53 protein-coding genes (2 of these 53 only partly in view) are annotated in these 56788 nt (G+C 59.7%); 30 read left to right on the top strand and 23 right to left on the bottom strand.

Annotated features, from left to right (window positions below; genetic code table 11):
• A protein-coding gene (locus tag RCJ00_RS17530) for a heavy metal-binding domain-containing protein (RefSeq protein ID WP_316223562.1) crosses the window boundary here: on the bottom strand, window positions 1-80 show its 5' portion. Its footprint begins 1045 nt before the window's first position; the window shows 80 of its 1125 coding nt (coding positions 1-80); its start codon is at window positions 78-80; the stop codon falls past the left edge of the window.
• 570 nt (window positions 81-650) lie between these two features.
• Window positions 651-1595: a hypothetical protein gene (locus RCJ00_RS17525; RefSeq protein WP_316223560.1), complete on the bottom strand. Its 945-nt coding sequence runs from the start codon at window positions 1593-1595 to the stop codon at window positions 651-653.
• Window positions 1596-1828: 233 nt separating this feature from the next.
• On the opposite strand from RCJ00_RS17525, the gene RCJ00_RS17520 reads away from it, so the two are divergent.
• The 5 genes from RCJ00_RS17520 (at window position 1829) to RCJ00_RS17500 (ending at window position 5920) form a co-directional block, all read left to right on the top strand.
• Window positions 1829-3175 carry a glycoside hydrolase family 27 protein gene (locus RCJ00_RS17520; RefSeq protein WP_316223559.1) on the top strand — a complete coding sequence of 449 codons (1347 nt, stop codon included), beginning with the start codon at window positions 1829-1831 and terminating at the stop codon, window positions 3173-3175.
• Between the two features lie 46 nt (window positions 3176-3221).
• The gene (locus tag RCJ00_RS17515) at window positions 3222-3986 is read left to right on the top strand and encodes a helix-turn-helix transcriptional regulator (RefSeq protein WP_316223558.1); all 765 of its coding nucleotides are present in this window, start codon (window positions 3222-3224) and stop codon (window positions 3984-3986) included.
• Window positions 3987-4106: 120 nt separating this feature from the next.
• Complete coding sequence (locus tag RCJ00_RS17510) at window positions 4107-4358, top strand: hypothetical protein (RefSeq protein WP_316223556.1); 252 nt, start codon at window positions 4107-4109, stop codon at window positions 4356-4358.
• A 196-nt stretch (window positions 4359-4554) separates the two neighbouring features.
• The gene (locus tag RCJ00_RS17505) at window positions 4555-5292 is read left to right on the top strand and encodes a LuxR family transcriptional regulator (RefSeq protein WP_316223555.1); all 738 of its coding nucleotides are present in this window, start codon (window positions 4555-4557) and stop codon (window positions 5290-5292) included.
• A gap of 28 nt (window positions 5293-5320) precedes the next feature.
• Window positions 5321-5920 (top strand): SOS response-associated peptidase, encoded by a 600-nt coding sequence (locus RCJ00_RS17500; RefSeq protein WP_316223554.1) that lies wholly within the window; start codon window positions 5321-5323, stop codon window positions 5918-5920.
• A 2-nt stretch (window positions 5921-5922) separates the two neighbouring features.
• Here RCJ00_RS17500 and RCJ00_RS17495 read toward each other — a convergent pair whose 3' ends face one another.
• The 3 genes from RCJ00_RS17495 to RCJ00_RS17485 all read right to left on the bottom strand — a co-directional run bounded on the left by RCJ00_RS17495 (window position 5923) and on the right by RCJ00_RS17485 (window position 9085).
• Entirely contained in the window at window positions 5923-7713 is a 1791-nt protein-coding gene (locus RCJ00_RS17495; protein WP_316223553.1) for a chloride channel protein, read from the bottom strand.
• A 73-nt stretch (window positions 7714-7786) separates the two neighbouring features.
• Entirely contained in the window at window positions 7787-8491 is a 705-nt protein-coding gene (locus tag RCJ00_RS17490) for a YoaK family protein (protein WP_316223552.1), read from the bottom strand.
• A gap of 21 nt (window positions 8492-8512) precedes the next feature.
• On the bottom strand, window positions 8513-9085 hold the full coding sequence (locus tag RCJ00_RS17485; RefSeq protein ID WP_316223551.1) for a TetR/AcrR family transcriptional regulator: 573 nt from the start codon (window positions 9083-9085) through the stop codon (window positions 8513-8515).
• A 157-nt stretch (window positions 9086-9242) separates the two neighbouring features.
• Between RCJ00_RS17485 and RCJ00_RS17480 the strand changes: the two genes are divergently transcribed.
• The gene (locus tag RCJ00_RS17480; RefSeq protein ID WP_316223550.1) at window positions 9243-9962 is read left to right on the top strand and encodes an SDR family oxidoreductase; all 720 of its coding nucleotides are present in this window, start codon (window positions 9243-9245) and stop codon (window positions 9960-9962) included.
• 60 nt (window positions 9963-10022) lie between these two features.
• Here the strand turns inward: RCJ00_RS17480 and RCJ00_RS17475 are convergent, their stop codons facing one another.
• Window positions 10023-10781 (bottom strand): metallophosphoesterase, encoded by a 759-nt coding sequence (locus RCJ00_RS17475; protein ID WP_316223548.1) that lies wholly within the window; start codon window positions 10779-10781, stop codon window positions 10023-10025.
• 52 nt (window positions 10782-10833) lie between these two features.
• Window positions 10834-11763 (bottom strand): NAD-dependent epimerase/dehydratase family protein, encoded by a 930-nt coding sequence (locus tag RCJ00_RS17470; RefSeq protein WP_316223547.1) that lies wholly within the window; start codon window positions 11761-11763, stop codon window positions 10834-10836.
• A 122-nt stretch (window positions 11764-11885) separates the two neighbouring features.
• Between RCJ00_RS17470 and RCJ00_RS17465 the strand changes: the two genes are divergently transcribed.
• The 3 genes from RCJ00_RS17465 (at window position 11886) to RCJ00_RS17455 (ending at window position 15598) form a co-directional block, all read left to right on the top strand.
• Window positions 11886-12752, top strand: a complete 867-nt coding sequence (locus RCJ00_RS17465) for a LysR family transcriptional regulator (RefSeq protein ID WP_316223546.1) — start codon at window positions 11886-11888, stop codon at window positions 12750-12752.
• 114 nt (window positions 12753-12866) lie between these two features.
• Window positions 12867-14450, top strand: coding sequence for an MFS transporter (locus tag RCJ00_RS17460; RefSeq protein ID WP_316223545.1), 1584 nt, complete (start codon window positions 12867-12869; stop codon window positions 14448-14450).
• A 119-nt stretch (window positions 14451-14569) separates the two neighbouring features.
• On the top strand, window positions 14570-15598 hold the full coding sequence (locus RCJ00_RS17455; RefSeq protein ID WP_316223544.1) for an adenosine deaminase: 1029 nt from the start codon (window positions 14570-14572) through the stop codon (window positions 15596-15598).
• Here RCJ00_RS17455 and RCJ00_RS17450 read toward each other — a convergent pair.
• The 4 genes from RCJ00_RS17450 to RCJ00_RS17435 form a co-directional block, all read right to left on the bottom strand.
• Entirely contained in the window at window positions 15560-16213 is a 654-nt protein-coding gene (locus RCJ00_RS17450) for a hypothetical protein (protein WP_316223543.1), read from the bottom strand. The genes RCJ00_RS17455 and RCJ00_RS17450 overlap by 39 nt on opposite strands.
• Window positions 16203-16814 carry a DUF1287 domain-containing protein gene (locus RCJ00_RS17445; RefSeq protein ID WP_316223542.1) on the bottom strand — a complete coding sequence of 204 codons (612 nt, stop codon included), beginning with the start codon at window positions 16812-16814 and terminating at the stop codon, window positions 16203-16205. Before RCJ00_RS17445 ends, RCJ00_RS17450 begins: the two co-directional genes overlap by 11 nt.
• Window positions 16815-16822: 8 nt before the next feature.
• Entirely contained in the window at window positions 16823-16948 is a 126-nt protein-coding gene (locus RCJ00_RS17440; protein WP_023459728.1) for an entericidin A/B family lipoprotein, read from the bottom strand.
• 163 nt (window positions 16949-17111) lie between these two features.
• Window positions 17112-17252 (bottom strand): entericidin, encoded by a 141-nt coding sequence (locus tag RCJ00_RS17435; RefSeq protein ID WP_316223540.1) that lies wholly within the window; start codon window positions 17250-17252, stop codon window positions 17112-17114.
• 195 nt (window positions 17253-17447) lie between these two features.
• Here RCJ00_RS17435 and RCJ00_RS17430 point away from each other — a divergent pair, with 195 nt between their 5' ends.
• The 4 genes from RCJ00_RS17430 (at window position 17448) to RCJ00_RS17415 (ending at window position 25748) form a co-directional block, all read left to right on the top strand.
• A complete protein-coding gene (locus RCJ00_RS17430; RefSeq protein WP_316223539.1) occupies window positions 17448-18620 on the top strand; it encodes a TIGR03862 family flavoprotein in 1173 nt (390 codons plus the stop codon).
• Between the two features lie 99 nt (window positions 18621-18719).
• Window positions 18720-21839, top strand: a complete 3120-nt coding sequence (putA, locus tag RCJ00_RS17425; RefSeq protein WP_316223537.1) for a bifunctional proline dehydrogenase/L-glutamate gamma-semialdehyde dehydrogenase PutA — start codon at window positions 18720-18722, stop codon at window positions 21837-21839.
• 124 nt (window positions 21840-21963) lie between these two features.
• The gene (locus tag RCJ00_RS17420) at window positions 21964-23388 is read left to right on the top strand and encodes a glycoside hydrolase family 125 protein (protein WP_316223536.1); all 1425 of its coding nucleotides are present in this window, start codon (window positions 21964-21966) and stop codon (window positions 23386-23388) included.
• 29 nt (window positions 23389-23417) lie between these two features.
• Entirely contained in the window at window positions 23418-25748 is a 2331-nt protein-coding gene (locus RCJ00_RS17415) for a GH92 family glycosyl hydrolase (protein ID WP_316223535.1), read from the top strand.
• Here RCJ00_RS17415 and RCJ00_RS17410 read toward each other — a convergent pair.
• Entirely contained in the window at window positions 25736-26548 is an 813-nt protein-coding gene (locus RCJ00_RS17410; RefSeq protein WP_316223534.1) for a LytR/AlgR family response regulator transcription factor, read from the bottom strand. The genes RCJ00_RS17415 and RCJ00_RS17410 overlap by 13 nt on opposite strands.
• Window positions 26549-26670: 122 nt before the next feature.
• Between RCJ00_RS17410 and RCJ00_RS17405 the strand changes: the two genes are divergently transcribed.
• Both RCJ00_RS17405 and RCJ00_RS17400 read left to right on the top strand, forming a co-directional pair.
• Window positions 26671-27756, top strand: a complete 1086-nt coding sequence (locus RCJ00_RS17405; protein WP_316223532.1) for a cupin-like domain-containing protein — start codon at window positions 26671-26673, stop codon at window positions 27754-27756.
• 62 nt (window positions 27757-27818) lie between these two features.
• Entirely contained in the window at window positions 27819-29522 is a 1704-nt protein-coding gene (locus tag RCJ00_RS17400; RefSeq protein ID WP_316223531.1) for a tetratricopeptide repeat-containing sulfotransferase family protein, read from the top strand.
• Window positions 29523-29685: 163 nt separating this feature from the next.
• Here the strand turns inward: RCJ00_RS17400 and RCJ00_RS17395 are convergent, their stop codons facing one another.
• On the bottom strand, window positions 29686-32355 hold the full coding sequence (locus tag RCJ00_RS17395; RefSeq protein ID WP_316223529.1) for a TonB-dependent receptor: 2670 nt from the start codon (window positions 32353-32355) through the stop codon (window positions 29686-29688).
• A 386-nt stretch (window positions 32356-32741) separates the two neighbouring features.
• On the opposite strand from RCJ00_RS17395, the gene RCJ00_RS17390 reads away from it, so the two are divergent.
• The 6 genes from RCJ00_RS17390 (at window position 32742) to nagA (ending at window position 38787) form a co-directional block, all read left to right on the top strand.
• On the top strand, window positions 32742-34028 hold the full coding sequence (locus RCJ00_RS17390) for a sugar MFS transporter (protein WP_316223527.1): 1287 nt from the start codon (window positions 32742-32744) through the stop codon (window positions 34026-34028).
• 63 nt (window positions 34029-34091) lie between these two features.
• Window positions 34092-35003, top strand: a complete 912-nt coding sequence (locus tag RCJ00_RS17385) for a glucosamine kinase nucleotide-binding domain-containing protein (protein ID WP_316223526.1) — start codon at window positions 34092-34094, stop codon at window positions 35001-35003.
• Entirely contained in the window at window positions 35000-35761 is a 762-nt protein-coding gene (locus RCJ00_RS17380) for a copper homeostasis protein CutC (RefSeq protein ID WP_316223525.1), read from the top strand. Before RCJ00_RS17385 ends, RCJ00_RS17380 begins: the two co-directional genes overlap by 4 nt.
• A gap of 53 nt (window positions 35762-35814) precedes the next feature.
• Complete coding sequence (locus tag RCJ00_RS17375; RefSeq protein WP_316223635.1) at window positions 35815-36555, top strand: GntR family transcriptional regulator; 741 nt, start codon at window positions 35815-35817, stop codon at window positions 36553-36555.
• A gap of 31 nt (window positions 36556-36586) precedes the next feature.
• On the top strand, window positions 36587-37645 hold the full coding sequence (locus tag RCJ00_RS17370; RefSeq protein ID WP_316223524.1) for an SIS domain-containing protein: 1059 nt from the start codon (window positions 36587-36589) through the stop codon (window positions 37643-37645).
• The gene (nagA, locus tag RCJ00_RS17365; RefSeq protein ID WP_316223522.1) at window positions 37642-38787 is read left to right on the top strand and encodes an N-acetylglucosamine-6-phosphate deacetylase; all 1146 of its coding nucleotides are present in this window, start codon (window positions 37642-37644) and stop codon (window positions 38785-38787) included. Before RCJ00_RS17370 ends, nagA begins: the two co-directional genes overlap by 4 nt.
• Window positions 38788-38870: 83 nt before the next feature.
• Here the strand turns inward: nagA and RCJ00_RS17360 are convergent, their stop codons facing one another.
• The 3 genes from RCJ00_RS17360 to RCJ00_RS17350 form a co-directional block, all read right to left on the bottom strand.
• Window positions 38871-39269: a YdcH family protein gene (locus tag RCJ00_RS17360; RefSeq protein WP_316223521.1), complete on the bottom strand. Its 399-nt coding sequence runs from the start codon at window positions 39267-39269 to the stop codon at window positions 38871-38873.
• Window positions 39270-39369: 100 nt separating this feature from the next.
• Entirely contained in the window at window positions 39370-39855 is a 486-nt protein-coding gene (locus RCJ00_RS17355; RefSeq protein WP_316223520.1) for a TIGR02444 family protein, read from the bottom strand.
• Window positions 39852-40442: a UbiX family flavin prenyltransferase gene (locus RCJ00_RS17350; RefSeq protein ID WP_316223519.1), complete on the bottom strand. Its 591-nt coding sequence runs from the start codon at window positions 40440-40442 to the stop codon at window positions 39852-39854. The genes RCJ00_RS17355 and RCJ00_RS17350 overlap by 4 nt, the downstream gene beginning before the upstream one ends.
• A 155-nt stretch (window positions 40443-40597) precedes the next feature.
• On the opposite strand from RCJ00_RS17350, the gene RCJ00_RS17345 reads away from it, so the two are divergent.
• Window positions 40598-40792 carry a DUF465 domain-containing protein gene (locus tag RCJ00_RS17345; RefSeq protein WP_316223517.1) on the top strand — a complete coding sequence of 65 codons (195 nt, stop codon included), beginning with the start codon at window positions 40598-40600 and terminating at the stop codon, window positions 40790-40792.
• Between the two features lie 195 nt (window positions 40793-40987).
• Here RCJ00_RS17345 and RCJ00_RS17340 read toward each other — a convergent pair whose 3' ends face one another.
• Window positions 40988-41659 carry a hypothetical protein gene (locus tag RCJ00_RS17340; RefSeq protein ID WP_316223516.1) on the bottom strand — a complete coding sequence of 224 codons (672 nt, stop codon included), beginning with the start codon at window positions 41657-41659 and terminating at the stop codon, window positions 40988-40990.
• Window positions 41660-41873: 214 nt separating this feature from the next.
• Here RCJ00_RS17340 and RCJ00_RS17335 point away from each other — a divergent pair, with 214 nt between their 5' ends.
• Window positions 41874-42761, top strand: coding sequence for an AraC family transcriptional regulator (locus tag RCJ00_RS17335; RefSeq protein ID WP_316223514.1), 888 nt, complete (start codon window positions 41874-41876; stop codon window positions 42759-42761).
• Between the two features lie 107 nt (window positions 42762-42868).
• Here the strand turns inward: RCJ00_RS17335 and RCJ00_RS17330 are convergent, their stop codons facing one another.
• A complete protein-coding gene (locus tag RCJ00_RS17330) occupies window positions 42869-44788 on the bottom strand; it encodes a sialate O-acetylesterase (protein WP_316223513.1) in 1920 nt (639 codons plus the stop codon).
• 189 nt (window positions 44789-44977) lie between these two features.
• Complete coding sequence (locus RCJ00_RS17325; protein WP_023459748.1) at window positions 44978-45442, bottom strand: Lrp/AsnC family transcriptional regulator; 465 nt, start codon at window positions 45440-45442, stop codon at window positions 44978-44980.
• A 126-nt stretch (window positions 45443-45568) separates the two neighbouring features.
• On the opposite strand from RCJ00_RS17325, the gene ald reads away from it, so the two are divergent.
• Window positions 45569-46666, top strand: coding sequence for an alanine dehydrogenase (ald, locus tag RCJ00_RS17320; protein WP_316223512.1), 1098 nt, complete (start codon window positions 45569-45571; stop codon window positions 46664-46666).
• 171 nt (window positions 46667-46837) lie between these two features.
• Here the strand turns inward: ald and RCJ00_RS17315 are convergent, their stop codons facing one another.
• Window positions 46838-47734 carry a tetratricopeptide repeat protein gene (locus tag RCJ00_RS17315; protein WP_316223511.1) on the bottom strand — a complete coding sequence of 299 codons (897 nt, stop codon included), beginning with the start codon at window positions 47732-47734 and terminating at the stop codon, window positions 46838-46840.
• A 221-nt stretch (window positions 47735-47955) separates the two neighbouring features.
• On the opposite strand from RCJ00_RS17315, the gene RCJ00_RS17310 reads away from it, so the two are divergent.
• The 3 genes from RCJ00_RS17310 (at window position 47956) to RCJ00_RS17300 (ending at window position 51242) form a co-directional block, all read left to right on the top strand.
• A complete protein-coding gene (locus tag RCJ00_RS17310; protein WP_316223510.1) occupies window positions 47956-49824 on the top strand; it encodes an alkaline phosphatase family protein in 1869 nt (622 codons plus the stop codon).
• A 110-nt stretch (window positions 49825-49934) separates the two neighbouring features.
• Complete coding sequence (locus RCJ00_RS17305) at window positions 49935-50453, top strand: GNAT family N-acetyltransferase (RefSeq protein ID WP_316223509.1); 519 nt, start codon at window positions 49935-49937, stop codon at window positions 50451-50453.
• Between the two features lie 279 nt (window positions 50454-50732).
• Window positions 50733-51242 (top strand): GNAT family N-acetyltransferase, encoded by a 510-nt coding sequence (locus RCJ00_RS17300; RefSeq protein ID WP_316223508.1) that lies wholly within the window; start codon window positions 50733-50735, stop codon window positions 51240-51242.
• Here RCJ00_RS17300 and RCJ00_RS17295 read toward each other — a convergent pair whose 3' ends face one another.
• Window positions 51243-51746, bottom strand: coding sequence for a CPBP family glutamic-type intramembrane protease (locus tag RCJ00_RS17295; protein ID WP_316223507.1), 504 nt, complete (start codon window positions 51744-51746; stop codon window positions 51243-51245).
• Window positions 51743-52783, bottom strand: a complete 1041-nt coding sequence (locus tag RCJ00_RS17290; protein ID WP_316223506.1) for a hypothetical protein — start codon at window positions 52781-52783, stop codon at window positions 51743-51745. The genes RCJ00_RS17295 and RCJ00_RS17290 overlap by 4 nt, the downstream gene beginning before the upstream one ends.
• A 40-nt stretch (window positions 52784-52823) precedes the next feature.
• Between RCJ00_RS17290 and RCJ00_RS17285 the strand changes: the two genes are divergently transcribed.
• Complete coding sequence (locus RCJ00_RS17285; protein WP_316223505.1) at window positions 52824-53285, top strand: MarR family winged helix-turn-helix transcriptional regulator; 462 nt, start codon at window positions 52824-52826, stop codon at window positions 53283-53285.
• A gap of 17 nt (window positions 53286-53302) precedes the next feature.
• Here RCJ00_RS17285 and RCJ00_RS17280 read toward each other — a convergent pair whose 3' ends face one another.
• A complete protein-coding gene (locus tag RCJ00_RS17280; protein WP_316223503.1) occupies window positions 53303-55753 on the bottom strand; it encodes a tetratricopeptide repeat protein in 2451 nt (816 codons plus the stop codon).
• 198 nt (window positions 55754-55951) lie between these two features.
• On the opposite strand from RCJ00_RS17280, the gene RCJ00_RS17275 reads away from it, so the two are divergent.
• A complete protein-coding gene (locus RCJ00_RS17275; protein WP_316223502.1) occupies window positions 55952-56590 on the top strand; it encodes a LemA family protein in 639 nt (212 codons plus the stop codon).
• Between the two features lie 27 nt (window positions 56591-56617).
• Window positions 56618-56788, top strand: the start of a protein-coding gene (locus RCJ00_RS17270) for a TPM domain-containing protein (RefSeq protein WP_316223501.1). The gene runs 636 nt beyond the window's last position; 171 of the gene's 807 nt are visible here — the first part of the coding sequence; it begins with the start codon at window positions 56618-56620; its stop codon lies off the right edge, out of view.

Here is a 56788-nt window from a genome sequence, read left to right as displayed (position 1 = left end):
ACAACCAATTCACCGGCCGTATAGCCTTTCAGCGCCATGCAATAGATTTCGTTCCCCGATAAACCCGTGACCTTGGCCATGGCGGCGCTCCCTTGATGATCCGTTGCCGAGGACGTTTCGCCTCTTCGCCGATTTTGTCAATCTGCCTTCGGCGGCCTTGCGATACGCAAACCCCGCCTTATGCAGACCTTACGTAAAAGAGCGTCGCGTGCAACCGCACCATTACGTCTCAAATGGTATGGTCAGCATATGTAAACAGCGCCTGTGAAAGGGACACTCGATGTCAAGTTTGAATACCGCTCATGATCACACGCCTCTCCACCGGAGAAGCGCCCGGACCGCAGAAAACATAATCGTCGTGGTACTGGCCGCGATAGGGCTGGTCGCGTTTGGCGCATTCACACTTGTCTATCTAACAGGCATCGCCGCAGTTCTCTAGGCTCGGATCTAACCAAAGCTTTGGCCTAAAACAATTGGGGTCGAGCAATTGACGCCTCCGGCGACCATGCGGCTACCCTATCCGATAGCCGTACCCCAACCGCCGTTATGGTTTCCGAACCTGCTCTCCGTCAGCATATGCCTCGCCGCAGCATTGCTGGGCGAGGCATATGAGACCCCTGTGCTCCTTTATATCTTCGACGCACATGCTGTCAGCGGTGGTCGCGGTCCCGCGATGGATTGCGGTCGGTGTAATCCGTCTCGGATTCCGCTGTATATCCGCGCGGATGGCGAGGCGGCTCGCGAGTCTCGTTACGATCGCCATCGTCATACCGACCGTAGCCGCGGCTTTCCTGGCTGGAACTGCGATACCCGTAGTCATCGTCGCGAAAACGCGAATTGCCAAAGGTTCCGCGGTCTCGGTCAAGCTCACTGCCGTTACGCTGCTCATTGCGCCAATCGTCGTTTGGCCGCCAAGGGTGGCCATTTGCTTGAGCCGTTTCCCGCCAGTCGCGCGCCTGCCAATCGTTGTTATAGCGGTTGTCGTCGCGGTTATCTGCTCGACCATTCGCCTGCCAACCATTTTGGCGGTCATTATAATCCCGATTATCGTAGCGGCCATGTCCGTCATAACGATCGCCGCGCTGGGCGTTCGCCCGCGCTTTCTGCTGCTCGACCTCGCCGTGCGTGGGGGGAGTATTGCGGTCAGTGCGATAGCTGTCGCCATAGGCGGAATTGTCCGCCACATCTTGTTCGGCATAGTCGTCCGGACGTCTATTGGCATTGTGACCGTAGCGGGCATAGTGTCGGCCGCCTCCTTCACGATTGCCGCCGCTCGACTCGAACCGCTGAAACGAGTGGCTGTCGTCATTGTGGTGCGACGTGTCCGAGTGGATATATTGGCGGTCACCCCCTTTGGCAGTTTCGGGATCGTCTTGACCTTTGCCGTCGCGCGCATCTTCCCGCGACCGCTCGATATCAGGGGGTGTTTGAGCGTGGAAATGTTCGCGTTCATAGGTATCGCGACTCTCCTGATGCGTTGCCGCGTTTCGATCTTTGTCGCGATTATTGTCGCGCTTGATTTGCGATGCAGCGCCCTTGCGAATCTTGGCGGCGCCCTTGTCCTTGGTGACTTGTGAAGGTCCAGTAGTTGGCATGATGTCTCCTTCCCGCCAAGTCGGCGATAATGGATGTCTATGCAATGCACCTGGCATGCTGCCAATACATTGAAAAACGTCACTTTATGCCCTCCCCTCTATACTCTACGCGCCTGCCCGTAAGGTTATTATGCCGATCCGGTAGGTCTGGGTAAAAGTTTCATAAGGTCATTTTACTCTGGATTTCAGCCGCCGCCATGTTATTCCTCAGACAATTATTGCAGGAGGACATTATGACATTTACGCCCGACCGCCGTGGCCTGCTGGCCGGTTTGTCCGCCTTACCGCTGGCGACGGCAGCAGCCGCCGCACCGAAGAAAATGAGACCAAAGGCGCCGTTGCTGGCAGCCACGCCACCGATGGGCTGGAACAGCTGGAACAGTTTCGCCACCACAATCACCGAAGAGCAAGCGCTCGAAACAGCCCATATCATGGCTGAAAAGCTGCTGCCGCACGGCTACAACATCTTCACCATCGACATCCAATGGTATGAACCCGGCGCCACGGGATACGGTTACGCCGAAAAGCCCGTCCCTGTCATGGACGATCACGGCCGCCTGCTGCCAGCGCCCAACCGGTTTCCTTCGGCGGCCAAAGGTGGCTTTACTCAAATCGCCGCACAGGTTCATGCCCTGGGCCTGAAATTCGGCATCCATCTCATGCGTGGAATTCCGCGCCTCGCGGTCGAACGCAACCTGCCGATATTGGGCACGAACGTCCACGCGCGCGACATCGCCGATACAGGCAGGACCTGCACCTGGAATCCGGACATGTACGGCGTCGACATGACAAAACCCGGCGCTCAGGCCTATTATGACAGCGTGTTCGCCCTCTACGCGTCATGGGGCGTCGATTTCGTCAAAATGGACGATATGAGCCGCCCTTACGACGCAAACGCGCCGGAAATCGAAGCCGCCCATGCCGCCATCGTCAAGACCGGACGGCCGATAATGCTGAGCCTGTCACCTGGGGAGACACCGGTACCGCGCGCCGACCATGTCCGTAAATATGCGCAGATGTGGCGGATCAGCGACGATTTCTGGGACGAGTGGCCCCTGCTCCTGAGCCAATTTACGCGGCTGGAAAACTGGAACGACCACCGCGCGCCCGGATCGTGGCCGGACGCGGACATGCTGCCGCTCGGCCGGCTGGCTATGGGGCAACGCGACAGCAAGTTCACGCCCGCAGAACAGAAAACACTTATGACTCTGTGGTCCGTTGCCCGGTCACCGCTGATCATGGGCGGCGACCTGCGCCACCTCGATGACGCCACGCTCAATCTGCTGACCAATGACGAAGTGTTGGCGGTTAATCAGAACAGCCACAGCACCCAGCCGCATTTCCTGGCTGACGGGTGCCGCTTCTGGACTGCGCAGGCGGATAACGGCGATCATTATCTAGCCATGTTCAATACCTCTGACGCACCGGCTCCCACTGAAATTGGCTTCGACCTCAAGCGTATAGGCCGGGCATCGGCACGTGTGCGCGACCTATGGGCCCGCCAAAACCTGGGCATCGCCAATGGTCGTGTATCTGCCACGGTTCCGTCGCACGGCGCCGTCCTTTACCGGCTGAGCTAGCGCCCAGACGGGCTTCGTGGTACACAAGCGTAACGTGAGTATACCAATGTTCGATGCCGTCCACCGCTATCAGTTCGAAGATTTCGTCACCGACACCCACCGCGCGACGGCGGATGACGAGTTGTTCGCGCTTCTGAAACGCGCCGTAGCTCAGCATGGCTACGACCGTATCAGCCTGTGGGTCATAGACGATCCGGACCTGCCGCAACGCGTGCATGGCCGCGGGGTCCTGCACAACTTCCCGGAAGACCTGCGTACCTATTACAAAGAAAATGAATGTGATCGGTATGACCCGATCATGCTTGCCCTTCGCACCCGCACGACCAGCCTGGACTGGGAAGCACACGAAAGACAATCGGATTACAAACCGGTTCAGACCCGACTCTATGACGTGGCGCGGTCTGGCGGACTTCACAACGGCATATCGACCCCAATGTGGGGACGCAGCGGACTGCTGGCCAGTCTTGGCCTTGCCTCAACGGAGCGGCGCGACGCCACCTACGCCAATCCGGACTTGATCGCTGCGGTGACGGCCCAGTTTTACCTTAGCTACAAGCGCTTGAATGCGCATGCTCTCCCATCCCAGTCGCCGTCCCAAGCCCTCTCCCAATCCCAAGGCATAACGCCGAAACAGGCCGAAATCCTGAGTTGGGTCGCTGCCGGGAAGACCGACCAGGAAATCGCCGACATCCTGTGTATCAGCCGCAACACCGTGGATACCCATATGCGGCAAATTTTCGCCCGACTGGGCGCCCATAGCCGCGTGACGGCCGTAGTGCGCGGCATCGCGGAAGGCGTTATCCGTCCCTGACACGCCATCGAAAGCGCTTTTCCACATCTTGCGGATGGGGGGTCACGAATTCTCGTGATGGCGCGTTTTCTTTCGATATGCTTGGTTGGCGCCAGTGTGTGAAGGCTGGCAGAGGTGCATATGACCGATAAAATCAAGGCACAATCAGACAATCCAATCGCGCCGCGCAGTCATGATGACGCCGTGATGGAGGTTCTGAGCCGGCTTGATGCCTTGCGCGGGATTGCTGCGGAAACCGGCGACCAGCTTCTGGCAGAGGGCCTCAGCGACGTCTTCGATAGCTTTCTGGCGCGCTACTGCGACTCCCGTCACGCCGCGCTCGGCGCTCGGATACACCAGAATTACCACAGCGCAAAAACAGTCATGCACTAATGATTGCTACCTGTCCTGAATTTGATCTGTTCAGGGCATGTGCCGGGGGGCACGGGGGGCACGGATTGTTCGCACGTTCGGGAGGGAGACCCGACGTGCGGACAATTCGCGCATTTTGATCCCTAAATATCCGAAATGCGAGGACCGACGAACGGTAACATGCTAACAGACAGATCAACCCTGTTTACGTCAGCGCATGTTCGATTCGGTCAACCGTTACCTCTTCGAGGATTTTGTCACTGATACGGCCCACGCTCGTAATGGAGATGAGCTGTTCGGGTTTCTGCGCAAAGGTTTGGCTCAGTACGGCTATGAACGGGTCGTATTTATCGTTCGCCATGACGCCGAATTGCCGCCCGAAATGAGTGGACATGGCGTTTTTCATTCCTATCCGGAAGATTGGGTGAAATACTACGTCGAAAACGACTGCGCCGTCTATGATCCCGTCATGCGCGCCGGCCTCATACGCGATAGGCCGTTTACCTGGCAAAGCCTGGAACAAACCACGACCTACACCGCAAAGCAGACCCGTTTCATGCGTCTGGCCGAAGAGGCCGGCCTGAATAACGGGGTAGGCATCCCCATTCGCGGCGCCGCCTCAGCCATAGCGGGTGTGGGATTGGCATCATTGAACCGCCGCGACGCTACACGCCCGCATCTGGATATGCTGAATGCCCTGTGTCACCAGTTCTATGCCGTATTAAAACGGATGAACGGCCGTCCGGACCGACCCCAGCCCCACTTGTCACCGAAGGAGCGCGAGATCCTGACCTGGGTCGCCGCCGGCAAGACGGATGACGAAATCGGACTGATTTTGAGCATTAGCCGCAATACGGTGGATACGCACATGCGCGCGGTATTCCGCAAATTGAATGCCGTTAATCGGGTTACGGCGGTTGTCGTCGGCTTAACGAACGGCCATATCAGCCTCTGACCTCCCGGTTCAGAGTAAAGGACATGCCATGTGCGGCCATTTCGAAGCCCTGCTCTATCTCAGCTTCCTTAAGAATACGCTGGGAATGACCGCCCTCCCCGATGACATGGACAGCAGCGAAACCGCCCGCATCGCGCCGACGGTCGGCGCGCCCATCGTGGTCCAGAATCCTGAAACCTGGGAGTTGGAAATTATTCCCGCCCGGTTCGGTCTCATTCCGCACTGGTACAGGGGGGCGCTGAAGGATTGGAAAGGCACCACCTTCAACGCCCGCCTCGACACCATCGCGCAAAAGCCGGCTTTCAAGGGTCCGTGGCTTTACCGTCACGCATTGGTGCCCGCGCATTGTTTCTATGAATGGTCCGGCCCCAAAACCGCGCGGGAAAAGTGGCGCATCGCCCGCGGCGATAACCAGCCCCTGGCCTTCGCCGGCGTATGGGATTGCGCCAGCCTGGCCGAAGGTGACATATGGAGCTTCGCCATTATTACCCGGGACGCCGGCGACGACATGCGCGCTATCCACGACCGCGAACCGGTGGTCCTGCATCCCGAACAATGGGAGGATTGGCTACGTAACCGGCCGGTGGACCTGACCCGGTCTGCACCGTTGCAGGTCATGGCGGCGTAAAGCTACATCTCGCCGAAAAATTCCCGCTGAGACCGTTCCAGTTCTTCGACGTAGCGCCTGTTGACGTATTTTTCCGTCAATAGGCCCAGAAGCTTGTGATTTTCATCGACCACGGCCAGGTCGTCGACACCGAAATGTTCAAACACCCGCATGATGGCGGAAATATCCATATCCGGGCGGACATAGACCTCGCTTTGACGGGCCAGGGCGCTGAGCGGTGTCACCATATCCTGAGTCTCGATCCATGCCTCGGCCGTCGGCACTATGCCCCGATATTCACCGTCATTCCCAACCAGGAGCACACGGGACGTCGCGCCCAGGGGTACCTGTTCGCGCAGGGCAGCGATGCTGATATTCTCGTTGAGGATGGTATGGGTCTTACGCATCAGATTGGCGGCGGTCAGGGATTTGACCCAGCCGATATCGCGGGCATTGCGCACGGTTTCGCCACGCAGGTGCAAACGCCAGGTCGAAAAGGAATAGCCGAACCGTTCGCGGATAATCGCGCTGGAACACAGGGCCGCCATGACGACGGCAGCGGTCAGGTTGAAGTCGTGGGTGACTTCGAGCACCATGAGCGACATGGTCATCGGTCCGCCGACAACCGCAACGGCGAGCGCCGCCATGCCGACCAGGGACGCGTTGAGAATGTCCAGATTGGCAGGCGGATAGACCTGGTTGACGATCTGGGCGAAAACCGAACCGAGCAATGAGCCCAGGAACAGCGACGCGAAGAACAAACCGCCGCGAAAGCCGAAGGCCAGGGATATGACCGAAGCGCAGAGCTTGAGCGCGAATACGATCAAAAGGGTAACAACCAGAGCCTGCTGGGCCATGTAGAGGTGCATGGCGCCATGACCGGAACTCAGAGCCTGCGGGGCGGCCCACGCCACCGGTATGAGGAAGAAACCGCCGAGAAGCGGCCGCCAGACATCGCCAACCGGGAGTTTGCGCACGATCGCCTCGACGCTGGCCACCAGACGGATGATTCCGATACCGACGCCCGCGCAGATCGCCCCCAGAAGAGCGTAAAGAAGGTAGCCGGCAATCTCGATCGTCTGTCCAGCCGTCGATGCGATGACGAACGGCTCGATGTTCATCAGTTGCGCCGCAAGCACTGCCATCAGCGACGCTGCCGCGACAGGCGCCAGGGTCGCCGGCGTATAGCCGCCCAGCACCAGCTCAAAGGCGTAGAAGCTGCCGGCCAGGGGCGCGCCGAACGCCGCGCCGATGGCGGACCCAGCCCCCGCGCCGACCAGGGTACGCAGCGATTGCCGTTTAAGGTCCAGCCACTGACCGACCTTCGAGGCAAAGCCGCCGCCTAACTGGGCATAGGCCGCCTCAAGCCCGACGGAGGCGCCGAACCCATTCGAAAGGAAGGTCTGGAAGGACACCATCAGGCTGTCACGCAAGGGGATGCGGCCGCCATAGAGGGCATTGGCTTCGACCACATCGATAGGCGCGCGGGTTCTGCGCGGAAAGATTATTCGGACGGCGCCCAGCACCGCACCGCCGATCGGCAGGGCGACCAGATGCCAGGGCTCGATTTTCGGCAGGGCGCTAAGACGCAGATCAGGCGAAAATCCGTACAGCAGGGCTTGAAGCGCATGGGCGAAATGCCCAAGCAGCGCCGCCATGATCCCGGACACCAACCCGACGCCCGATGCCAGGACAATGAACCAGACCTCGGACCCTTGCAGGTAGCGCTTGATCATGGCAACGCCGCGCAATACCGGACGCTTTACGACTTTTCCCAGGATGACATCGCCCAGTTGAGCGTTCGGCAATTGCATGACGGCTCCGGATTCTGCCCCAAGCTTAGGCGCAGACTACCGGCTTGTGAAGGAAATTCGCCGTCCGGACGCGTTATTCGTCCCGTCCAAAAATGCCGCGCAGGCTCAGATTCCATGGCAGGCACAGCGCTAATGCCAGGGTCAGGCATCCGATGGGCAACCAGACAGCGCCATGCCCCCATTTTTCGGTCGCAGCTGCCCCAATCAACGCCCCACCAATGAAGCAGACAACAAGGATCGCAAAGAACATGGCTTCCCTGGCGGCCCTGCGTCCCTCCTTAAAGACCAGAGCGGAAATCGCACTTTCAGCAAAGCGGCGCAGATTGGAGCTAGTGGTCACCGAGGTGTAGGCAAATTCGGCGATACGCGTGAACGCTGTCGCCTGAAGGGCCGCGACAAAGGCGATCCCGGCAACGACCAGCATGTCCGGAACGGAGCGCGGTAGAAAGGCTACAACAACAAGAAAAGCAATTTCGGCGGACAGGGCCGCCCGCGCCGTAGCCTTGAACCAGCCGCTTTCATTGCGCTTCAACAGATGCGCGACGCCGACACCCAGAACATAGGCGATGACCGGCGCGAAGAAAGGGAGGACTTCGCCCAGCTCACCCTTGGCAAGATGGACGGTCAGTATGACGATGTTGCCAGTCATGGCATTGGCGAATACACCGCCATAACCAACATAGGTAAAGGCATCCAGCATGCCGGCGGCGGTGATCAGGAGGGCCGCGACTGGCAAGGTGCGTTCAGGGCGGTCTTCGGTTAGCCAGTGTGCAGACATCGGCCTATTGTGTCGAAACCATCAGGCGTCCGCAAGCAGGATATGCAAGGCCTTTTTGGCCACATCGAACACGGTGAGATCACGCTGCATCTGGGCTGTGAGCGCCGTGCCCTGGAACAACAGGTTGATCTGGCGCCCCGTCTCTTCCGGATGCTTGACGCCCGCCTTCCGGCACAGGTCGATGAACTTGTTTTCCACGTATAGAGAGGCACCCTTGCCGCGTGCGGCAATGCCTTCGTGTTTACCGATATATTCCTGGCCGGCCTTCATGGCCAGGCAGCCCTGATAATCCTTTTGCGCCATTAGGTCGCGGCGCACGTCGAATACCGCCTCTATCTGGCGGCGCGGATCGTCGCTGAGCGCCGTAGCCGGCGCGAAAAGCTGCGTTTCCGTATCGCAGCTATATTGATCGAGCACGGCTTCGATCAGGTCTTCCTTGCTGGGAAAGTACTTGTAAAGCGTGCGCTTCGAAATGCCGGTATCGGCCATGACCGTGTCGATGCCCGTCGCATGGAAGCCGCCGTCATAGAAACGCCGATAGGCCTGATCGATGATGTCCTGCCGCTTGTTCGGCGCGGTGCGCGTGTCAGCCATAATGTCCCTCATCGCATCGTATCGAATGTCTTAAATCGGAAAAATTCCTAGCACAGGCGCTTGACAATGTAAACCGATCTGTTTACCTACGGCGATGTAAACCGATCTGTTTACACGAACGCGCCGCCACTATCGACGGCTATCAAGGAGCCACACCATGTCCTATGCCAATCAAACCGTTCTCGTTTCCGGCGCCAATCGCGGTATCGGTGCCGCGACCGTCCGTGAACTGCTGAAAACCGATGTAAAGAAGATCTATGCCGGCGCGCGCCGCATAGACACCCTGCCCGATTTCGGCGATGCGCGTGTCGTGCCGCTGCAACTCGACATAACCGATCAGGCATCGGTCGATGCCGCCGTAAAGGCCGCCGCCGACACCGACATTCTGCTGAACAATGCCGGCACGGCCGTGTTCGCCAACTTCATCGAAAGCCCGGTCGAGCTGATCGCCGGTGATATGAATGTCAACTATTACGGCACCTTACGCATCATCCGCGCCTTTACACCGGCCTTCACAGCCCGCGGGTCGGGAACGATCGCCAACGTCATCAGCGTGGTCGGCCTGACCTCCGCCCCCGGATTGGCCGGGTATTCGGCGTCGAAGGCGGCGTTGCAATCCCTGACGCAAACCCTGCGCGCCACATTGAAGGGGTCGGGAATACAGGTACTCGGCATATATCCGGGGCCGATCGACACCGACCTGGCCAAGGATATTCCGATGGACAAGACCTCTCCGGAACATTGCGCCAGCGAAATCGTCAAGGGCATTGCCGCGGGACACACCTATATCTTCCCCGATCCGGTTGCCCTGCACATCGGTCAGTTGTGGGCCAGTGACGGCAAGACCCTCGACACGGCCCTGGCTGGCGAAGGCTAAGCCCGGTCCAATAGATGGTGACAAAAAAGGCGGGACCCACATCCCGCCTTTCAACATGGCTCAGAAAAAGACGGGTGGCGGCCGGGTGATATGGTCCATGTTTCGGCTGACCTGGAGCAGGTTTCGCGACTCGCCGTGCAACCGCATCGCCGTCAGGACGCCGGTATAGTAGACGCCGGTATCGATGCCGATGCGCCAACGGGCATTGACGGGCTCACGGTGCGGCGAATGCCCATGGACCACGACATATTCGCACGACTGTTCTGCCCGCAGGAACCGTCCGCGAATATACATGAAGATTTCGCTGTCCTGCCCGGCCAAGGGCCGGTCCGGGTCCACGCCGGCGTGAACGAACAGATAGTCATCCGCCTGAAACGATGTCGGCATTTGCTGCAACATGGCCAGATGTGCCGGATCGAAGGCGGCGGCAAAGTCGCGGCTAACCTGCGACCAGATATCCTCCGACCCAGCCATAAAGGGCATGGCGACGCCATAGGAGTCGAGCGTGGCCGCCCCGCCCCAGTCACGCCAGGTTTCACCAAACTCCGGCTCTTCGAGAAAGCGCAGCAAAGCGTCTTCGTGATTGCCCATGAGGGCGATCAAGTCGCACCACTCCGCCGACTGCAAAAGCCGGACCCGCTCCAACACCTGTCGGGACGATGGCCCGCGATCGACATAATCCCCAAGCAGGACGATGCGCGGACGTTCACCCAATGCTTTGGCGTCCGCACGGATACGATCAAGCATGGCTTCGAACAGGTCGTCATAGCCATGGATGTCGCCGATGGCGTAGGTCAGTTGCGAAATCCGGGAGGTCATGCCGCCTATATAGACGCCTGATCTGACAATTCAAATCACACGCGGTAAAAAATCACAGCAAGGTCTTCATCGCTTGGTCGAGGGGGGTGCGCGGCACCGGGCCGATAAGCTGGGCGAGGCTTTTCTGCGCCCTCTCCCCGCAATCCACCAAACCATGCGGCACGTCCCACAGGTAAAGCATTTCCAGGGCCGCCTTCATGAACGGGCTGAACAGGGCGATAAGCGAGAACATGAACCGCGGCATGTGCTTAACCGTGACCTTGCGCCCCAGGGCCAGCCCCGCCGCCTCGGCGAGGTCGTTGGCCGAGGCGTTGTGGTTCTCGAAATGAAAGACCTCATAGGCGCCGAGCGAGGCTTCGATTTCGGCCAGCCGCACCACGACTGCCGCCAGGTCGGGCAAGTACGCCCAGGCATGCAGCGTCTCTTTCTTTCCCGGGGTAACGATCTTGCCCTGCCCCAGGTCTTTGGCCACCAACGCGTTCATCCAGCTTTGCGACGCCCCGGCACCAAAGAAATCGCCGGCCCGGACCAGGATGGTGCGCAAACGGCCCGTTTCGGCGCGCCGCCGGAACAGGTCTTCGATAGAGACGCGAATACGGCCTTTCAGGGTATCGGGCGCGAAGGGCGTCTGGGGTGTCAGGGCGCGCGGCATGCGGCTGCCAAAATTATAAACGCTGCCGGGGTAGATCTGGCGGGCATTCAACGCTTCGCAGATATCGGCCGCCGCCGTGTAGGTCGGCAGGGCCTGAGTGTCCCACACCGGATACGGCACGTTGAGACCGTTGAAGACCAGATCGACATGACCCGCCTCACGGGCGACCGCCGCCGCATCGAACAGATCGGCATATACAGGGACGATCCCATCGGCCACCGCCTTACCCGCGCGCACCAGGCCAAGGACCCGCCACCCGGCACCGAGAAAGGCCTTCGTCACTGCCTTGCCGACGCCGCCATTGGCGCCCAGAACCAGAACCGTTTTCATCTTGCCATCTCCATTTATTGACGAGACGACCTTATTCCAATTGATTACGCATATAAATTGCCGTAATTTTGATTCTAAGTATTCATATTTGAATAGATGGAGGTTGCCTGTTGGACTGGACATTGCTACGTTCCTTCCTCGCCACGGTCGATCATGGGTCGCTATCGGCCGCTGCCACCGCCATAGGCACGACGCAGCCGACCCTGAGCCGACATGTCCGCGAGTTGGAGTCGGTCGTCGGCACACCCCTATTTCGTCGCTCGGTCAAGGGGCTTGAGCCCACCGAAGCGGCCCTCGCCCTGGTCGATGATGCCCGCCTGATGGGACAGGCGGCCGAGGCTTTGGCCCTGAAAGCGCAGGGTAAGGGGGAAACCCTGCGCGGCACGGTGCGCATCACGGCCTCGGTCGTTGTGTCCAATCTTATCCTGCCGCCAATTATCGCGGACCTGCGCCAAGCGGAACCGCTGATACAGATTGAGATGGTCGCGTCCGATGCCGCGCAAAATCTGTTGCGCCGGGATGCCGATATTGCCTTGCGTATGTTCGATCCGACCCAGAACGCGTTGATTGCACGCAAGCTGGGCGACACCTCGCTCGGGCTATATGCCGCTACCGACTATCTGAACCACCGCGGCCGACCACAGGTGCTGACCGATCTTTTGACGCATGATGTCATAGGTTTCGATCGCGCCGACGATATCATCAAAGGCTATGCCGCCCACGGCTTCGCGGTGACCCGAAACCAATTCCCGGTCCGAACCGACGATCAGATGGTGTGCTGGCATCTCCTGCTGGCCGGCGCCGGCATAGGCTTCGCGCAGGACCTACTGGCCGGGGAACGCCCGCAACTGGAACGGCTCGATCTCGGCATGCGGCTGCCAGCCCTGCCCGTCTGGCTGGTCATGCACGAAGAGGTGCGCAGCAATGCCCGCATCCGTCGGGTCGCCGACTTTCTGACGACTGCGCTGACAGCGCGCCTGAAATCCTGACAGGTAGAAACATCGCTACGTGCCAATAATACCGCAACAAGGCAACTATCTGAATTTAAAGCTTTATTTTTGTTATTTTTGGCGTATCCCTAGACGGAGAGATGGGGAGCGAACATGGACGCGAAGGTATTTCTGGACAGGCGCGGAGTTTGGGCTTTTGGGCTGGGCTGCATATGCGTCACCATCGGCGTCCTGCTGCACCTGCCGATGTTCTGGATGGGCAAGGATATGGGCTTTGCTCTCGCCGGCATGCCAATGGACAACGGCATGCTGTTTGGGATGTTCCTGATCGTCGCCGGCATATTCATCTCTGCCTACGGCCTGCTGCCAAAGGGGGTGGGTGAGCAGGTCAGGTCCGCCACCCGCATCGCCGTCGCCGCGCCAGAGGACGCGAAACTCGGTCCCGCCCACGCCTTGCTGATGGTCGTGCTCGTTGTCGCCCTCATTATCGATGTCATGAAACCGGCCAGCCTCGGCTTTGTCATGCCGGGACTGATCAAGGAATACGGCGTGACCAAGGCCCAGGCCTCGTTGGTGCCCTTCTTCGCCCTGATCGGCACGGTCTGCGGCTCGATCCTGTGGGGCATTATCGCCGACATCTACGGCCGCAAGGCCTCGATCCTGCTGTCGGCCGTGGTGTTTGTCGGCACCTCGATCTGTGGCGCTATGCCCAGCTTGTTGTGGAACGAAATCATGTGCTTCCTGATGGGGGCCGGGGCGGGGGGCATGCTGCCCGTCACCTACGCCCTGCTGGCTGAAACCATGCCATCGCGCCATCGCGGCTGGGCACTGGTCCTTGTCGGCGGACTCGGCGCCGTCGGCGGCTATTTCGCCGCATCCGGCTTTTCCTACCTGCTCGTCCCGACCTTTAGCTGGCGCATATTGTGGCTGATAAACCTGCCGACCGGCCTGATCCTTATCCTGATGGGTGGCCTCATTCCTGAATCGGCCAAATTCCTGCTGTCGCGCGGACGCAATGACGAGGCCCAGCGGATCATGGCGCGCTTCGGGACGGTCAGTCACAAGCTGGCCGAAAACGAAGAGGACACGGACGATACGTTCGCCCATCACCATGCGCGTCATGATGGCCGCGAACCGAAACTGTGGACGCCGGGCCTGATTGGCAAGACGGCCGCCCTGACCATAGCGGCCCAGGCCTGGGGCCTGATCAATTTCGGCCTGCTGCTGTGGCTGCCCAACGACCTGGTCGCCAAGGGCTATTCGATGGCGGTGTCATCGAAACTGCTGGCCGAATCAGCGCTGATCGCCTTCCCGACCGTTTTCGTCTGCACGTGGATCTACAGCCAGTGGAGCACCAAATGGGCCTTTACCACCATGGTGACGATCACACTGGCCGGGCTGATCTGGGTGCTGCTGCTGGAAAGTAATGTCGGCGGCAGCCCGGTCCTGCCCATTGCCCTGCTGATCATCGGCTCCAACGGCATTCTGGCGATTCTCCTGCCCTATGCCTCGGAAAGCTATCCGCTGAAAATCCGCGGGCGAGCGACGGGTTGGGTCGCCGCCTGCACCAAGGGCGGCGGCGTCTTGGCGCAAACCCTGAGCATCACCGCCCTGGTACCGCCGCTCGGTATCGCCGCCGGAATGATCATCGTGCCGATCCTACTGACGCTCGGTCTCTTCATCCGCTATGGCACCGAAACGCGCGGGCTGGATCTGCGCGATCTGGAAAAACATTAAGGGTGCTCGGAGGCCGCGCACGCTGAAGGCTGCGCTTAGGTGCCGACATTAAAGTGCCTTGGCGGGCTTGCCAAACCGGGGCATTTGATCCGACTATAGGCACAAGAGGATCCTCCCCCATGCCAGATACACATGCCATTTCCGCGCTCGACGCCTTCGTCGCCCGCCTGCCCAAGGCCGAACTACACCTGCATATCGAAGGCTCGCTGGAGCCCGAGCTGATGTTCGAGCTGGCGCAGCGCAATGGCATCACCCTGCCCTATGCTAAGGTCGAAGACCTGCGCGCCGCCTATGATTTCTCCAATCTTCAGGACTTCCTCGATATCTATTATCAGGGCGCGGACGTCCTGCGCACCGAAGCGGATTTCTACGATCTGGCCATGGCCTACTTCCGCCGTGCCGCCGCCGACCACGTCCGCCACGCCGAAATCTTCTTCGATCCCCAGACCCACACCGATCGCGGCGTGCCCTATGCCTATGTCATCGACGGGCTGAGCCGCGCTGCAACGGACGCCAAAACCCTCGGCCTCAGCGTCCTGCTGATCCATAGTTTCCTGCGCCACCTGTCCGAAGAGGCGGCTTTCGAAAGCCTGGCCATGGCCGAGCCCTATCTCGACCGACTGACCGGCGTCGGCCTGGACAGTTCCGAAGTCGGCCATCCGCCGGCGAAATTCGCCCGCGTCTTCGCCCGGGCGCGTGAGCTGGGCCTGAAACTATGCGCCCATGCCGGCGAGGAAGGCCCGCCGGAATATATCTATGAAGCGCTGGACGTTTTGCACATCGACCGCATAGACCACGGCAACCGCTCACTGGAAGACCCGGCCCTGGTGGCCCGCATCGCCGCCGAAGGCCTGACCTTGACGGTGTGTCCGTTATCCAATCACAAGCTGTGCGTTGTTACCGACCTCAACGATCATCCCATTCCTGACATGTTGCGACAAGGACTGCACGCAACGATCAATTCGGATGATCCGGCCTATTTCGGCGGCTATGTGAACGATAATTTCCGTGCCCTGACACGGCGCGGCCTGATCAGCCGCGGCGACTGCCTGACCTTGGCGCGCAACAGCATTACCGGCGCGTTCGCCAGTAATGAACGCAAGGCCGAGCTACTCGCGGAAATAGAGCGCTTTGCGGCGGAAAACTGAATAGCCGGCGTCTCGTTCGGACACGGCGGCAACTTCAGACAAACCAGCCGAAAAGGCCGTTGCTGGCCGACTCTGCGAAGACTTTGACCGCGAAGCCATGTTGCGAGGCGGCACTGGCTTTCCGTTCAAAGCCTTACCGAATTCAGCGCTCAGGCTGACCACGACCAACCCACCGATCAACAGACACAGGGCCAGGCGCAGGCTGCCCACATCGTGACTGGGCAAATTCAGAGCGCAGAAGATAACAAAACTCACCAGGAAGGCGGCGATGGAAAACTGCGTGTCGCGACCATTGCTGATGCGTCGCGCCAGCATAGATGTAAACAGATACAGGCTTTGCAGATAGATATGGACGCCTATGACATAGGCTGTGGCGACATAGGTTTTCCAGCCATACAGCAGCCTGTCGCCGTTCATGAAGGCGTCGGTCATGAAACGAGCATCGTCCAATCCCGCCCGCCAGGTCTCCCGTACACCCGCGACGAAGGCATTGAGACTGACATAACTATCATCATGGACAGGCAGCAGGAACCGGACGGCCAGCAAGCACAGCATGGCCAGATGCCATTCCACCAGGCGCTCAACACCCCAAATGACGAAACGCCTAAACGGCATAACGGTAATGCCCGGTCAGCTCGGCGCCCAGCATGAAAAGGCTGTCTTCTTCCTTAGGTCCCCACCCGATATTGTGAATGATCAAAGGACGCCGCCGGTCTAAAAGGGCCATGCGGTCGCTGACCACGGCGATATGCGGCATCTTACCCATGATGCGATAGGTGACCAGATCACCCGCCGCGTAATCGCCTGGCTCTGTCGTCACCGGCAAGGTCCGGCCGAACCGCGACAGGAAGACGCGCAAATTGGGCACGCGGCGATGATCGATATTACTGTCCGGCTGTTTGAGCCCCCAGGTGCGCGGATACAGAGCGAAATGGGCGGCCATGTCTTCGTGGACTTGCTGCTGCAGGTCTATGCCGATGGCGCGATAGGCGCGAATGACCACATCGGTGCACACGCCCTTGTCGGGGGCGACATCCCCCATAGGGTAAGGGATGCGCGTATAGGCGCTGTCATAGGTGACGGCGCTATGCGTCTGCGCGTGCGCCGCCGCCAAAAACACATCACGCCGGGAGGGCGCCGCGCGGACAGGGTTAACCTTAGCCGGTCCGGTCAGGACAACGGCAGAAAGCCCCGTCAAAAGCGCGCGGCGGTTCACTATACGTCTTAGTGCGTGGTGTTTTCCAGGCCGCGACCGACAGCGGTGATATCCTTGCCGACGCCCTGGATGGTATGGCACCCGGCCAAAAGCGGCGCCAGGGCGAGAAGGGAAACAATAACGATGCGCTTCATGATAATAGTCCTCAGATATCAGGTGTTACGAGCGTGACTCGCAATTGCGGCGATTTTACGGGAATTGAACGCCGCATGCAAACCGTTGCGAAGCACACTCAATAAACAACCCATGGCGCACCTACGCCATGGGCTGAAGATAGATTTGCGATCGCTTCGCGTCTTACTGCTTGGCGGCGCTTTCCATGCCCTTGCCAACGGCGGTAACGTCCTTACCAGCGCCTTGAACGGTGTGGCAGGCGGCGAGGATCGGCAGGAGAGCGATAACGGAAATCATAGCAATGCGCTTCATCGGGCTTGTCATGGGTCTGTCCCTTTTTTCTCAGATTGCGTGGGCAAGATCGCCACGTGAGTCGCAAGATCACACTTCCGGCATAAGGATTCGATGATTGGTGATGTCGGATATAATCATGGCGGCATCGGCCAAGATTGGCATTGCCGACCATTCCGCGCTATGAGCGCACCCTAGCCCTCTCCAACCGCGTCTCCTTCCCGTAAAATGTCCTTGCCCCATACAGTTCCAGACACGGTCGTAGTCATTGGCGCCGGCCCCGCCGGCCTCATGGCGGCCGAAACGCTCAGTGCCGCCGGCATCAAGGTGGTCATTTACGACCGCATGCCGTCGGTGGCACGCAAATTCCTGATGGCCGGACGGGGCGGCTTGAACCTGACGCATTCCGAGCCTTTCGAACGCTTCGTTACCCGATATGGCAAGCGAGCGCAGGTCTTGCGCCCGGTACTGGAGGCCTTCGACGCCAGGGCTTTGTGTGCCTGGGCCGATGGCCTGGGCGCCGAGACCTTTGTCGGCTCAAGCGGGCGTGTATTCCCGAAGGCGATGAAGGCTTCGCCCCTGTTGCGTGCCTGGCTGAAACGGCTGGAAGGCCAGGGCGTTACCCTGCATACCCGTCATGACTGGCGCGGCTGGGACGGCAATGCGCTTCTGTTCAACGACGATATCCGTATCATCCCGAAAGCCACGATTCTGGCGCTTGGCGGCGCAAGCTGGCCCCGGCTTGGCGGTGATGGAAGCTGGGTCGGCGCTCTGTCTGCAAAGGGCGTTGAGATCGTGCCGTTCCAGCCGGCCAATGTCGGTTTCCAGACGGCCTGGAGCGCCCTGTTCGCCGACCGCTTCGCCGGCGAGCCGCTTAAGAACATAGCCGTCCAATTCGCCGGCCGCACAGTCAAGGGTGAACTCATGCTGACGCGCGGCGGGGTCGAAGGCGGCGCGATCTATGCCTTATCCGCTGCCCTACGTGACGCGATCACCAAGACCGGTTACGCCGATCTGGTCGTGGACCTGCGTCCGGATCTCGACGCCGGACAGGTGGTGAACAAGCTCAAGCGCGCATCGCCAAAAGACGGCCAGTCGAACCGCCTGCGTAAGGCGCTCAATCTCGGCCCGGCCGCTATCGCTCTGGTGCATGAAGTCAAGGCGGACGACATCAAGGCGGTGAGCGTGCGCCTGACCGGTGCACAAGGGCTTGATCGTGCAATTTCATCGGCCGGCGGCATTAGCTTCAACGCCCTGACAGAGGACTTTGAATTGAAGGCTTTGCCCAGCGTCTACGCGATTGGCGAAATGCTCGACTGGGAGGCCCCGACCGGCGGTTATCTGCTCCAGGCCTGCTTTGCCACAGGGGTCGCGGCGGCGAAAGCCATAGGTCGCAAATAGCCCGTGCGTCATCGTGCAAACGTGATAGCCTGCGGCAAAAATAGTCTATCTTTCGAGGCTCTGCAGTAGTATCGATTGCAACAAAAATAGGAGCTTGCCATGCCGGATTCCGCCCCTGCCTTGCGCGCATATGTCTTCGATTGGGATAGCCTCGACAGTCATAAATATATCAGCGACGCGGCCATATGCGCAGCCCTCCTTCAGGCCAATCCGCTTGATGACCAGACGCGCGCTGTGGTGCGGGCAGAAGCCGAATCGCTGGTGCGAGCCACACGCAAGGCCGCCCAGCGTCAGGGCGTGGTTGAAAGCTTCCTCAAGGAATTTTCGCTCGGCACCGCTGAGGGCCTGGCGCTCATGTGCCTGGCCGAAGCGTTGCTGCGGACACCGGATGAGGCGACCCGCGACCAATTGATCGCCGAAAAGATCGCCTCGGCCGACTGGGCCTCACATCTGGGGCAATCGGACAACTGGTTCGTTAATGCCTCGACCTGGGGCCTGATGCTGACTGGCAAGATCATCGACGTTGAAGATAAGGCCAAGTCGGATGTCGGCGGCTATATCACCGGCCTGGCGGCGCGGCTGGGCGAGCCCGTTATCCGCCGGGCCGTCGCCCAGGCCATCCGCATCATGGGCGAGCAGTTCGTCCTTGGCCGCACCATCGAAGCGGCATTGAAGCGGTCGAAAAAGGATGGCTATCTCTGTTCGTTCGACATGTTGGGCGAAGGCGCGCGCACGGAAGCCGATGCGGTCCGCTACGCCAAGGCCTACGAAGACGCTATCGTCGCCCTGTCGAAGGTCGCCAGCCGGGGACCGGAAGCCGACCATGGTATTTCGGTAAAGCTGTCGGCCCTCTATTCCCGCTATGAAGCCGCCCGGATAGATGACGTCATGGCGGACCTGTATCCCCGCCTCAAGCCACTGGCTATCCTGGCCGCCCGAGCCAATATCAATTTCACCCTGGATGCCGAAGAAACCGATCGCCTGGCCCTGTCGCTGAAAGTGCTCGACCGGCTGTGCCATGAACCGGAACTGGGCGCGTGGAAAGGATTGGGCCTGGCGGTCCAAGCCTATCAGAAGCGCTGCCCCGACGTAATCGCCGCCCTGCGCGTGCTGGCGGAAAAGAGCGGCCGCCGCCTGATGGTCCGGCTGGTCAAGGGCGCCTATTGGGATACGGAAATCAAGCGCGCCCAGGTTATGGGCCGCGAGGACTATCCCGTCCATACCACCAAGGCGGCGACCGACCTGAGCTACCTGGTCTGCGCCAAGGCCTTGATCGACGCCGCGCCCCACATCTATTCGCAATTCGCCACGCACAATGCCCATTCGCTGGCGGCCGTGCGCCGCATGGCCAATGCCGCCGGCGTCACGGTCGAGTTCCAGCGCCTGCATGGCATGGGCGAGCAGCTTTATGCCCAGGCCGCGGAACAGTTCGAGGCTTTTCCCCTGCGGGCCTATGCGCCGGTCGGCGGTCATGAAGACCTGCTGCCGTACCTCGTTCGTCGCCTGCTGGAAAACGGTGCCAATTCGTCCTTCGTCAATGCCTTGCTGGATGAAAAAATCGAACCGAAAGACGTCATCTCCGATCCCGTCGACAAGGTGCGCGCCCATCCCGACCGCCACGCGCGCCTGCCGCTACCGCGCGACCTGTATGGCGACCGGCTGAACAGCTTTGGTCCCGATGTCAGCATTGCCGCAGTTCGTGACCGCCTGCGCCACGTTGTCCATGCGCTTGACGGCGACCGTAAGGACGCCAACGCCTTGATCGGCGGCAAGCCGCATTCCACCTATGCCGCGCATATATTCGCGCCGGCGGACATCACCCGCATCGTTGGGGATGTCCACGAAGCAGACCCGGTCATGATCAAAGAGGCCTTCGCGCGCGCCCAGGCGGCGCAACCGGCGTGGAACGACGCCGGGGGCGACGGTCGCGCAACGGTTTTGGAGGCCATGGCCGACGCGCTGGAAAGCAAGCACGACAAGCTGTGCGCCGTCATGGTGCGCGAAGCCGGAAAAACCTGGCCCGACGCCATCGCCGAAGTGCGCGAGGCCGCCGATTTTTGTCGCTATTACGCCAAACTGGCGCGTGAGCAGTTTTCGGCGCCAACCACCCTGACCGGCCCGGTCGGCGAACGCAATGCCCACCTCCTGCACGGTCGCGGCGTTTTCGTCTGTATTTCACCATGGAACTTCCCGCTGGCCATCTTCACCGGCCAGATCGCCGCCGCTCTCGCGGCGGGAAACGCCGTCCTGGCCAAACCGGCCGAGCAGACGCCCTTGATCGCCCAAAAGGCGGTCAAGCTGTTCTACGGCGCCGGCCTGCATCCCGACCTTCTGGCCCTGCTGCCGGGCGATGGCGCGACAATCGGTGCAGCGCTGGTGGCCTATCCCGGCATAGCGGGTGTCGCCTTTACCGGTGGTACCGACACCGCGCGACGTATCAATCTGACCCTGGCGCAAAAGGAGGGACCGATCGTGCCCTTCGTCGCCGAAACCGGCGGCTTGAACGGGATGTTTGTTGACACCACCGCGCTCAAGGAACAAGTCGTTGACGATGTCATCGCCTCGGCCTTCGGATCGGCCGGTCAGCGCTGTTCCGCCCTGCGTCTGCTGTTCCTGCCCCATGAATTGGCCGATAGCTATATCGAAACGCTGAAAGGTGCCATGGACATGCTGACCATCGGCGACCCCGCCGACTTCACCACCGACATCGGACCGGTGATCGACGCGGATGCCAAGGCCATCCTCCAGCTTCATCTCGAAACCCTGCAAGACCAGGGCAAGATCCTCCATCGCACACCGATACCGGAGAGCCTGAACGGGCACTTCTTCGCACCGACCCTGGCAGAACTGACATCGCCCACCGAGCTGGAACGCGAAGTCTTCGGGCCAATTCTGCATGTCATCCGCTACGACTCGCAAAATCCCGATGAGATGACGAAGGCTTTGGCTGGGCGCGGTTACGGCCTGACCTTGGGCGTACATTCGCGCCTGGAAGCCTTTGCCGAAAAGATCATGCATGCCGTCCCGGCGGGCAATGTCTATGTCAACCGCACCGTCATAGGTGCGGTGGTCGGCGTTCAACCCTTCGGCGGCGAAGGCCTGTCCGGCACGGGTCCAAAGGCGGGCGGCCCGCTGGCCTTGACGCGCTTCGCTTCGGAACGGGCGATCAGCATCAACATCACGGCCCAGGGGGGCGATCCGGCGCTGCTGAATTTATAGCTCCAGCTTCGGTGCATATACTGGCCACACGCGCGCCTCACGCCACACCTTAAGCGGGCATAGACTTTACGCCCTGATCGTCCTTTGCCACAATGAGGCAACGGGACAAAAACGGGACGGCATCATGCTCAACAAGCGGGAACTCTTGCTAATGCTCGGCGCCATGGCCATGGCCGGTCAGGCTCGAGCCCAAACCACCGCCCAAACCGTCGCCAGAGTCGGCCGTCCGCCAGTGGCCGAACGCCGCTTTACCAGCCCCGCCATCGAGCAGGTCATTACCCAGACCAAGAAGAAGCTGAAGGACAAGTCGCTGGCCGATCTGTTCGAAAATTGCTTCCCCAATACGCTGGACACCACGGTCACGACCTCGGTCGTCAACGGAAAGCCCGATACCTTTATCATCACCGGCGATATCGACGCCATGTGGTTGCGCGATTCCTCCGCCCAGGTTTGGCCCTACCTGCCCTATGCCGCCAAGGACAAGGCGCTGACCACCCTGTTTCGCGGGCTGATTGGGCGTCAGGCGCGCTGCATCCTGCTTGATCCCTACGCCAACGCCTTTATGCGTGACCCGACAGCCATGACCAATCTGGGATGGTCGGCGTCCGACGATACCGAGATGAAGCCTGGTGTCGCCGAACGGAAGTGGGAACTCGACGGCCTATGCTATCCGGTGCGTCTGGCGCATGGCTACTGGAAGACAACGGGCGACACGGCGCCATTCGACGACGAATGGCGTCAGGCCATGCGCACCGTTGTGCACACCTTCCGGGTTCAGCAGCGCAAGACCGATCCGGGTCCTTACCGGTTCCTGCGCAATGCGACCGCGTCCACCGAAATGATGCCGCTGAATGGCTACGGCGCGCCTACGAAAAAGGTCGGGCTGATCCATTCCGGTTTCCGTCCCTCGGATGACGCGTGCGTTCTGCCCTTCCTGATCCCGTCCAATTTGTTTGCCGTCGTGTCGCTGAGGCACCTGGCCGAAATGGCCGGGCCACTCGGATTCGATAGCGGCTTTCGCGCCGAATGCACGGGCTTGGCTGAGGAAATCGGCACGGCGCTGGCGCAATATGGCCGCCACCGCTTGCCCGACAACACCATCGTCTGGGCCTATGAAGCCGATGGCTTTGGCAATACCCTCTTCATGGACGACGCCAATACGCCGGGCTTGCTCGGCCTGCCTTATCTGGGCGCGTGCGAGAAGGAGGATACTCTGTATCAAGCCACCCGCGCGGCGGTGTGGAGCGATGCCAATCCCTACTTCTTTGTCGGTGCGGCAGGCGAAGGCATTGGCGGACCACATATCGGCATGAACATGATCTGGCCAATGTCGATCATTATGCGTGCCCTGACCAGCGATGACGAGGTTGAAATCGCCCAGAGCCTGAAAACCCTCCAGGCGACGACCGCCGGCACCGGCTTTATTCACGAAAGCTTCGACAAGGACGATCCCGCCAAGTTTACGCGGCCCTGGTTCGCATGGGCCAATACACTTTTCGGCGAACTGGTGCTGGACATCGTGCGGCGCAAGCCTAAACTCGTCGTATAGCGTTCTGTATGCGTGTTGGGGGGAAGCCTATGCTGTCGCGTCGTTCTTTGCTGGCGTCCGTCGCTGCGTCTGGCCTGGCGGCAGGCTTGCCCCGCCTGGCATCAGCCCAGGACGCGACTGCGGTGCCGGGAGGCAATATCCGGTTTGTCGATCCGATGATCGGCACGGGCGGCCACGGTCACGTCTATCCCGGCGCCAGTGTGCCCTTTGGCATGATCCAGTTGTCACCCGACACCGATAATGCGCGCTGGGACGCCTGCTCGGGCTATTATTACGACGACAAGACCCTGCTTGGGTTCTCGCACTCCCACCTGTCCGGCACCGGCGCCAGCGACATGCTGGATCTGTTGGTCGTGCCGGTACTGGGCGAGGTCCGCATCAAGCCCGGCACCCTGGCCGATCCGCAAGGCAGCTATCGCACTCGCATGAGTCATGAGGCGGAAACCGCCACCCCCGGCTATTACAGCATTGTGCTCCCCGAAACCGGCATAAAGGCGGAACTCACAGCGTCGGCGCGGTCAGGCCTGCATCGCTACACCTTTCCGGCCGGAGACGCGCACCTTCTGATTGACTGGGCGCACGGCTTTCGTAATTACGACGGCAGCGCGACGCGGCTGATATCCTCGTCGATCAAGCTGCTCGACGCACACACACTGGTGGGATCGCGCGTCGTACGCCAGTGGGCACAGGGACGCGTCATCCATTTTGCTCTGCGCCTGTCGCAACCGGCCGATTCGATGACCTTCTACAAGGACGAGACGGAAATCACCGGCGCCACTGCCTATGACGGGACATCTCTGAAGGTCGCACTGCATTTCGGCAAGGACCTGAGCGGACCGTTGCTGGTTAAGGCCGCCCTCTCCGCCGTCGATGTCGACGGGGCCTTGGCCAATCTGGATTCGGATGGCTTGGGCTTCCGCTTCGATGAAACGGTGGCGGAGGCACGCGCGGCCTGGGACAGCGCCATCGGCGGCATAACCCTCGAAACGGACGATACGCAAAAGCGCCAGATTTTTTATACCGCGCTCTACCATACCCATCTCGCCCCGACCCTGTTCAGCGATTCCGACGGGCGTTATCGCGGCATGGACAAGCAGGTCCACCAATTGCCACCGGACCGGTTCAACTACAGCACCTATTCGCTGTGGGACACCTACCGCGCCCTGCATCCGCTCATGACCCTTATCGCGCCCCAACGCGCCATGGCGTTCGCCGAAAACCTGATCGAACAAGGCGAGCAAAGCCCGTCGGGCCCGGTCATCTGGCCGTTGCAGGGCGTAGAAACCTTCTGCATGATCGGCTGGCATTCCGCAGTGGTGATCGCCGAAGCGCTGCACAAGGGCCTGTTCGGCGATCGGACGTCGACGGTGGCCAAGCGCGCCTGGACGCTCTATCGCAAGCTCGCCTTCGACCGCAGTACGCCCGGGCTCAACGCCTATCGTACGCTGGGCTATATCCCGTGCGATCTGGAAGGCGAGTCGGTGTCGAAGACGTTGGAATACGCCTATGACGACTGGGCTATGGCCCATATGGCCCAGGCCGCCGGCGCCTACATGGACTCCGCCCTGCTACGCGAACGCTCACGCACCTACCGTCAGGTATTCGACAAGGCAACGCAATTCTGCCGGCCGCGCCTGACCAATGGTCAATGGGCCACGCCGTTCGATCCGCGCAGCATGGGGTATAATTCGAAGCGGTGGTGGGACTATACGGAAAGCAATTCGTGGCAGGCGACCTTCCTCAATCAGCATGACATCTATGGGCATATAGAGCTCTTCGGCGGTGACGCGGCGTTTGAGGCCAAGCTCGATGCCCTGTTCAACGCCTCCTCGGACCTGCCCTCCGATGCACCGCCTGACATGACCGGCATGATCGGCCAATATGTGCACGGCAACGAACCCAGTCATCACATCGCCTATCTGTACGCCTATGCCGGAGCGCATCATAAAACTCAGGCCCGCATTCATGACATCCTGAGAACCCAGTACCGTGACGATCCGGACGGCATGGCGGGAAATGAGGACTGCGGCCAGATGAGCGCGTGGTATATCCTGTCGGCGCTGGGTTTCTATCCGGTCGACCCGGTCAGCGGCGTCTATGTGTTCGGCTCTCCCCTCTTCCCGAAGGCAGACATCACGCTGGGCAATGGCCGACAACTGACTATCCTGGCGGATGGTGCCGGCGACGACAAACCCTATATCGACAGTGTATCGTGGCGCGGCGTACCGCAGACGCGGTCATGGATCGGTCACGCCGATCTGATGCAGGGCGGCGTCCTGCATTTTGTCATGTCGGATAAGCCCAATCTCGCCTTCGGCCGCGCCCCCACCGACCGGCCGCCGTCGTTTCAATACAGCTGATCGCGAAACCGGCGGCTGCCGGTCAATTCGCGGCCGTCATTCAGCGTAACGCGCAGATCGCCCGACGCCGTGCTGGACACCTGGCGCATATGGTGGCGATTGAGCAGTCGCGAGCGGTGGATACGTGCAAAGCCGTAGGGTGACAACCGCTTGTCATAGGCTGCCAGCGTGTCACGCACCAGCAGGGGCGGACCTGACGCCAGGTGCAGTTCGACATAATTGCCTGCCGCCTCCGCATAGACGATTTCGGCGGGTGACAGGTAGACGGTTCGGCCATCGGTGCGAATTTCAATACGGTCCGGCAGAAGGGCTGGCATAGACTGCGTCAACCGCTCATTGACCCAGCAGAAGCCCATGACCACCAGGACGGTCAAGGCATCTTTGCGACCTTCATAGATCAGCTCAAGCACCAGATGGCCCTGCGCGAAATTATAGGTCTGATGGACAAGACCGTACCCCACGGCTCGGATAGTCACCATGGCGGCAATGTGCAGGAGCGAAAACAAAATGCAGGCCCCCGCCTGGATCAGGACGAAGCGCGGCAGGCCGAGACGCCGCCAATGGAAGCGGTGATAGCTGAAATAAAGCGCGGGTGTCAGCAGCATGATGGCCGCATAGCTGGACACCTCCCACAGGACAGGCTCCCACAGCGCCGTTTTTGGGTCCTCAATCGCATGGGACGAAATATTGACCAGGATGACGATCAGCAAAAACAGGGCGATGACGCCATAGAGTGACCAGGGGATGAATCGCTTCGTCCTTGTTCGGTCGCCATCCGTCCCCGATTGATTGCCGGTCATCCCCATTCGCCCCATCGGCGCCGCTGTCAGAGGCTGCGCGCTTGCCCTCAGATTAGCCGCAAGTCGGGTTTCCCGCCAGTTCAATTGTGGAGCCGCCGGCCTATGCGAAAAGGCACTGCGCCTTGACCCCCAAAGGACCGAATGATACCCAGACAGCCACAGGGAGTTCGGATTTTATGTGGCTGGATGACGCGCCCAAGGTGGCGGTTTTTGAAAATGTCGATCGCCATCGCTTCGAAACCGCGATCCTGCCTGGCCAGCGTCCGGCCATCCTGAAGGGGGCCGCCCGCCATTGGCCGACGGTCGCCGAAGCCGCCAAGGGCCCGGACGCCCTCTGCGACTATTTCAAGGCCCGCGCCAACGACCGCAAGGTCATGCTGCTATCGGCCAAACCGGAAATCGAAGGCCGTTACAGTTTCAGCGACGACCTGCGTGGTTTCAACCACCAGCAACGGCAGTTGCCCTTCGCCACCATCGCCGATCTGCTGTTACGCGACAGTGAGGACGACACCGCACCCTGCCATTATGCCGGCGGGGTGCCGGTCCAGCAGGTCATGCCGGACGTGGCGGCGGAAAACACGCTCGACCTCATGCCGGAAGACAGGCCGCGCATGATTTCGTTATGGATAGGCAATCGGACACGCACCGCGGCTCACTGGGACCTGCCGCAAAACCTCGCCTGCGTCGTGGCCGGACGGCGACGGTTTACCCTCTTTCCCATAGACCAGATCGAGAACCTCTACATCACGCCCCTCGATCTCACCCTGGCCGGACAGCCAACCAGCCTGGTCGATTTCCATGCGCCTGATTTCGCGCAGTTTCCTAAATTCCGTGATGCCATGCGCCATGCCGAGGTTGCCGACCTTGCACCGGGTGATGTGCTTTACGTGCCCAGTCTCTATTTCCATCATGTCGAATCGCTGGACAGCTTCGGCGCCATGATCAACTTCTGGTGGCGAGAAGGTCCCAACTATCTGGCACGCACGACACCGCTTACGACCCTGATGCACGGGCTTATGACGCTGCGCGACCTGCCGCGTGAGGAGCGCCTGCGCTGGCGGACCTTATTCGATCACTATCTCTTCGAACCAGACCCGTCCGTGGCTCATATTCCACCCCACGCCCGCGGCCTGTTCGGCGCGATGACACCCGAAATTGAGAGGCAATTGCGGGCCTATGTGATGCAAACCCTTACCGATAAACGGTAAGCTTGTTGAAAGACAAGAATCGGCCACATCTTCCACGTTAGTAAAAGTTTGGAAGTGATCTCTTGACCGCATCCCCGCATCCCCTTGTGCTCAAAGGCCGACAGGCGTTTCAGGCCGGCGATGTCTCAGGTGCGCTTTCCATATGCAGCATGCGGCTGAACGAAGCCCCCGACGACGGGCACGCCCTGGAACTGAAATCGGTCATACAGGCGGCGCGCGGCGATGAGCGCGGTGCAGAGGCCACGATGCGGCAGGCTATCCAATACGACCCCGCCTCGCCCTGGGCCCTCAACGACCTGACGCTCCTGCTGCACAACCAGGGGCACCGTGCCGCGGCAGAAGCCGCCGCCCGCGAGGCCGTCATCAATCTGCCGGACGATCCGCAGGCACATTTGCAACTGGCCGTCATTTTGGGCGAGAAGGACGATCTACCGGCGGCTGAATTTCACAATCGCCGCGCCCTGGACCTCGCCGGTCCGCATCCGCAGATTTTCGTCAATCTCGGCCTGACCTTGTACAATCAGGGCCGCATTGAGGAGGCTCTGCCGGTTTTACTGGAAGCGCACCGGCTGCAACCGGAGTCAGCGCAAATCATGGCGCATATCTCGCGCGCCTTCGAAGCCAAGCGCGACATGGCCGATGCCTTCATATGGCTGGAGCGGGCCGAAGCCCTCGGCCGCAGGACCGGCGAGGACTTCACCTTGCTGCGCGCGCTCTATCTCAGCCATGCCGACCAGCCGAAACAGGCGCTTGAGCTCATCGAATCTCAGGGCACATTGGCCGGCCCGGCCATGCTTGATCGCGCCCGACTGCTCGACAAACTTGGCCGCCACGAAGAGGCCATGCACGGCTTCGTCACCGCCAAGGCTCGGCTGGCCGACGATATGGGTCTGCGCTACGACGCGCCGAAGGTGGCGGCGGAATTTGCAGCCATGAAGCAATTTTTTACCGCCGGGACAATGCAGCGCCTGCCACGGGCGCGACGTCGCGAAGACGTGGCGCAACCGATTTTTATTCTCGGATTTCCGCGGTCCGGCACGACTATGATCGAACAGATGCTCGACGCGCACCCCGACGTCAGTGCAGGCGGTGAATTGCCGTTCGTGCATGAATGGCGTGCACTGACCGAAGATCTCCTTCCCGGTGGCGCGCCCTTTCCCCAGCGTCTGGCGCAGGCCGAAATTTTTGATTACCATCATATCGCTGGGGTCATGCGCGATTATTATCTGGGGCGGGCCGAAACCTACGGCCTGACGCGCGATACGTTATTTTTCACCGACAAGATGCCACTGAATGACGTGTATCTCCCGCTTATTCGTCTGGCCTTTCCTCAGGCGACGATTATTCGCATGGTGCGCCACCCGCTCGACGTCGCCCTGTCCATGCTGTCGCATAACCTGACCCACGGTTATAATGCCGGTTACAAGATCGAGACCATTATCGAACACATGGTGGCCATGCACGAACTCAACACGCATTATGATGCCGTCCTGGGCCAACCGGCCGTGACTCTGAGATACGAGGATTTCGTTGCCGACCAGAAGGGCTACACCTTGCGCGTCCTTGGTCAGACGGGGCTAGGCTTTCATGAAGCCACCCTGCGCTTCCATACCAATCCGCGCCATGCGCCGACGCCTTCCTATGCCCAGGTGTCGAAACCACTCAACAGCCGGTCGGTCAATCGCTGGAAGCCCTATGAGCGCTTTTTCAAGCCTTTCCTGCCGCAGATCGGCCCGGTCATCGAAGCGCTGGGATATCAGGTTTAGCGCCCATTTTTCTTGTCTTTGGTCTTCAAGGTGAGAAGACTTGGGCATGCCTACCCAAATATGGATCGAGGTATTTGGCAGTAGGATGATCAGCGTCTAAACGGCCATCCCACCACCGGAAGATATGGCCGGAACGGGCATGGATGCCGGTTCCGGTTAAACATCAATATTTGAGACGCGCGCCGACGTAGAACGACTGACCGTTGTCATAAACGGCGCGCGGAATGCTGGGATTGCCGACGAAATATCTGAGCTTTTCGTGCAGCAAATTCTGAGCATCGAGAGTCAAGGCGACGTGTTCGGTCACGTTATAGCTGAACGATCCGTCGAGCGTCCCGAAGTCATCCTGCCACATGGGTGTGGCGCGGTCGGTGCCTGACTTGAACTTCGAACGATAGTTATAGGCCAGACGCGCACTGAGCTTATCGTTTTCATAGTACCCAGTCAGATTGGCCGTATTCTTCGAATTTCCGTCGACCGGTTGATCATTGCGATCTTTTGTATCGACATAGGTGTAGTTGAAGATGAAGCCAAAGCCTGTGTCGGCAATCGGCTGCTGGATGCTGAATTCATAGCCAAGCCCTTTGGCCTTGCCGCCGTTGGCCGGGCCTGAGAGCTGGAAGATATGACCTTGCGGCGTTTGCTGCGTCGTGAAGAACTGCTGGAAGGTTTCCGTTGTGATGTAGTTGGAAATATCCAGTTCGAACACGCCGAAGGATACCAGGGCCTGGGGGGCGTAGTACCATTCGGCGCCCAGGTTATATTGCCAGGCGCGATACGGATCGAGGTTCGGGTTGCCACCGGCGGTGCCCGTGAAGTTGCTATCGACCAGCGAAACCGAGCTGGCCAGTTGGGCATAGCCCGGTCGCGTCATTACCTTGGCAGCGCCAGCCCGGATTAACAGGTTGTCCGAAGCCGTATAAGTCAGGTTTGCACTGGGCAGGTAGTCCCAGTATTCCTTTTCTGTAACGATCCGGCCCCAGCCGACGACCGGCGAGAAGACGTTGAAGACTTCCTTGACCGGCGCATTGGCAGACCATTGGGTGGATATCGTCTGGGTCTTGACGGCGCGCAGGCCGATATTGCCGCGCCAATTGTCACCCGCCAGTTTGGTCATGGCGTAGAGTGCCGTGGTCTTTTCCTTCACGCCGAACGAGAGCGGCGGGTAGAACGCAAATTGACGTCCACCATTGTGCGTGTCGAGGTAGTCGTAGACCGATGCGCCGTCGGCGTAGGAATAGCCGGGAATGGAACCGCCGAGATCGCTGCCGTAATCCGATGGCGTGACGCCGCCCTTGAACACGGTACCAAGGCCAATAGCGGTCGAACCGCTGTTCGCGCCATTACCGGCCCAGGCATAGGCCAGATAGTTGAGCGTGCGGGTGTGATCGGTCGTGCGTGCGCCAAACAGGACCTGTTTGAAGATTCCGCTATTGATATCGTAAGCGAAGTCAAGCTTGACATAGGCTTCTTTGTCCGGCGACGAAATCTTGCCGCCCCAGGACCAGCTATACTTATTATTCAGATAGGCCGCCGATGTCGGATCGGACGGCAGGCCGGGGAAACTGACCTGCGTGGTGGGCGTGCCCAGCGCGAATGTGGCGCCGACATTGTCCCAATAGGTTTCCCAGGCTGCGGTATCGTCGGTGACCCCCTCGCCCGCCGTGTAGCCGACTTGCGCCTTCATGTTTAGACGATCCGTGAGCTGGTAGGCAACGTCGAGGTTAAGGTTCCACGACTTGGAATGCGCCTTACGGAAGATATCGTCCTGAACGATCGAGCCGCCTGCCGACGTCGCCGCAGCCGCCGTCCAACTGGCCGATGTCACATAGGTACCATCCGTCGTGTAGGTCGTTGGCGTCTGGCCAGCCAGCTTCGATCCCCACAACATGAAGTTATGGTTTTCATTGTTGGCTTCCAGGTAGGTATAGAGGCCCGAAAAATCGATTTCGAGACGATCCGACTTCCACTGCATCATGAAGTTGCCGCCTTTGCGGGCGCGCTCCTGAGTGAAGTAGGCCGAACCGATAAGCGATGGCACGAGCAGCGTCTTGCCCGAGCCAGCAAAGTTGGCCTGAGGTGTGTAACCTAGAATTTCCTGGCCATCGCGGCGGAAGGTGCGCTTTTCATAGAAGGCACCGATTAGTATGCCGAAATCGCGCGCTTCATTGCGCCAGCTGTACATGCCCGATACGTTGGGTTGCCACTTATCCGGCAGAGTCGCGTACATGCCCTGAGCGGATGCGGCGAACGTATTGGCCTTCAGGTCGAGCGGCTTGCGCACATGTACATCGACAGTTCCGCCGATGCCGCCTTCGGGAATTTCCGCAGAGGACGATTTGATGACTTCGATGGTACCAACGACTTCGGACGGCAGCATGGTGTAGTTGAAGGACCGGCCGCCTGCGGTCTGGTCGAGGACGAACCAATCACCCGTCGCCATGTTGTGACCATCCATGAGTGTCAGGTTGAGCGTCGGATCGGTGCCACGAATCGAAATGTGCTCATTTTCACCGAAGCCGCCAGCATTGGCCGAGCCCGTGACCACGTTCACCCCTGTAGCGCGCGACAATGAGTCGGCGACGTTCTTGTCGGGGAACTTTCCGATGTCTTCGGCTGTAATGACTTCCGAAACGCGGTCGGCATTTCGCTTCTGTTTCAAAGCGGACTGCAACGAGCGACGAATACCGGTGACAATGACGGTCTGGGTATTGTCAGCCGGTGCGGCGGCATCCTGGGCGTGAGCAACGCCGGCAGATAGCCCCAAGGACAAGCCGCCCATCGCGAAACTGGCAACGGCGCTTGTCATGAGAATATGACGCTTGAATTTCATTGAGGTAGCTTCCCTATTATATGTGCCGTCTGCGGCGAAGACGGGCTCAATATGTTTGGTGCCGCTTTATGGACTTCGGAGGGCAAGCGAAACGTACCACTTAGGTACCAAGAGGTACCAACCACATGCCTTTCACACCAAATTGCTATCTTTGGTACCCCAAAAGTGTCAACATAAATGTGTCACATACTTAATTGGGCTCAATTTGAGATAGAAATGTTACAATTATATCGCAGTTATTGTGTGATAATTTCCATGGATTGATATAATCTCCTGCTTTTATGGCGCTTTGGCGATTTTTTTCCGACTCTTACGAACTTCGATTGCTTTTTGGATTTAGTTGAGCCATACCACTTAAAGAAATTGGTATTATAGGGGAACACGCCATGCCGGATGCCGCCGCATCACCTTCCAAAACGCCGTGGGGGGCTGTGCTCCTCTTCTGCATGCTTTTCTTCATCTTCGGTTTCGTGACCTGGCTGAACGGCCCCCTGATTACTTTTGTCAAACTGGCCTTCAACCTGACCGACGTCGAAGCCTTCCTGGTGCCTTCGGTCTTTTATCTCTCCTACTTTTTTCTGGCCCTGCCGGCGGCCTTTATCCTGCGGGCTACGGGTCTCAAGCGGGGCATGGCGCTGGGCCTGTTCATCATGGGACTAGGCGCGGCCGGATTCGGCCAGTTCGCCACCATGCGAATCTTCCCCGGCGCCCTGACGAGCCTCTTCATTATTGGTGCTGGGGTCTCGCTGCTGCAAACCGCCTCGAACCCCTATATTTCCGTCCTCGGCCCCATCGAATCGGGCGCCCAGCGCATCGCGGTCATGGGTATATTTAACAAGTTTGCCGGTTTCCTGGCACCCATTCTCGTTGGGACCTTCATCCTGCATGGCCTGGGTCAGTTCGAAGCCGACGTGAACGCGGCCGCCAATCCTGCCGCCAAGGAAGCCATTCTCAACGCCTTCGCCGCCCGGATTCATACGCCCTACATGTTGATGGCCGCCCTGATGGCTGTGCTCGCCGTCTTCACCTGGTTTTCGCCCTTGCCCGCCCTCGGTGACGATTCCAATCCCGATTCCGGCAAGGGCTCGCGGTTTGCCTATATCCAGATGCTCTTCGGTTTCCTGGCCATCTTTTTCTATGTCGGCGCCGAAGTCATGGCGGGCGACGCCATCACGACCTATGCCAACGGTTTTGGCCTGCCGCTGGAAATGACCAAGTACTTTACGTCGGGCACCCTGGTCGCCATGCTGGTCGGCTATGTCGTCGGCCTGATTTCGATCCCACGCTTCATCAGTCAGGAAAAATACCTCAACCTGTCCGCCATTCTGGGTATTGTCCTGACATTGGCGGCCTTCCTGACCAAGGGATACGTGTCCGTTGCCTTCGTCGCATTGCTTGGTTTCGCCAATGCCATGATGTGGCCAGCCATCTTCCCACTGGGCATCCGTGGCCTGGGCAAGCTGACTGAATTCGGTGGCGCCCTGCTGGTCATGGGTATCGCTGGCGGCGCCGTCATTCCTCAGTTGTTCGCGCACCTCAAGGAAGTTTATCCGTTCCAGCTCGTTTTCATGGGCCTGATGGTGGTGTGCTACGCCTACATCCTATTCTTCAGCCTGTTCGCCACGGCCGCGGGCAAGAAAACCCTCACCGGACCGGTGCCGTCGGACGTCTGAAAAGGCGCACCTTCACCCGATCCAGAACATGTCTCCTTGCCGAACTGTGTTATGTTGCCTGTTATGACTCAATCCGATCCCCGCCTGTCGCTGTTTGCCGGCGTCGATGGCGGCGGCACCAAGTGCCGCGTCCGTCTGCGTAATGCCGAAGGTGTCCTGCTGGGCGAAGCCGAAAGCGGACCGGCCAATATCCGGCTGGGCCTCAACCTGGTGTGGGCCAATATACTTGGCGCACTTGACCAGACGCTGGTCCAGGCCGGTCATTCGGCCGGCGATTGGGAGCGCATCAGTATCGGCCTTGGTCTGGCCGGCATTTCATCGGCCGAAGACGCGGAGAACACCATAAAGGCTGGGCCGCGGTTCGGTCGTTGCGATGCGTCCTCCGATGCCCATACGGCCTGCCTCGGCGCCTTTTCCGGGCGTGACGGCGGCATACTGATTTCCGGCACGGGCAGTGCGGCCTATGCCTGGGTTCAGGGCCGGGGCCGCCAGATCGGCGGCTGGGGCTTCGAAGTGTGCGATAACGGTTCGGCGGCCGATCTCGGGCGCATGGCGCTTCGTGTAGCACTGGAAGGACATGACGGGCTGGCCCCGCAAAGCGATTTCGGCCGTGCCATCATTAGCCATTTTGGCGGCCATCCGACGGACATCGTCCATTGGGTTACCAATGCCAAGCCGCGCGATTACGGAACGCTGGCGCCGATGGTCATGTCCTTTGCCGACAAGGGCGATCCGGTCGCCGTGTCCATCGTGCAAAAATCCGCCGACGATCTGGCGCGCTATATCAACCGCCTTCACGCGGTTGGTGCCAATCGGGTTTGCCTGGTCGGCGGCATGGGACCCATCTTTGCGCCCTGGATTAATCCGCAGGCGCGTAGCCTGCTGGCCGACGCCGAACATGACGCCATGGAAGGGGCATTGCTGATGGCGCATGGCGTCAACAACGGATTGACCGCGGAACAGGTCGTTGCATGATGGCCGACACGTCACGCCCCCTGACGCGGCCCGTCCTGCTGGAAGTCGTGGTCGACACGGCGGCGGGCCTGCGCGTCGCCGCTGAAAACGGCGCCGATCGAATCGAACTGTGCGCAGCCCTGTCGGAAGGCGGCTTGACGCCATCGATGGGCCTGATGACTTTGGCCGCCGAACTGGACCTGCCGGTGCGCGCCATGATCCGCCCTCGTGCCGGGGATTTCACCTACACCCTCGACGAACAGCATCTGATGCGTCTTGACATCGCTGCCGTAGCGGCCTGCGGGTTGGAGGGCGTCATTCTGGGCGCCAACCTGGCGGATGGGCGACTGGATATGGCGGCGCTACAGGATCTGATGAGCCATGCCAGAGCGCACGACCTGTCGGTCGGCTTGCATCGCGGTTTTGATCTGGCGCCGGATGCCACGGAAGCCTTGGAACTTGCCATCGCGCTCGGCATTGACACCATATTGACATCTGGCGGAGGTAACACGGCCGCCGACGGCGTGCCCGGTTTGAGCCACCTGGTGAAGCAGGCGAACGGTCGCATCGAAATCCTGGCCGGCAAGGGTATAACCGCCGACAATGTCAGCGCCATTCTGGCGTCCGGCGTGTCTTCGGTTCATGCCTCGTGCAGCCAGCCCCTGCCATTGCGCCAGGATCGCGCCACCGCCCTTGGCTATGTAAATGCCAGCCAGAGCGGCACATCGGCCGAAGCCGTGGCGCACCTGAAATCCCTCCTACCGGGAGGCACCGTATGAATGCCCAGTCCAAAATGATCGACCCGTCCAAATCGCCTACAAAAGCCGCCCATATGTCATTTGCCGATACAATAGGCCGCTTGAGCAAGGATGATCCAGCGCCCCTGTACCTGCAACTGCAACGCGCCCTGCGGGAGGCCATCCAGGGCCATCATCTGCACCAGGACGACGCCATACCGCCCGAACGCGACCTTGCCGAGGATTTCGACGTATCCCGCATCACGGTGCGCAAGGCGATTGACGGTCTGGTCTCCGAGGGGCTGTTGATGCGTCGGCGCGGCGCGGGCACCTTCGTCGCCTCGCGCGTCGAGAAGAGCTTCTCCAAGCTCAGTTCCTTTTCCGAAGACATGATATCGCGCGGGCGTAAGCCCCATTCGGAGTGGGTATCGAAATCCGCGGGAGCCGTCACCCCGGAAGAATCGCTGTCGCTCGGCCTGTCGCCTGGCGCCCTGGTCTATCGTTTCCATCGCATACGCTTCGCCGACAACACCACCATGGCGCTCGAATATTCGACGATCCCCGGCTACTGCCTGACCTCGCCGGAGGCGGTCACCACATCACTTTACGAAGCGCTGGAAAAGACCGGCCATCGTCCGGTGCGCGCCTTGCAGCGCCTGCGTGCTGTCGCTTTCCTGCCCGAACAGGCTGAACGCCTGGGTGTGAAGGCCGGCGATCCAGGCCTCTTCATCGAACGGCGCGGCTTTCTTCAGGATGGCCGTGCCGCAGAATTCACCCAGTCCTATTATCGCGGAGATGCCTATGATGTCGTCGCCGAATTGAACGATATCAGCTGATCCCTACACTCTATACCTTCAAGGAAGTCTTATGTCCTCGCTTGCCACCAAACCGTTGATTGATGCCGAGACAACGCTCATGTTTTCGGAAGCCGCCGAAGGCGGCGCGGCGGTTGAACGCTTTCTCACCACCAATGCCGCGGCCCTGGCGCGACTGTCAGCGCATCTTCAAGCCAACCCGCCGCGCTCCGTCACCACGGTGGCACGCGGCTCCTCCGACCACGCCGCCACCTTCGGTAAATATCTGATCGAGACCCTGACGGGGGTGCCGACCTCAACCGCCGCCATGTCGGTGTCGTCCATCTATGCCGCGCCCGTCGTCGCAGCGGACTCGCTGTGCATTGCCATTTCTCAGTCGGGCCGCTCGCCGGACCTTCTGGCCACGGTCGAGGCGCACCGCAAGGCGGGCGCCTACATCGTTGCCCTGGTCAATGACGAGACATCTCCGTTGGCGGCCATGGCCGATGTCCTGCTGCCCCTGTATGCCGGTCCAGAAAAATCCGTCGCCGCCACCAAATCCTACATCGCCTCGCTGGCCGGACTGGCAGCCATTGCCGCCGGCTGGGCCGGAGACGAAGCCCTTCTCAATGCCCTCAAGACCCTGCCTGCACAGTTGAAAGCCGCCTTTGCGCTCGACTGGACCCCCGCTGTAAAAACCCTGTCGGACGCCAATAACCTGTTCGTCATCGGTCGCGGCTACGGCTTCGCCGTCGCCCAGGAAGCGGCTTTGAAGCTCAAGGAAACCTGCGCGCTGCACGCCGAGGCCTTCTCGTCGGCCGAGGTCAAGCACGGCCCGATGGCCATCGTCAATGACGGCTTCCCCGTCCTGGCCTTCGCGACATCCGATGCCGCGGGTGACGGCGTGCGCGAGGTCGCGCAGGAATTTGCCGGACGCGGCGCCTCGGTCATGCTGGCCAATGTCGACGCCGTTGCAGGCACCATCGCCCTGCCCGCCCTGGCCAGCCATGCGGCACTGGAACCCATTCTGATGATCCAGAGCTTCTACCGTCTCGCCAATGGCCTGTCCGTGGCGCGCGGCCTCGATCCCGACAGTCCGCCTCACCTGAACAAGGTCACGAAAACCGTATGACGTCCTCTGTTACCTTCCTGAACGCCCAGATCGTCACGCCGGGCGGCATCGTTCGCGGCAATCTGAGCTGCGAATGCGAAACCATAACCCACATTGGTGATGGCAATGAAAGTGGCCAGCATATAGATGTCGACGGCGGCTATCTGTTGCCCGGTTTTATCGATACCCAGGTCAATGGCGGTGGCGGCGTTCTGTTCAATGACGACACCAGCATCGCGGGGATCGCCGCTATCGGCGCGGCCCATCGCGCCTATGGCACCACCGGTTTCCTGCCGACCTTGATCAGTGACGAACTGTCGGTTATCGATGCCGCCATGCGCGCCACCGAGGCCGCTATCCTCGCCAGCGTACCCGGCGTACTGGGCATCCATATCGAAGGCCCCTTCATTTCCAAGCAGCGCAAGGGCATCCACAATCCGGACATGTTCCGCACACTGGATGCCGACAGCAAGGCCCTGCTCAAAAGCCTGAAGGCCGGCAGGACGCTGGTCACCCTGGCGCCCGAAAATTGCACGCCGGAAGACATAACCGAACTGGTAGACGCCGGCGTCATCATCGCTGCCGGCCACACCAACGCCACCTATGAGACTACGGTCAACGCCTTAAAGGCGGGCATGACGGGCTTCACCCACCTGTTCAACGCCATGTCCCCCCTCACCCACCGCGCGCCTGGCGTGGTCGGCGCGGCCCTGGAAGATCAGACCAGCTATTGCGGCCTGATCGCCGACGGACACCACGTCGATTGGGCGGCCCTGCGGATCGCCCTGCGGGCACGACCTATCGACCGGTTCATGCTGGTCACCGACGCCATGCCGACCGTTGGATCGGCAACCAAGACCTTCGTGCTGAACGGCCAGACGATCGTCGTGCGCGACGGTGTTTGCGTCGGTCCCGATGGCACCTTGGCCGGGTCCGATCTCGATATGACGACGGCGGTGCGCAACACCGTCCGCCACGTCGGCCGCACCCTCCCCGAGGCCGCCATCATGGCCGCCACCGCGCCGGCGCATTTCCTGGGGCTTGGTGCCTCACGCGGAACGTTGGCGATCGGTCAGCGCGCCGACATTGTCTGGCTCGACGCGGATCTGCAGATCAAAGGCACCTTTATAGGCGCCACTCAAAGCGAAACGGTTGCGGCCTGACACCTGTGTCAACCTGTTCCTTAAGTGACCCCGTATAAAAAAGCTCCGGACCTATGCCCGGAGCTTTTTTCGTCGGTAATTTTTTAGGCGATGATATCGGGCCTGATCTTGTCTTCGATCTTGGCGATCTGATCGCGCAGGTAAAGCTTCTTGCGCTTCAAGCGGGCCAGCAGAATCTGATCGGGCAGACGCATCTGCTGCAAGGCGCTGATCGCCTCGTCCAGATCCTTGTGCTCCTGCTTGAGCAACGCGCATTCATTGCGCAGGATGACCACCTTGCCGTCGATCGGGAGTTCACGAACGCGCGGTTCCAAGTCATCGGGCTGGACCGTGACTTCGTCGGGCACCAGCTCCAAATGCGGCTCGCCTTCGATGCGCTGGCCGATACGGCGTTCGGTTTCGCCCTTCGCCACTTCGCCATCCTTGACCAAGTGCAGATTATCGTTTCCGCGCAGTGTCCGGATGTTGCTGTCGTCGTGCATGGAGATGCCCGATCCTCTCTGGCTAAAGGTTTGACGCTAAAGGACAAAAGGCGGGCACAAAGGCCCACCGTGTTGAGGCATCATACCTCATTTTTTGCCCCTACGAAAGGGCCTGACTGAGCAGGCGCAGCTTTTGATCGGGCGTTTTTTGCGACCACGCGGCGGCGACCACCCGCAAATTTTCCAATATCAATTCGCTAATCGTATGATTAGTATCGTTTTTTGCGTCCCAAACCTGCAATGAAAGCGGTTCAAGCAGGCTCATCAGGGCACGTTCGGCCTCCAGCTCCGCGGACTTGATTTTCTCGCGCAGAGGCAGGCGAACCGCCTCATCTTCTTGTGAAACGACCGATTTGAGGCGGCGGCGCATGAGTCGCAGCGGACCAATCACCGATTCCGACCATTGCCGAGCAATGTGCGCGGCGTCGGCAACAACGGGAGCGGCGACAATACCTTCGTGCCCCAGCCAGGCCGCCCATAGCAGCAAGGGGACATTCTGGCCGTCCATATCCTGAAGATCGAGACACAAGGCGGCCACCTGCCCCCGACCATAGACATCCACCGCCCACGACCACAGGCCGGTCACAGGCCGACATCCTCACCCCAGCGTTTCATCGGGACATCGACATCGAAGAGCGCCAATGTCCGCGCCACAGTTTGTTCGACCATCTCTTCCAGAGTCTCGGGCCGGGTGTAAAAGGCCGGCATGGGCGGCGCGATGATGGCGCCCATTTCCGTCACGGCGGCCATGGTGCGCAGGTGCCCCAGGTGCAGCGGGCTTTCGCGCACCATCAGCACCACCCGCCGGCGCTCCTTCAGGCAGACATCGGCAGCGCGGCTGATCAGAGAAGACGTGACGCCGGTAGCGATCTCACTCATTGATTTCACCGAGCAGGGCGCGACCAGCATCCCCAAGGTGCGAAACGAACCCGACGCGATGGCGGCGCCGATATCGGCCGGCTTATAGACGACGTCAGCCAGAGCATGGACGTCGGCGAGGGTTATGTCGAGCTCCGCCCCCAGCGACAGGGCGGCCGCTTTCGACACGACCAGATGGGTTTCTATCCCAGCGCAGCGCAGCGCACGCAGGGCGGCAATACCGTATATTGCTCCGGATGCCCCGCTTATGGCGACAATAAGGCGTTGATTGGTTTTATTTTTATCAATTGTCATGCGGTAAAACTGCTTAATGCGCGTGAAACTATAATTCTCTCACTTCCGTGATCAGATGTAACGGATTGTGATTCTACATTCGCCTCGTACGGGTGTTCCCTGTCTGAGTACGGACAATGGGGTCCGCACAGAGAGATACTGAAGGACATTGCCTTATGACCATTGAAGCGAGAGTTCGTGAACTCGACCAACGTCATCAATCCCTCAAATCCATCATCGCCCGGGAGGAGCGTAGCCCCTCCGTCGACTCTCTATACCTAAAGGAACTGAAGCGAAAGAAACTTAAGCTCAAGGAAGAAATTGAGCGCATCAAGGCGGTCCAGCGACAGGAACTGGAAACCATCCAGTGAGGATGGCGGCCTGAAAATACCCCCGCCGCCTTTGGGGGACTTAAATCAGAAGAATTTCTGACTGCGCCAGGTTCGAGCGGCGCACACAGAAAAGCCTCCGGGAATAGGCGGTCCCGGAGGCTTTTTTATTATATAGGGTTGATAAGCCCTCATAGGCCGCTTCTTTTGAAAACCACTGTGCCAAAAAGTTACGACTTACGTCGGCCACATCGACGCGACGAGCCCGCAAAAAGTGGGAGCGGGCAGCTCCGCCATTGCTTTGCGAACCATCAACTTTTGAAAAGCGGCATAAGATGCCGGGTTTGCTTCAATCTCAGCGAGATGCGTGTTGAAATAGTCTCCAGGGTCTGCGTCGGGAGCGCTTGCGAGAGGGTTTGGCATAGTTGAAGGCTGCACGACGAAGTTCGCCAGTCGCAATTCGGTTGAAGCCGTGTGGCCACCAGACGGATGTTCACGCCAGAATGCAACCATGATCCGGTTGGCGTCGTACTCGGCTTGCCAAGGAGTCAGAGGGCGTTGTGCCAGACACTGCAACCAATGCCCAAGCTCATGCGCGACAAGTAGATTGTTAAATATCTCAGCATAGTGGTCACGTCCAGATAGGCCAAGGGTTCCTATCGCTGCAAAGCGATCCATCCCCGCTCGACGGCCTGGATCAAGCAATTCGTAGGGGATAAGGACCACAGCGCATTTGTCGTGATCGTAATGAATTGGCCCGGACGTCCTAGCAATCTCGATGTGGGGTTTGTTTGGAGGAAAACGGCCACAAGCTAAAACTGAAGCGTAAAAGCTATCCAGAACAGACTGCGCAAGATCAATTACAGACCGATGATCGAGGGCGTCTTCTAGGGCACTATTATTCGACATTATTCGCCTTCTAAACAAAATATATCAGACCAGAGACTTGCCGAATGATCTAAAACTATGCAGCGAGGCTCGCCCGACCAATCTTGCTAATTTATTGACCCCAGCCAATTTTCTCCACTTAGAGACTTGTTGAACTATATACTAATCCTAAAAGAAGGCGGGAGGACGTTCGAGTTAGTCTCCAACGGTATTCTGACGGCAAGGCAAAAATGAAATGGGAATAAGGATACCCCCCTTCGAACGCTACCGCACAAGAATGCAGCGAGTACTTGATTTTATCGATCAACACTTAGACGAGGACCTCGGACTTGACGTGTTGAGCGGCATTGCAGCCTTCTCGAAGTACCATTTTCATCGACAATTCAATGCCGTTTTCGGACTACCTGCTCACCGTTATGTCCAACTTGCTCGGATGAAGCGCGCGTCTTATCAACTGGCCTACCGGGACCAGATGACTGTGACAGAGGTTGCACTACATGCGGGATTTGAGGCGCCCGAGGCTTTTGGACGTGCATTTCGTCAGCATTTTGGCCAGTCGCCGTCCTCTTTCCGCAAGTCCCCCAAATGTGAACCCTGGCTTGAGCAATTAGGGCCTCTTGTCCGGGCAAGGAACAGGCTATCGACACCCTATACTTCGGCGTGCGTACAGATTTTAGACGTAAGCGACGTTCCAGTCGCCGTAATGACACATCAGGGCGACCCCACGAAGATCAGCGAGACAATCCGGCGCTTCATAGCTTGGCGAAAGTCCGCCGGACTGCGACCGCAAGCGAGCACCGTCTATAATATCTTTCACAGCGAGCCACACCCGGTGACGTTGGAGGACTACCACGTCGATATTGCCGTCAGCTATGATCGTGCGATCTCTTTTAGAGATGATGGCGTTACCGCAGGCGTCATTCCAGGGGGGCGCTGTGCTATGCTACGCGTCGTCGGGTCGAATGACGATTTAGAGCCTGCGGCCAGCTTTCTTTACAGAGATTGGTTGCCACAAAGTGGGGAAGAGCTTCGGGGCTTCCCGCTATATTGCCGCCGTATTCGTTTTTTCCCCGACGTCACAGAGAACGAAGCTACAGCAGAGCTTTATCTGCCGCTAAAATGACTTGGCATGTTGTTCAATAACTTAAACGCAAAAGTGGCGTTTTCGGCTATCGAAGGCGCGTAAGCCAGACAGTATGGCCGCTGCCTCTATTCCTCTTCCGCCACCCCTTATGGCGTAACGGACATTTCGAACGGCAGGGCCGGCAGACCGGTCTTGTCATCATACAGGTTGCAGGTGGGGGAATCCGCCCAGCAAAAACGCACCTTGGTGGCCATGGCGGCATCATGCAGGATGATGTCCTGCCCCTTGATGTCGGCCTCGGCAAACTGACACCCGTCTGCGCCGCACACTTCAAAGCCAATGGGATGACGCGAACTATAGGCAACCAAGCCGCCTTCCAAACCGGTGAAGCGCAAAACCAGGGTATCACCGTCGCGGGTTATGGCGGCAATCTGCGGTCCAGATTCCGACAGGCCGGTCATGCCGTAGGCCTTGACCGCCATGGCGCGGGCCAGGCGTTTGCCCAGTTCGTTCTTGTTGGCCGGGTGGACATCGCTCCATTCGCCAATATCGACAGCGGTCGCCAGTGTCGCGTGCGGATCGGCAAGCACCGCCAGGCGCTGCGCCTCGCGAAGACGCGCCCAAGCGGAATCGACGGGCTTGGTGGGGCGCGGACCGTTATTGGCCAATTGCACCACCGCGATCGGCAGGGTGGCGCCGAACTGGCCACGCCATTGGGTCATGAGGGCCGTCAAAAGCGCCTGGTAGTTCGGATCACCGACATTGGTTTCGCCTTGATACCAGACCACGCCGGTAAAGCTGAAAGGGCCCATCGGGGCGATCATGGCGTTGTGCAGAATGCTGAGCCCGCCCGTGGCATCCCAGGGGGCGCGCGGCGGATATGTCTGGGCCGCGCTGACCAGACGGTAGCGCCAATCCGTCAAAGGCACGGTTTCACCAGCGATTTTCAGGGCGGGCGGCGTATCGCCATACATGCCGCCCATGCTCCACAAATCGATGACATTGACGGCAATGAGATTATCACCGGCTTTCAACGTCCCGGCCGGCAAGACATAGCCATGAGGATGGTCGTTGCCGGCGGTATAGCCCTGAGGCTTGCCATTGACCCATGTATAGTCGATGTCATCGACGTGTCCGAGGTTCAGTTCCGCCGCCTGTTTCGCCTGGGCCGCCGTCAGGGACACATGGGTGGCGTACCAGACGTCGCCATCATAGGCGGCCAGTTCGGGCACATTCCACCGCTCCCAGTTCAAGGTCAGGTCGGGAACCTTGGGCCACTTGGCGAAATCCGTCGCCAGCCAGGGCATTGTCTTGTCGCCGGTGGACGCCCACCAGGTTTCGAACCGCTTGCCCATTGCCGCCCCGGCGGCATGCGGGTCGTTCGCGGCGATCTTGAGAAGGGACAGGTCTTCACCGTACTTGGGAAACCGGGCCAGGGAGGCCTCGTCCAGCCACGCGGTGATATTCGATCCGCCGAGCGATGAATGCACCATGCCAATGGGCACATGCACGCGTTCCTGCAAGGCGGCGGCGAAGTAATAGCAGGTCGCGGAAAAATCGGCAGTCGTCGTTGGGCCGGCCTTCTTCCAACTCACCGGCGCCTGGAAATGATCACCGGGCGCCAGGCCGGTCCGAGCGGCGATATGGGCATTTCGGATCGTATCGTTGGCGGAATTGGCAATGACATTGTCGTAATTCAGGCTGCGGGTCACCGGCACCTGCATGTTCGATTGGCCGGAACACAGGAAAACATCCCCGGTAATGGCATCGCTCACGTCCTGACGACCTGACGAACTGGTGACGCTGAGCGTTCCCGTCTGGCCGGCAGCGATGTCGGGCAAGGTCAGGCGAAACCGGCCATGGGCGTCGGCCTGGGCCGTTGCGATCGCCGTGTTGAAGGTCGCTGTGATCGCTTCGCCGGCCCCGGCTGTTCCGGTAATTATGGCCTGATGCCGCGGGAGGACCATGTGATCCTGGAACAGGTCGTCCAGTTTCACCGGCGTAGCCGAGGCGGCGGTAGCGGTGAACGCGAGGCTGAGGACGGACAGGTAATGGATGTGACGCACGGTATCTCCCCTGTTTTTTGGCAAGACTAGCACCTACTGACCGCTTCGGCACCCTGCCTGTGCTAGACCGCGCCTTGATCGTTTCGGCGTGGAAATAGCCAGACGACGGACTAGACAGACGACGGACTAGACAGACGACGGACTAGACAGACGACGGACTAGACAGACGACGGACTAGACAGGCAGGCGTCAGCCCATTTTCACGGTACGGATCGAAAAGGACGAGGCCAGTTTGGAGACGCCAGGCATGATCGACAGAACGTCGCGGTGCACGTCTTCATAGGACAGGCTTTCGCGCAGGACGATTTTCAGCAGATAGTCCGCTTCACCCGACATCAGGTGGCATTCTTCGATGGCGGCGCAGGCCAGCGCGGCCTTTTCGAATTTTTCAAACGTTTCCCGGCGCTGGTCGGTCAGGGTAACATGGACGAATACCGTGCCCTGCTTGCCCTGGACATTTTCGGCGATGACGGCGCGATAGCCGGTGATCACGCCCTTCTGTTCCAGAATCTTGACCCGGCGGTGCGCCGCCGATGGAGACAGACCCACCGCCTCGCCCAGATCGGCGGAGGTGGCGCGGGCATCGTTGCGAAGCACCTTGATCAGTTCGCGATCAAAAGAATCAAGGTCGGAAAATTTATCGAGATTTGCCATGGTTTTGAGAATATCTCCAACACCTTGCCAAATCAACTTACAAAATTTCCAAAATTTACGCGCGTAATGGGATCATAATCAAGGAACAAACGAAACTAATAATATCAAAAACAGCGGAGCCCGGCCATGAAGATCAGCGTACCCAAGGAAATCAAGAATCACGAATACCGGGTCGGGCTCGTGCCCCATTCGGTTGCGGAACTGACCCACCTCGGACATGAGGTTTTCGTCGAAACCCAGGCGGGTGCGGCGATCGGTTTTTCGGACGCGGACTATGCCGCCGCCGGCGCGACTATTCTGGCGACAGCCGAAGAGACCTTCGATATTGCCGATCTGATCGTCAAGGTGAAGGAACCGCAATTGGCGGAATGCGCGCGCCTGAAACAGACCCAGACCCTGTTCACCTATCTGCATCTCGCCGCCGACAAGCCACAGGCCGAGGCCCTTATGGCGTCTGGCGCCACCTGCATCGCTTACGAAACCGTCACCGAACCGCAAGGCGGCCTGCCGCTATTGCGGCCGATGTCGGAAGTTGCCGGCCGCATTTCGGTCCATGTCGGCGCGACCTACCTGCACAAGGCCTTCGGTGGCCGCGGCGTGCTCCTGGGCGGCGTTCCCGGCGTCGCACCGGCCAAGGTCGTCATCATCGGCGGCGGCGTATCGGGCGTCAATGCGGCCCAGATGGCTATTGGCCTGTCGGCTGACGTCACCCTGTTCGACATCAACCCGCATAAGCTTATCGAAATCGACCACCTGTTCCACGGCCGGGTGAAGACGGCCTATTCGTCGAAGGCCGCCCTGGCCGACGCTATCAAGGAAGCCGACCTGGTTATCGGCGCCGTTCTGATCCCCGGTGCGGCGGCGCCCAAGCTGGTATCGAAGGCGCAACTGAAAACCATGAAGCCCGGCGCCGTGCTCGTCGACATCGCCATCGATCAGGGCGGATGCTTCGAAACATCGCACGCCACGACCCACCAGGATCCGATCTATATTGTCGACGGCATCGTTCACTACTGCGTGGCCAACATGCCGGGCGCCGTGGCACGGACGTCCACCTTGGCGCTCAACAACGCCACCCTGCCCTTCGTGGTCAAGATGGCGCAGATGGGCGTGTCCGCGGCCCTTGCCGCCGACACGCATCTCAAGGCCGGACTGAATGTCGCCAATGGCCAGATTACTTACAAGGCCGTGGCCGACGCCCTCGACCTGCCGTTCGCGGCTTGATCCGCAGACTTGATTTACAGATCAGGCCGCCATCATAGCCGCCGGAGTTGCCCCTTCTCCGGCGGCTAGAGCCTTCGTCGGCTCAGTTGAGCCGCCTCATGGCTCTAATTTTTTGTAATGCCTCATGTTTTCCCGAAAAGTGGGGCCCACTTTTCGGCATGAGGCTCTATGTTATTTATTGATCTCCGTCCACAGGCTCTGGGCACGGGTGGTCGCCTCGGCGACCTGCGCCGGCGTGAGGGTTTTTTCCAACGCGTCCATGTCCGCCGGACGCTCGCCATCCTTGTTATAGCTATAGAGCGCAAACCAGACGAACGCCGTAACGGCGTCCTTTTTGACGCCTATGCCGTCGCGATAATCATGAGCCACGGCCAGTTGCGCAGTCGGCATGTTCATGCGCGCGGCCTTCTCGATCATCTCGAAGCCCTTGACCTCATCCTTTTCACCGCCACGCCCCGTCTGGTACATGTCCCCAAGAGACGCCAAGGCGAACCCATTGTCCTGAGCCGCCGCCAACCGGTACCAGATTTGAGCCTGGGTGTAGCTTTGCGGTACGCCGGTCCCCAGTTCGTAGGCCAGGCCGAGATAGGCCTGAGACTCGGCATATCCCTGATCAGCCGCCTTACGGAACCAGGGCAGGGCCTTGTCCGGGTCGGGCACAATGCCCTGGGCCGACCGTCCGAAGAAATAGATGTGCGCATACTGGTGCTGCGATTCCGCCAGCCCTTGCTCGGCGGCCTTCAGGTGCCAGGCCAGCGCCTGCTGAATGTCCTGATCGACGCCGTCGCCGTGTTCGAACTGGGTGGCGACGAAATATTGTCCGACGGCGTATCCGGCCTCAGCCGATTTCAGAAACCAGGTGTGGGCCTTTGCGCTGTCGTGGTCGCGAATGGTCGCGACGAACCCGCGGCAGAACATGGTGTTCGGGTTGCTGTCATCGGGCTTGGTGGCCGTGTCATTGACCTTGGCCCGGCAGATGTCGATGGCCTGATCGACCGTATCGGCGGCGTGCGCGGCGCCTGCCACTGCCAGGCCCGCCGCGAAAATGCTAAAAACTATGCGCTTCATGTACGCTCCGCTGGATCGATGCCTTCGTTCTAGCATCTTTTTTTCCACTGGCCATGATCCCGTTTCGACAAACTGGCCAATCCGGATGCGCGCGGTTTTCTCTTCGCCCGTCTTTTTTGCCGCCGTGGGCCTATTCCGATCGAATTTTGCATCAAACTGTCATATTCCGGGCTCATAGCGAAGCCTATCAAGCATTCAGGCAAAGCGTTCAGGAGTCTGCCATGTCCCGTTCCTCCCATCATATTGCCCGGTTCATATGCGCGGCGGCTCTGGGGTACATGGCCTCAGTACCAGCGCAGGCACAAGAAGCGAAACCACAGCGCAATATCATCATTTTCGTGGCTGACGGCCTGCGCTACGGCATCGTCAATCCCGAGACCGCGCCTACGCTCGCCACCGTCAAGACGCAAGGGGTCGATTTTCAGAACTCCCATTCGGTCTATCCCACGGTCACCACCGTCAATGCGTCGGTCATCGCCACCGGGCATGGGGTCGGCGATACGGGAGAATGGTCGAATTCTCTCGTCCTGCCTCCGCTCAAGGCCGAACCAGGCAAAGTCCATTTCATGGAAAACGACCTGATCCTGAAAGAAACCAATTCGCTGTACGACGGCAACTATCTCAATGAGATGTCCCTGCTGCAACTGGCGCGCGCCCATGGCTACCAGACTGCCGCCGTCGGTAAAGAAGGCCCCATCCTTATTCAGGATATCACCGCCAGCGACGGGCAAAGCACGATCTTCATCGATGACAGTACCGGCACCCATTACGAAAAAGGCCATGCCGTGCCGCTGGATGCCAGTATCGTCGAGGCCATGAAGACCGCCGGCGTCGAAACGACAGCACCGGATCGCGGCCTCAACCAGTCGGCTGGCGCCTACAATATGCCAGGCGTCCAGGTCGCCAACATCTCTCAGCAGAAATGGTTCGTGAATGTCACGACCAAGGTCCTGCTGCCACGCTTTACTGCGGCTGGAAAGCCGTTCGCCCTGGTCTACTGGTCACGCGATCCGGACGGCACTCAGCACAACACCGGCGACAGCCTGAACGTCCTGTCGCCAGGCATAAACGGCCCGACCTCCCTTTCCGCGGTACGCAACGCCTCGGACAATCTCCAGGCCCTGATCGATACGCTGAAAGCCCTCGGTGTCTACGACAATACCGATATCTTCGTGACCGCCGACCATGGATTTTCGACCATCAGCAAGCAGTCGAAAACCTCCTACGCGGCGCATCAATCCTATCCCGACGACACGGTGAAGGGCTTCCTGCCCGAAGGCTTCCTGGCTATCGACCTGGCGCACGCACTCAACCTGCCCCTGTTCGACAGCTACAACGCGCCTATTACCGTCGCAAAAGGCGAACATCCGCACAACTCCGCCGCCATTGGCGCCGATCCGGCCAATCCGGATATCCTGGCGCTCGGTTCGGGGGGGTCGGAGCTGCTTTATCTTGACCCGGCAAAGGCCAAGGATCTGGCGCCGAAAATCATCGCTACCCTGACGCAGCAAGATTACGTCGCGGCCCTGTTTGTCGATGACGCATTGGGCGAGATTCCGGGCACCCTACCGATGAGCGCCGTCGGTCTCAAGGGCGACGCCCGCACACCGCGACCCGCCATATATGTCAGCTTTGCCGACTATGCCCTGCCGTCCTGCGTCAAGCGCTGGGGCAACCCGGAAGTCTGCTCGGTCATGGTCACCGACAGCAATTTGCAACAGGGACAGGGCAACCATGGCGGCTTCACCCGCGCTAATACCCGCAATTTCATGGCGGCCATCGGCCCCGATTTCAAAGCCGGATTCGCCAACAAGACGCCCGTGTCCAATGCCGACATCACGCCCACCTTGGCGCATATTCTCGGCTTCGACCTGCCGTCAAAAGGCAAGCTGACCGGGCGCGTGATTGGGGAAGCATTGCGCACTGACGAGGCGCCGGCCGCGCCGGAAACCGTCGCGCACGTCACGCGCTCAAGACCCGCCGCCAATGGCTTTGTCACGGTACTGGAAAGCCAGAGTGTCGGCGACGAAGTGTATCTGGATGCCGCCGGGAACCCGGGCCGCGTTGTGGGCCTGAAAACGCAGAAGTAGGTTTCGTCTGTCAGGTCTCATAGTTCCCGCGTCAGTTTTTTCTTGGCGAATTCCAAAACCTGCAACATAGTCCGTGCTCTGAAAAAGACACTACAGGCAGGAAGCGGAACATGGCCCGGACTATCCGGATACGTCGGATCGACGTCGATGAACTGGAAATCGTTCGCGAACTGGCACTGGTCATCTGGCCGAAATGTTACCGTAACATCATCGGCCCGGACCGCGTCGACGCGATGCTGGCGGTACTGTACGCAACCGACAACCTCGAACGCGAAATGGTTCAGGACGGCCACATCTTCTGGGTCGTTCGTGTCGACCGGACCGACGTTGGTTACGCCTCGGCGTACCGCGACGGTGGACGTTTGTGGCTTAAGAAGCTCTATGTCCGCGACGAGTTTCGTGGTCTCGGCCTCGGCAAGGCGCTGATGGAAACGGCGCTTGCGCACTTCGCAAGCGAGGAGGCGATCAATGCGCCGGACACAGCGACCGAATTGGCGCTTTATGTCAATAAGGACAATGAGCCAGCGATCAGTTACTATCTACGCTCCGGTTTCAAAGTCGAAGCCGAGGTCCCGGTGCAAATGGGCCCCTATGTCTTCACCGACTATGTGATGCAACGCGCACTGTAATTATTAACAAAAGATTAACAACCGACACCTCCAGTACGTGAGTCGGCACGCACCTATATTTACCCATTGTCAACTATACTCGCATGGCGAGAAAATAAGCCCTGTAACAAGCCCGTTACCGTATATTTATCAACTTAACCGCGCAGATATTCTGTGTTAAGGTCCAACCGTCGCAATTCGACTGGGACGGTTACATGGCCGCCCTAATTCCGCAAAAATTCCGGAGCTTATTAGACCGATCTGAGGACGCGTCACACACCGACTACATGGAGTACCGCCATGACACTCACGCCCCAAACCCGCCCCATCGCCGCATCTGAGCTGGATATCGTGCACGAGTTGGCTATGCAGATCTGGCCCAAGGTTTACCGCAGCAGCATCGCCCCGGATCAGCTTGAAATACTGGCGGGTCAGATGTTCGACCGCGATCGGCTTGAGGACGACATCATGGATCGTGGCCATGTCTATTTCGTCATGCGTGTCGGTCGTGTCGATGTCGGCTTCTGCTGCGCCCACCTTGAAGGCACACGCATATGGGTGACCAAGCTGGCCGTTCTGCCCGATTTCCGGGGTTTCGGGCTGGGTAAGGCGCTGGTTCTGGCGGCGCAGGACTATTTCGCGCCCGCCGATGACCTTGTTATCTGCGTCCACAAAACTCACGAAAGCGCCGTCAATTTTTGCCTGCGCAGCGGCTTCAAGATCGCCCGTGAAATTCCGTCGGATTTCGGCGGTCTGACTGACTATGTCATGCAGAAGAGCTTGCATCAGGCTCAAATGGCCGCCGCCTGATCAACGCATAAGCTGCGCGATATCGGGACCGCCGAGCCAGGTCTGCCAAACCCACACAAGCGTGGCATGCAGAAAAACAGACGGCCACAGCGAGCTCGTGCGATAACGCATGCTCGCGCATGCCAAACCGAGCAGGCCGGCGCAGATCAGGAAAGCCGGTTGCAGGAATAGTCTGGCGTTAGGCAGCAGGAATGTCGCTTCGACGACGTGCCAGAGCATGAACACGACCACCGCCGCCCCAATCCATATGACCGGGCGGCGTGTATCGTTGCGATCAGGCACCAGAGCGCCCCGAAAAACCAGCTCTTCGCTGAACGCCGGGATGCACAGAACACTGACCAACCGTAGCAGCCAGCCGTCCGTATGCGGTTGCCAGTGAATGAGGGCGCCCGCCAGTCCCAACCCGGCAATGACAGCGGCTGCCGCCAGTGAAACGACCAGACATTCCAACCATCCGCGCCGGTCTGGCCAGGTCGTGAGCGCACGTAAGATACGATGGATCATGCCCCAGTCTGACGCGCTTTTCGGTGCCGCGCCAGGGCGAATGCGGCCAGCCACAACATCAGCAAAGTTCCGATACTATCCAGAACGACCTTACCGTACAGATCGACGGCCGAGGCGCCGATGAACGATGCGAACAGGAAGATAAAATTGCTCAATACGGCGCCGTAGACCATGGCGATGCTGTGCCACAGGCTCCAGCGGGCCGACGCCATCCAGCGCGGCACGAAGACGGACAGGGCCAGGATCAGGGCGATACCGCCGGTCAGCGGCAAGGCCACCGGGACCTCAGGTCCGACGCCGAACGCCAGGATTTCCAAGGCAAAAACGCCCCCTATAGCCACGACGCTCATGATTGCCAAGGCAACGGGATGAGGGGGAGGCACGGGCTTGGCCGGTGTGGCAACCAAGCGGCGCAAGGGGCCAAGAGCCGCCAGGATCAATCCGACAATGAGGGCGACGGATATGACCGCGTAACTCAGCGGCAAACTATAGGGCGCCAGATGCTGGATATTGACGCGGAAGGCCACGTTCCAGCCGAACCACGCGGCATAACAGGCGGGGATGAACAGGACCATCAGGATACCGATGCCCCAGGCATTGAGCCACCCCTGCGACTTGCGTGACGGGAAGAGGATTTCGCACAGGGCAATCGGCGCACAAACGACGAAGATGACCTCATACATCACAGCCCACACCAGATAGACCGTATTCACGCCGAACAGGCGGCCGTAGTTGGCATGGTTCATCTGAATGGCCAACGGGGCGAGGGACGTCTGCTGGATCAACAATTCTTCGGCTAGCGACAGCGCCGTCGCCAGCAGGACCAGGTTCAGCCAGCCGAGCCGATATTTTCGCACGAAGAAGCGTATCAAAACCGTGCCACTGCCCCAGATCAGTACCTCGATGGGAAAGACAAACAGCGAACTTATGCGCGTCGCGCCAGGCAGCACTTCGGCGATCAAGGGCGCCATGAGCATCAGGATTATAGCGGGCAAGGCCTTATAAATCCACGATTTTTTATCGCTTGTTTGTGACATGAAGACTTTCCTTCTGAAATATCTTATATATAATTATCTTATGTCTAAGATAAATTCAAGCGCGTCGGCCTTGGGCCGCGAATTGGCGACCGCCGTCATCACGTTTCATGAAACCGTGGCGCGCACCTTGGGAATGAGCGCCGCCGAAAGCCGCTGCTTGGGCGTATTGCGGGGCATGACGGTGGCAACGCCCGGCCAGTTGGCGCAGGCAACAGGCCTGACGACCGGCGCAATTACCGGTATTGTCGATCGGCTGGAAAAGGCGGGATACGCCGCGCGAATGCCCAATCCGGATGATCGCCGCAGCCTTCTGGTCCATATCCGTCAGACGGAACAGATCGATGCCCAGCTTGGGCCGATCTACGGATCGCTGAGTCTTGCCATGACGAAAATGGCCGAGGGATATACGCCGGCCGAGCTTGAGGTCATCGGACGCTATCTGGGCGACACCATCTCGGTTCTGAAACGTGAAACCGCCAAACTTAAGGCGTCACGGACCTAACGGTTTTCCAGCAAAACCTAGGACGCGGACGCCAGCTTGTTCTGATGCGGTGTGACGGCGAACGTCTTGGCCAGGCCTTGCGCCTTGCTGACGTCAAACGGGGACATGTCCTTTTTTATCGCTTTCGCCGCCGCCGCCGCATCATCGTCCTTTTGCGCCGCCGCCAGCAGATACCATTTCAGCGCCGTCACCCGATCCTGGCGCACGCCCATGGCATATTCGTACATGGTGCCCAGCTTGTACTGGCCGTAGGCATCGCCTTCCGCCGCTGCGCGGCTCAACAAAGGCAACGCCTGGGCAAAGTCGATATCCACCCCAACGCCATTGAGATAGACAAGGCCCAGCGTCGCCACGCCGTCGGCACTCTGTTCCGATTGCTGCTTAAGTATGTCCAGACCGGCGGGGATGTCCTGCTTGGTGCCGCGCCCGGATAGATACAGGATGGCGACCTGCGTCAGGGCGCTTTCGGCGCCCGCATCGGCGGCTCGCTTGTACCATTTGAAGCCTTCGGCCTCGTTTTTTTCCACGCCCTCGCCGTTGAGATAGAGATAGGCGATGTTTTCCTGCGCATCAGTCAGGCCTTGATCGGCGGCCTTGCGGTACCATTCCACGCCCTTGGCGTCGTCCTTTTCCACGCCTTGGCCATGACGATACAGATAGCCCAGTTGATTCTGCGCCCAACTATTGCCCTGCTGCGCCGACTTCTGCTCCCATTCGAAGCCCACCTTGTCGTCCTTGGTAACACCGTCACCATTGAGGTAGGACTGACCGACATAGTGTTGCGACCACGAATCGCCGCGTTCGGCGCCCTTCATGAACAATGGGAAAGCCTTGGCGTAATCCACCTCAACACCATCGCCCTCATAATGGATCAGGCCGAGATAATAGTTGGCATCGTCATGACCGGCGGCCGCCGCCTTTTCAAACCAGGTCCTTGCCTTGGCGTAATCACGCGCGACCGGCGCGCCGTAGAAATAGACGTAACCCAGATTGTACATGGCGGTGGCATTGCCGTGCGCCGCCGCCTTTTCGTACCAATCGACCGCCTTGGCGCCATCGACCGCGACACCCTGGCCCGTCTGATACATGTAGCCCAAGCTATTTTCAGCCGTGGCATTGCCGCGCTTCGCGGCATTGAGCAGATAGGTCTGCGCCTGCTTTCCGTCCGCCTTAACGCCCACACCGTCCATCAGCATATTGCCGACCCGCACCTGGGCGGCGACATCGCCACCATCGGCGGCCTTGCGATAGAGGGCATAGGCTTTTGACGGGTCCGGCGTGACGCCCTTGCCCCCTTCTTCATATATAAGGGCCAGGTTGTATTGCGCGTCGCCGTTACCCTGATCGGCGGCCAGGCGATACCACTTCATCGCTTCAAGCAGATCAGCCTCCACGCCTGAGCCGTTATGATAGATCAGGCCAACCCTGTTCTGGGCGATGGCATCGCCCTGCTCCGCACCGCGTTTCAGCCATATCAAGGCCTGCGCCGCATCCTGCTTGACGCCCAGGCCGCCGGCATACATCAGACCGAGATTACGCTGGGCCTCGGCAAAGCCTTGTAAGGCGGCCCGGCGATACCACAGGAAAGCTTCGGCCTGATCTTCCTTGACGCCGTAACCACTGAAATAGGCATCGCCCAAGGCATTGCGCGCCTCGGCAAAGCCATGGTCTGCAGCCTTGCGTACCCAATCGACGCCCTTTGCCTGATCGACGGCAACGTCGCGCCCATCCATGGCGGCCTTGCCCAGCCAGTACATAGCATAGGGCTCGCCCATCGCCGCGGCCGTTTCATATTCGGCCCGCGCTCGCTTCATGTCCTTCTGGCCCGTCAGGCCGTATTCATAAACGATGGCCATGTCGGTGTGCGCCGGCGCGAACCCGGCACCGGCCGCCTGCTGATACAGGATCATGGCGCGCGCCGCATCGGCCGTGACGCCGGAGCCGTCCATATAGAGCCGCGCCATGCCGCTCAAGGCATAGGGACTGCCGTTTAAGCTATGGGCCTTCTTGTACAGGGCCATAGCCTTGGTGTAATCGCGCGGCACCGCTTTGCCGTCACGATAGGCGTCGCCGAGATTCAAGTAACCATCGCTATAGCCGATGTCTGCGGCCTGCTGATTCAGGGCGATAAATTTCGCGTGGTCGACCGGTACGCCCAGACCGGCATAGTAGAGACCGGCCAGGTCCGTCATCGCTTCCGGATCACCGGCGGCCACGCCCTTTTCGAATATGGTCCGGGCCCGATCTAGATCGATTTCGACGCCAATCCCGTCGCGATAGGCCAGCCCCAGGGCATCGGCCGCGACGTTATCACCACCATCGGCCAGGGTCTGAAGCTCTTTTAGCGGGCGGGCACGGTAGGCCTGCATTTCCGTATAGGTTGGCGCTTTATGAGCGGCCGGCGTGGCATATGCCGAGGCGGCGATCAGGGCGATCGCACACGTCAGACTTAAAACTTGAACCCTCATACGCCCCTCATTACCGATCCTGAGTGAGCATAACCGACACCGTAGCGCTTGTCCTCACGCTTTTACGCCCATTTCTCCCCAGACAGACCCCTTTTGTCCCTCTTTAAAATGGTTTATGAACACTTACATGTGTAGAGCGTAGGGGGCGCGTTCGGCTGCCTCCCCGCATGGCATGGGCATCAAAGGGAGCTCCCCAACATGAAATTCACCCGCGTTATCGGTTTTATCGCCGTCCTCGGCGCCGCGCTGAGCCTGGCCGCCTGCGGGGTCAACAACATTCCGACCAAGCAGGAACAGGCCAAGAATGCCTGGGCCCAGGTTCAGAACGCGTATCAAAGCCGCACCGATCTCACCGGGCAACTGGTGAGCGTCGTCAAAGGCGCCGCTTCGCACGAAAACAGCACCCTGACCGCTGTTGTCGAAGCCCGCGCCAAGGCGACCTCGGTCAATGTCGACGCTTCGACGATCAATGACCCGGCCAAGTTCAAGCAGTTCCAGCAGGCCCAGGACGGCATGTCCTCGGCCCTGGGTCGCCTGATGGTCATTCAGGAAGCCTATCCGAATCTGAAGGCCAATGAAAACTTCCTGACCCTGCAAAGCCAGATCGAAGGGCTCAATAACCGCATCGTCATCGCACGCCGCGATTACAACAATGCGGCGACCGACTATAACCTCAGCCTGCGCACCTTCCCGAGCGTGATCTGGGCCAAGACCATGTACAGCGGCAGCAAGCCGATGGAACTGTTCACCGCCGCTCCGGGCAGCGACAAGGCGCCGGACATCAGCTTCGACACGCCCAAGCCCGCGACCGCTGCCCCCGCGCCGGCCTCGAACTAAGCCAGACAACGGCAAAGGCCACCCAGAATGAACCGCGTTTTCAAACCCTTCTGGGTGGCTTTGGCTGTGCTTATGGCCAGCCTGTGGGTCAGTTCGGCCTTCGCCGACCCGACCTTTCCTGACCTGAACAATCGCCGCATCGTCGATGACGCCAATCTGTTGTCGGAAGCGACCAAGGCGGATCTGACGGCGAAGCTG

This window comes from Asticcacaulis aquihabitans, assembly GCF_032490435.1.
Taxonomy (GTDB): Bacteria; Pseudomonadota; Alphaproteobacteria; order Caulobacterales; family Caulobacteraceae; genus Asticcacaulis.
Note: the sequence above shows the minus strand (reverse complement) of the source record. Positions and strands in the feature narration are given on the sequence as shown.

What these genes read in the sequence shown, in the direction of transcription:
- RCJ00_RS17525 (WP_316223560.1), bottom strand. Translation starts at nt 1,595, where the DNA reads ATGCCAACTACTGGACCTTCACAAGTCACCAAGGACAAGGGCGCCGCC.
- RCJ00_RS17520 (WP_316223559.1), top strand. Translation starts at nt 1,829, where the DNA reads ATGACATTTACGCCCGACCGCCGTGGCCTGCTGGCCGGTTTGTCCGCC.
- RCJ00_RS17515 (WP_316223558.1), top strand. Translation starts at nt 3,222, where the DNA reads ATGTTCGATGCCGTCCACCGCTATCAGTTCGAAGATTTCGTCACCGAC.
- RCJ00_RS17510 (WP_316223556.1), top strand. Translation starts at nt 4,107, where the DNA reads ATGACCGATAAAATCAAGGCACAATCAGACAATCCAATCGCGCCGCGC.
- RCJ00_RS17505 (WP_316223555.1), top strand. Translation starts at nt 4,555, where the DNA reads ATGTTCGATTCGGTCAACCGTTACCTCTTCGAGGATTTTGTCACTGAT.
- RCJ00_RS17500 (WP_316223554.1), top strand. Translation starts at nt 5,321, where the DNA reads ATGTGCGGCCATTTCGAAGCCCTGCTCTATCTCAGCTTCCTTAAGAAT.
- RCJ00_RS17495 (WP_316223553.1), bottom strand. Translation starts at nt 7,713, where the DNA reads ATGCAATTGCCGAACGCTCAACTGGGCGATGTCATCCTGGGAAAAGTC.
- RCJ00_RS17490 (WP_316223552.1), bottom strand. Translation starts at nt 8,491, where the DNA reads ATGTCTGCACACTGGCTAACCGAAGACCGCCCTGAACGCACCTTGCCA.
- RCJ00_RS17485 (WP_316223551.1), bottom strand. Translation starts at nt 9,085, where the DNA reads ATGGCTGACACGCGCACCGCGCCGAACAAGCGGCAGGACATCATCGAT.
- RCJ00_RS17480 (WP_316223550.1), top strand. Translation starts at nt 9,243, where the DNA reads ATGTCCTATGCCAATCAAACCGTTCTCGTTTCCGGCGCCAATCGCGGT.
- RCJ00_RS17475 (WP_316223548.1), bottom strand. Translation starts at nt 10,781, where the DNA reads ATGACCTCCCGGATTTCGCAACTGACCTACGCCATCGGCGACATCCAT.
- RCJ00_RS17470 (WP_316223547.1), bottom strand. Translation starts at nt 11,763, where the DNA reads ATGAAAACGGTTCTGGTTCTGGGCGCCAATGGCGGCGTCGGCAAGGCA.
- RCJ00_RS17460 (WP_316223545.1), top strand. Translation starts at nt 12,867, where the DNA reads ATGGACGCGAAGGTATTTCTGGACAGGCGCGGAGTTTGGGCTTTTGGG.
- RCJ00_RS17455 (WP_316223544.1), top strand. Translation starts at nt 14,570, where the DNA reads ATGCCAGATACACATGCCATTTCCGCGCTCGACGCCTTCGTCGCCCGC.
- RCJ00_RS17450 (WP_316223543.1), bottom strand. Translation starts at nt 16,213, where the DNA reads ATGCCGTTTAGGCGTTTCGTCATTTGGGGTGTTGAGCGCCTGGTGGAA.
- RCJ00_RS17440 (WP_023459728.1), bottom strand. Translation starts at nt 16,948, where the DNA reads ATGAAGCGCATCGTTATTGTTTCCCTTCTCGCCCTGGCGCCGCTTTTG.
- RCJ00_RS17435 (WP_316223540.1), bottom strand. Translation starts at nt 17,252, where the DNA reads ATGACAAGCCCGATGAAGCGCATTGCTATGATTTCCGTTATCGCTCTC.
- RCJ00_RS17430 (WP_316223539.1), top strand. Translation starts at nt 17,448, where the DNA reads ATGTCCTTGCCCCATACAGTTCCAGACACGGTCGTAGTCATTGGCGCC.
- putA (WP_316223537.1), top strand. Translation starts at nt 18,720, where the DNA reads ATGCCGGATTCCGCCCCTGCCTTGCGCGCATATGTCTTCGATTGGGAT.
- RCJ00_RS17420 (WP_316223536.1), top strand. Translation starts at nt 21,964, where the DNA reads ATGCTCAACAAGCGGGAACTCTTGCTAATGCTCGGCGCCATGGCCATG.
- RCJ00_RS17415 (WP_316223535.1), top strand. Translation starts at nt 23,418, where the DNA reads ATGCTGTCGCGTCGTTCTTTGCTGGCGTCCGTCGCTGCGTCTGGCCTG.
- RCJ00_RS17410 (WP_316223534.1), bottom strand. Translation starts at nt 26,548, where the DNA reads ATGACCGGCAATCAATCGGGGACGGATGGCGACCGAACAAGGACGAAG.
- RCJ00_RS17395 (WP_316223529.1), bottom strand. Translation starts at nt 32,355, where the DNA reads ATGAAATTCAAGCGTCATATTCTCATGACAAGCGCCGTTGCCAGTTTC.
- RCJ00_RS17390 (WP_316223527.1), top strand. Translation starts at nt 32,742, where the DNA reads ATGCCGGATGCCGCCGCATCACCTTCCAAAACGCCGTGGGGGGCTGTG.
- RCJ00_RS17385 (WP_316223526.1), top strand. Translation starts at nt 34,092, where the DNA reads ATGACTCAATCCGATCCCCGCCTGTCGCTGTTTGCCGGCGTCGATGGC.
- RCJ00_RS17380 (WP_316223525.1), top strand. Translation starts at nt 35,000, where the DNA reads ATGATGGCCGACACGTCACGCCCCCTGACGCGGCCCGTCCTGCTGGAA.
- RCJ00_RS17375 (WP_316223635.1), top strand. Translation starts at nt 35,815, where the DNA reads ATGTCATTTGCCGATACAATAGGCCGCTTGAGCAAGGATGATCCAGCG.
- RCJ00_RS17370 (WP_316223524.1), top strand. Translation starts at nt 36,587, where the DNA reads ATGTCCTCGCTTGCCACCAAACCGTTGATTGATGCCGAGACAACGCTC.
- nagA (WP_316223522.1), top strand. Translation starts at nt 37,642, where the DNA reads ATGACGTCCTCTGTTACCTTCCTGAACGCCCAGATCGTCACGCCGGGC.
- RCJ00_RS17360 (WP_316223521.1), bottom strand. Translation starts at nt 39,269, where the DNA reads ATGCACGACGACAGCAACATCCGGACACTGCGCGGAAACGATAATCTG.
- RCJ00_RS17350 (WP_316223519.1), bottom strand. Translation starts at nt 40,442, where the DNA reads ATGACAATTGATAAAAATAAAACCAATCAACGCCTTATTGTCGCCATA.
- RCJ00_RS17345 (WP_316223517.1), top strand. Translation starts at nt 40,598, where the DNA reads ATGACCATTGAAGCGAGAGTTCGTGAACTCGACCAACGTCATCAATCC.
- RCJ00_RS17340 (WP_316223516.1), bottom strand. Translation starts at nt 41,659, where the DNA reads ATGTCGAATAATAGTGCCCTAGAAGACGCCCTCGATCATCGGTCTGTA.
- RCJ00_RS17335 (WP_316223514.1), top strand. Translation starts at nt 41,874, where the DNA reads ATGGGAATAAGGATACCCCCCTTCGAACGCTACCGCACAAGAATGCAG.
- RCJ00_RS17325 (WP_023459748.1), bottom strand. Translation starts at nt 45,442, where the DNA reads ATGGCAAATCTCGATAAATTTTCCGACCTTGATTCTTTTGATCGCGAA.
- ald (WP_316223512.1), top strand. Translation starts at nt 45,569, where the DNA reads ATGAAGATCAGCGTACCCAAGGAAATCAAGAATCACGAATACCGGGTC.
- RCJ00_RS17315 (WP_316223511.1), bottom strand. Translation starts at nt 47,734, where the DNA reads ATGAAGCGCATAGTTTTTAGCATTTTCGCGGCGGGCCTGGCAGTGGCA.
- RCJ00_RS17310 (WP_316223510.1), top strand. Translation starts at nt 47,956, where the DNA reads ATGTCCCGTTCCTCCCATCATATTGCCCGGTTCATATGCGCGGCGGCT.
- RCJ00_RS17305 (WP_316223509.1), top strand. Translation starts at nt 49,935, where the DNA reads ATGGCCCGGACTATCCGGATACGTCGGATCGACGTCGATGAACTGGAA.
- RCJ00_RS17300 (WP_316223508.1), top strand. Translation starts at nt 50,733, where the DNA reads ATGACACTCACGCCCCAAACCCGCCCCATCGCCGCATCTGAGCTGGAT.
- RCJ00_RS17295 (WP_316223507.1), bottom strand. Translation starts at nt 51,746, where the DNA reads ATGATCCATCGTATCTTACGTGCGCTCACGACCTGGCCAGACCGGCGC.
- RCJ00_RS17290 (WP_316223506.1), bottom strand. Translation starts at nt 52,783, where the DNA reads ATGTCACAAACAAGCGATAAAAAATCGTGGATTTATAAGGCCTTGCCC.
- RCJ00_RS17285 (WP_316223505.1), top strand. Translation starts at nt 52,824, where the DNA reads ATGTCTAAGATAAATTCAAGCGCGTCGGCCTTGGGCCGCGAATTGGCG.
- RCJ00_RS17280 (WP_316223503.1), bottom strand. Translation starts at nt 55,753, where the DNA reads ATGAGGGTTCAAGTTTTAAGTCTGACGTGTGCGATCGCCCTGATCGCC.
- RCJ00_RS17275 (WP_316223502.1), top strand. Translation starts at nt 55,952, where the DNA reads ATGAAATTCACCCGCGTTATCGGTTTTATCGCCGTCCTCGGCGCCGCG.